This is a genomic window from Lactobacillus acetotolerans DSM 20749 = JCM 3825 (assembly GCF_001436775.1).
Lineage (GTDB): Bacteria > Bacillota > Bacilli > Lactobacillales > Lactobacillaceae > Lactobacillus > Lactobacillus acetotolerans.
The window spans coordinates 1-52,285 of sequence record NZ_AYZC01000006.1; the positions used below are offsets into that span (position 1 = coordinate 1).

43 protein-coding genes and 1 tRNA gene are annotated in these 52,285 nt (G+C 37.8%); 29 read left to right on the top strand and 15 right to left on the bottom strand.

The genetic code is table 11. The features are described 5' to 3' along the window. Positions 1-397: 397 nt before the first annotated feature. On the bottom strand, positions 398-619 hold the full coding sequence (locus FC77_RS01745) for a hypothetical protein (protein WP_056969851.1): 222 nt from the start codon (positions 617-619) through the stop codon (positions 398-400). A 92-nt stretch (positions 620-711) separates the two neighbouring features. Then, on the bottom strand, positions 712-2,271 hold the full coding sequence (locus FC77_RS01750; protein ID WP_056969853.1) for an ATP-binding cassette domain-containing protein: 1,560 nt from the start codon (positions 2,269-2,271) through the stop codon (positions 712-714). Between the two features lie 447 nt (positions 2,272-2,718). Between FC77_RS01750 and FC77_RS01755 the strand changes: the two genes are divergently transcribed. The 5 genes from FC77_RS01755 to FC77_RS01775 all read left to right on the top strand — a co-directional run bounded on the left by FC77_RS01755 (position 2,719) and on the right by FC77_RS01775 (position 8,729). Then, positions 2,719-3,810 (top strand): BMP family lipoprotein, encoded by a 1,092-nt coding sequence (locus FC77_RS01755; RefSeq protein ID WP_056969855.1) that lies wholly within the window; start codon positions 2,719-2,721, stop codon positions 3,808-3,810. Between the two features lie 124 nt (positions 3,811-3,934). Then, complete coding sequence (locus tag FC77_RS01760) at positions 3,935-5,017, top strand: BMP family lipoprotein (RefSeq protein WP_056969857.1); 1,083 nt, start codon at positions 3,935-3,937, stop codon at positions 5,015-5,017. A gap of 73 nt (positions 5,018-5,090) precedes the next feature. Then, complete coding sequence (locus FC77_RS01765; RefSeq protein ID WP_056969860.1) at positions 5,091-6,629, top strand: ABC transporter ATP-binding protein; 1,539 nt, start codon at positions 5,091-5,093, stop codon at positions 6,627-6,629. Continuing rightward, positions 6,622-7,773: an ABC transporter permease gene (locus FC77_RS01770; RefSeq protein ID WP_056969862.1), complete on the top strand. Its 1,152-nt coding sequence runs from the start codon at positions 6,622-6,624 to the stop codon at positions 7,771-7,773. The genes FC77_RS01765 and FC77_RS01770 overlap by 8 nt, the downstream gene beginning before the upstream one ends. Beyond that, the gene (locus FC77_RS01775) at positions 7,773-8,729 is read left to right on the top strand and encodes an ABC transporter permease (protein WP_056969865.1); all 957 of its coding nucleotides are present in this window, start codon (positions 7,773-7,775) and stop codon (positions 8,727-8,729) included. Before FC77_RS01770 ends, FC77_RS01775 begins: the two co-directional genes overlap by 1 nt. A gap of 141 nt (positions 8,730-8,870) precedes the next feature. Here FC77_RS01775 and FC77_RS01780 read toward each other — a convergent pair whose 3' ends face one another. Then, positions 8,871-9,698, bottom strand: a complete 828-nt coding sequence (locus FC77_RS01780; protein WP_056969868.1) for an aldo/keto reductase — start codon at positions 9,696-9,698, stop codon at positions 8,871-8,873. A 127-nt stretch (positions 9,699-9,825) separates the two neighbouring features. Between FC77_RS01780 and nagB the strand changes: the two genes are divergently transcribed. Further along, positions 9,826-10,551 (top strand): glucosamine-6-phosphate deaminase, encoded by a 726-nt coding sequence (gene nagB, locus FC77_RS01785; RefSeq protein ID WP_054681387.1) that lies wholly within the window; start codon positions 9,826-9,828, stop codon positions 10,549-10,551. A gap of 100 nt (positions 10,552-10,651) precedes the next feature. On the opposite strand, the gene FC77_RS01790 is transcribed toward nagB, so the two are convergent. Beyond that, complete coding sequence (locus FC77_RS01790; RefSeq protein WP_056969869.1) at positions 10,652-12,748, bottom strand: SLAP domain-containing protein; 2,097 nt, start codon at positions 12,746-12,748, stop codon at positions 10,652-10,654. A gap of 246 nt (positions 12,749-12,994) precedes the next feature. Here FC77_RS01790 and FC77_RS01795 point away from each other — a divergent pair, with 246 nt between their 5' ends. Together FC77_RS01795 and FC77_RS01800 are read left to right on the top strand one after the other, a co-directional pair. Next, the gene (locus tag FC77_RS01795) at positions 12,995-13,642 is read left to right on the top strand and encodes a deoxynucleoside kinase (protein ID WP_056969871.1); all 648 of its coding nucleotides are present in this window, start codon (positions 12,995-12,997) and stop codon (positions 13,640-13,642) included. Positions 13,643-13,665: 23 nt separating this feature from the next. After that, on the top strand, positions 13,666-14,352 hold the full coding sequence (locus FC77_RS01800) for a deoxynucleoside kinase (RefSeq protein WP_054681397.1): 687 nt from the start codon (positions 13,666-13,668) through the stop codon (positions 14,350-14,352). 358 nt (positions 14,353-14,710) lie between these two features. Here the strand turns inward: FC77_RS01800 and FC77_RS01805 are convergent, their stop codons facing one another. After that, complete coding sequence (locus tag FC77_RS01805) at positions 14,711-15,499, bottom strand: Cof-type HAD-IIB family hydrolase (protein WP_056969873.1); 789 nt, start codon at positions 15,497-15,499, stop codon at positions 14,711-14,713. A 217-nt stretch (positions 15,500-15,716) separates the two neighbouring features. Here FC77_RS01805 and FC77_RS01810 point away from each other — a divergent pair, with 217 nt between their 5' ends. The 5 genes from FC77_RS01810 (at position 15,717) to FC77_RS01830 (ending at position 22,479) form a co-directional block, all read left to right on the top strand. Next, a complete protein-coding gene (locus FC77_RS01810) occupies positions 15,717-17,024 on the top strand; it encodes an NCS2 family permease (protein ID WP_056969876.1) in 1,308 nt (435 codons plus the stop codon). Between the two features lie 150 nt (positions 17,025-17,174). Then, complete coding sequence (locus FC77_RS01815; RefSeq protein WP_056969878.1) at positions 17,175-18,485, top strand: NCS2 family permease; 1,311 nt, start codon at positions 17,175-17,177, stop codon at positions 18,483-18,485. Between the two features lie 196 nt (positions 18,486-18,681). Then, entirely contained in the window at positions 18,682-19,059 is a 378-nt protein-coding gene (locus tag FC77_RS01820; RefSeq protein ID WP_054681399.1) for a cupredoxin domain-containing protein, read from the top strand. Beyond that, entirely contained in the window at positions 19,059-20,996 is a 1,938-nt protein-coding gene (locus tag FC77_RS01825) for a copper-translocating P-type ATPase (RefSeq protein ID WP_056969880.1), read from the top strand. Before FC77_RS01820 ends, FC77_RS01825 begins: the two co-directional genes overlap by 1 nt. 157 nt (positions 20,997-21,153) lie before the next feature. Continuing rightward, entirely contained in the window at positions 21,154-22,479 is a 1,326-nt protein-coding gene (locus tag FC77_RS01830; protein ID WP_056969918.1) for an MFS transporter, read from the top strand. 78 nt (positions 22,480-22,557) lie between these two features. On the opposite strand, the gene FC77_RS01835 is transcribed toward FC77_RS01830, so the two are convergent. The 8 genes from FC77_RS01835 to rpmH form a co-directional block, all read right to left on the bottom strand. Next, positions 22,558-24,114, bottom strand: coding sequence for a ClC family H(+)/Cl(-) exchange transporter (locus FC77_RS01835; RefSeq protein ID WP_056969882.1), 1,557 nt, complete (start codon positions 24,112-24,114; stop codon positions 22,558-22,560). Positions 24,115-24,222: 108 nt separating this feature from the next. After that, complete coding sequence (gene gndA / locus FC77_RS01840; RefSeq protein ID WP_054681401.1) at positions 24,223-25,617, bottom strand: NADP-dependent phosphogluconate dehydrogenase; 1,395 nt, start codon at positions 25,615-25,617, stop codon at positions 24,223-24,225. Positions 25,618-25,726: 109 nt separating this feature from the next. Beyond that, the gene (gene spxB / locus FC77_RS01845; protein ID WP_056969884.1) at positions 25,727-27,523 is read right to left on the bottom strand and encodes a pyruvate oxidase; all 1,797 of its coding nucleotides are present in this window, start codon (positions 27,521-27,523) and stop codon (positions 25,727-25,729) included. Positions 27,524-27,788: 265 nt separating this feature from the next. Next, positions 27,789-29,687 carry a tRNA uridine-5-carboxymethylaminomethyl(34) synthesis enzyme MnmG gene (mnmG, locus tag FC77_RS01850; RefSeq protein ID WP_056969886.1) on the bottom strand — a complete coding sequence of 633 codons (1,899 nt, stop codon included), beginning with the start codon at positions 29,685-29,687 and terminating at the stop codon, positions 27,789-27,791. A gap of 13 nt (positions 29,688-29,700) precedes the next feature. Then, positions 29,701-31,086: a tRNA uridine-5-carboxymethylaminomethyl(34) synthesis GTPase MnmE gene (gene mnmE, locus FC77_RS01855; protein ID WP_056969888.1), complete on the bottom strand. Its 1,386-nt coding sequence runs from the start codon at positions 31,084-31,086 to the stop codon at positions 29,701-29,703. Between the two features lie 108 nt (positions 31,087-31,194). Then, positions 31,195-32,064 (bottom strand): membrane protein insertase YidC, encoded by an 870-nt coding sequence (locus tag FC77_RS01860; RefSeq protein ID WP_151443676.1) that lies wholly within the window; start codon positions 32,062-32,064, stop codon positions 31,195-31,197. A 1-nt stretch (position 32,065) separates the two neighbouring features. After that, positions 32,066-32,434 carry a ribonuclease P protein component gene (rnpA, locus tag FC77_RS01865; protein WP_056969890.1) on the bottom strand — a complete coding sequence of 123 codons (369 nt, stop codon included), beginning with the start codon at positions 32,432-32,434 and terminating at the stop codon, positions 32,066-32,068. 51 nt (positions 32,435-32,485) lie between these two features. Next, complete coding sequence (gene rpmH / locus FC77_RS01870; protein WP_003549412.1) at positions 32,486-32,626, bottom strand: 50S ribosomal protein L34; 141 nt, start codon at positions 32,624-32,626, stop codon at positions 32,486-32,488. 554 nt (positions 32,627-33,180) lie between these two features. On the opposite strand from rpmH, the gene dnaA reads away from it, so the two are divergent. The 13 genes from dnaA (at position 33,181) to FC77_RS01935 (ending at position 47,815) form a co-directional block, all read left to right on the top strand. Next, positions 33,181-34,551, top strand: coding sequence for a chromosomal replication initiator protein DnaA (dnaA, locus tag FC77_RS01875; protein WP_056969892.1), 1,371 nt, complete (start codon positions 33,181-33,183; stop codon positions 34,549-34,551). A 198-nt stretch (positions 34,552-34,749) separates the two neighbouring features. Continuing rightward, positions 34,750-35,880 carry a DNA polymerase III subunit beta gene (gene dnaN, locus FC77_RS01880; RefSeq protein WP_056969895.1) on the top strand — a complete coding sequence of 377 codons (1,131 nt, stop codon included), beginning with the start codon at positions 34,750-34,752 and terminating at the stop codon, positions 35,878-35,880. Between the two features lie 226 nt (positions 35,881-36,106). Continuing rightward, complete coding sequence (yaaA, locus tag FC77_RS01885; RefSeq protein ID WP_056969897.1) at positions 36,107-36,322, top strand: S4 domain-containing protein YaaA; 216 nt, start codon at positions 36,107-36,109, stop codon at positions 36,320-36,322. 5 nt (positions 36,323-36,327) lie between these two features. Beyond that, complete coding sequence (gene recF / locus FC77_RS01890) at positions 36,328-37,464, top strand: DNA replication/repair protein RecF (RefSeq protein WP_056969899.1); 1,137 nt, start codon at positions 36,328-36,330, stop codon at positions 37,462-37,464. After that, on the top strand, positions 37,457-39,421 hold the full coding sequence (gene gyrB / locus FC77_RS01895) for a DNA topoisomerase (ATP-hydrolyzing) subunit B (protein ID WP_056969901.1): 1,965 nt from the start codon (positions 37,457-37,459) through the stop codon (positions 39,419-39,421). The genes recF and gyrB overlap by 8 nt, the downstream gene beginning before the upstream one ends. A 9-nt stretch (positions 39,422-39,430) precedes the next feature. Then, positions 39,431-41,944: a DNA gyrase subunit A gene (gene gyrA / locus FC77_RS01900; protein ID WP_056969903.1), complete on the top strand. Its 2,514-nt coding sequence runs from the start codon at positions 39,431-39,433 to the stop codon at positions 41,942-41,944. A 207-nt stretch (positions 41,945-42,151) separates the two neighbouring features. Next, complete coding sequence (rpsF, locus tag FC77_RS01905) at positions 42,152-42,448, top strand: 30S ribosomal protein S6 (RefSeq protein ID WP_054681406.1); 297 nt, start codon at positions 42,152-42,154, stop codon at positions 42,446-42,448. Between the two features lie 44 nt (positions 42,449-42,492). Continuing rightward, positions 42,493-43,035, top strand: a complete 543-nt coding sequence (ssb, locus tag FC77_RS01910; RefSeq protein ID WP_056969905.1) for a single-stranded DNA-binding protein — start codon at positions 42,493-42,495, stop codon at positions 43,033-43,035. A gap of 24 nt (positions 43,036-43,059) precedes the next feature. Continuing rightward, a complete protein-coding gene (gene rpsR, locus FC77_RS01915; protein ID WP_054681409.1) occupies positions 43,060-43,299 on the top strand; it encodes a 30S ribosomal protein S18 in 240 nt (79 codons plus the stop codon). Between the two features lie 168 nt (positions 43,300-43,467). Next, positions 43,468-45,501 carry a DHH family phosphoesterase gene (locus FC77_RS01920; protein ID WP_056969907.1) on the top strand — a complete coding sequence of 678 codons (2,034 nt, stop codon included), beginning with the start codon at positions 43,468-43,470 and terminating at the stop codon, positions 45,499-45,501. Positions 45,502-45,512: 11 nt separating this feature from the next. Continuing rightward, positions 45,513-45,968, top strand: a complete 456-nt coding sequence (gene rplI / locus FC77_RS01925; RefSeq protein WP_056969909.1) for a 50S ribosomal protein L9 — start codon at positions 45,513-45,515, stop codon at positions 45,966-45,968. Positions 45,969-46,006: 38 nt separating this feature from the next. Next, positions 46,007-47,389: a replicative DNA helicase gene (gene dnaB, locus FC77_RS01930; protein WP_056969911.1), complete on the top strand. Its 1,383-nt coding sequence runs from the start codon at positions 46,007-46,009 to the stop codon at positions 47,387-47,389. A 225-nt stretch (positions 47,390-47,614) separates the two neighbouring features. Further along, positions 47,615-47,815, top strand: coding sequence for a CsbD family protein (locus FC77_RS01935; protein WP_054681411.1), 201 nt, complete (start codon positions 47,615-47,617; stop codon positions 47,813-47,815). A gap of 90 nt (positions 47,816-47,905) precedes the next feature. Here the strand turns inward: FC77_RS01935 and FC77_RS01940 are convergent, their stop codons facing one another. After that, positions 47,906-49,141: a DUF2974 domain-containing protein gene (locus FC77_RS01940; RefSeq protein WP_056969913.1), complete on the bottom strand. Its 1,236-nt coding sequence runs from the start codon at positions 49,139-49,141 to the stop codon at positions 47,906-47,908. Between the two features lie 103 nt (positions 49,142-49,244). Here FC77_RS01940 and FC77_RS01945 point away from each other — a divergent pair, with 103 nt between their 5' ends. Continuing rightward, entirely contained in the window at positions 49,245-50,348 is a 1,104-nt protein-coding gene (locus tag FC77_RS01945) for an endonuclease/exonuclease/phosphatase family protein (protein ID WP_056969915.1), read from the top strand. Between the two features lie 49 nt (positions 50,349-50,397). Here the strand turns inward: FC77_RS01945 and FC77_RS01950 are convergent, their stop codons facing one another. Further along, positions 50,398-51,099 (bottom strand): MgtC/SapB family protein, encoded by a 702-nt coding sequence (locus FC77_RS01950; RefSeq protein WP_056969916.1) that lies wholly within the window; start codon positions 51,097-51,099, stop codon positions 50,398-50,400. Positions 51,100-51,250: 151 nt separating this feature from the next. Between FC77_RS01950 and FC77_RS01955 the strand changes: the two genes are divergently transcribed. Together FC77_RS01955 and FC77_RS01960 are read left to right on the top strand one after the other, a co-directional pair. Next, a tRNA-Thr gene (locus FC77_RS01955) sits at positions 51,251-51,323 on the top strand. Positions 51,324-51,751: 428 nt separating this feature from the next. Beyond that, entirely contained in the window at positions 51,752-52,252 is a 501-nt protein-coding gene (locus FC77_RS01960; protein ID WP_225723708.1) for an RNase H family protein, read from the top strand. Positions 52,253-52,285 lie beyond the last annotated feature (33 nt).

The window sequence follows — 52,285 nt, forward strand, 5'->3', positions numbered from 1 at the left end:
CCTGCTAACAGCTTATCATATATAAACTATCAACAGGGAATATCATAGACCCAAAATAATTTCCAGATCCCTTTTACTGTGTAAATTAATAGCTTTAATTAGCACCCAAGGGGAGCATAAAACATCGCAAATAATGCAAAACCATTACTTGTTCCTCTGCTTCGTATATCATCTACATATGAAATTGAATTAAAAATCTGTATTACTCCCATAATAATTAATAGGACTGCAAAGCCCCGAACAAATTCATTACTACCAAGAAAACTCTTCATTATTTCACCTTTTTTATAAAAACATAAATAAGCTTATAACATTATGTTATTACTTCTAAGCCAAAAGAAAAAGGATCCAAAAAATTATTTTAGACCCTTCTTCTTTATAAAATTAATTTTTCATTCTACCTAAATCCACCTACAAGGACGTAAATACCACTAAAAATCAACACCATACCAAATATTGGAGCAAAAAACATTGGAATCAATGCAAAGCCATTGTTTGTTCCTCGATGCAATATTCCTTTTATATAGGGAATTGAATTTATAATTTGAATTATTCCTAAAATAATTATTACGATACCAAAACCAGTATTAAATGCATTACTACTAAGAAATTTTTCCATCGTTACTCACCATTTTCTGTAAAAATATAAATAGTTCTTACCAATATATTATTACTTTTATTTAGAAATACAATAAAAAAATCAAAAATTCATTATTTTGATTTTAACTGCTTTAATTGTTTAGAAATATTTTGAATTTCTTTGATCGAAACATTCGGATCAGCCATTAATTTATCTAATTTGAACTTTAATAATTCTATTTGATTTTCTTTATCAATATTTTTATTTTGATGCACATAAGAAGGCGTGAGCAGTTGCTGGTGGACAATTTCCCATTTTTTAACATTAATATCAGAAATAAATTTCTTATCATGAGAAACAATAATAATAGCAAAAGGATAATCGTTAATAAAATTTTCTAAAGCTTCAATGGAACTTATATCCAGGAAATTGGTTGGTTCATCCAACAAGATCAAGTTATATTTGCCAAGCAAAGTTTCAGCTAGATTAAAGCAGACTAATTGTCCGCCACTCAAAGTAGCAATTTTATCATTTATATGTTCCTTTAGATTCAAATCTCCTAAAGCCTGCATAGTTGAACTTCTATCAAACATTGTTGTTTTCATTATTGAAGAAATAACTGTGCCTTCAGAAATTGAAGAAGCAACATTTTGATCAAAATAGCCAACCCGCAATTTTTTATTAAATATTCCTTCTATTTTTTGCTTATATAATTTTTTAAGAAAAACTGATTTTCCAACACCATTGTTACCAGTTAACAAAATTTTATCAGTGGCCTTAATTCCAAGTTCACGCGGAATCGTAAACAATTTTTTCTTAGCAATAGTTATTTCTTGTGCTGCAATTTTAACAAGACTACTATTTTTAGGAATTGTAATACTCGTTAAATTAGTAGTTATATTTTTTAAGGTTATTTTCTTATGCGTTATCGGCTTAACTACTTTTTCGTTACTTATCCTTTTGGCCAAAATGTGACTTGTCTTTAACAAATTCTTTTCGGCGCGCTCACCATTCTTGGTTTTCCAATCAGAATATGACTTATGTTTACTCTTATTATGAGTTAACTTTTTAGCTGCTTTTCCCTGTTGAAGTTTTTGCGTACTTGCCTTTTTTAAACGAGCAATTCTATGTTGGTGCACATTAAAAGCAGCCTCTTCTTTTTGCTTTTTAGTTTGTTCAAACTTCTCATAATCAGAATATTTACCATTAAATTGGGTTACTTTTTTATCTTTTATACACCAAATAGTATTCACAACAGAATTTAAAAAATCCCGATCATGACTTACTACTAAAAGTGAGATATCACGTGCGTTTAAAATATTAATTAACCATTTTTGCTGATTTATATCTAAATTCGAGGTTGGCTCATCTAATAAAAGCAAACTGTTGGGTTCGCGCTTTAAATTATAAATTGCCTTATCAATGGCTTGTCTTTCCCTTTCACCACCACTAATCCCTCCATAATCTAAAAGTTGGGGAACAAAAATAGTAGAACAATTTTTAACTATCTTGCCATGAGTCACATTTAAATTATTATTCTGATCAATAGCTTTCAGCAGAGTAGTTTTACCAACACCATTATTCCCAATTAAACCAATTTTTTCGTTAGTATTAATATTTAGTTCCGGAATATTAAATAGATCCCGATTACCAAAACTAATTTTAAAATTTATTATTTTAATGAGTTCCATACTAATCACTCTCCTAATTCTAAGTGATTCAATATTTGCTCATTTGATTTTTCACCTTAAGTGGTACTTATGATTAAAACCATGAGCAATGAAAACAACTTTTCCATTTATCTGCAGTAATTTTTGTAAAGTCTTCATCATTGCCTCCTGATTAACTAAATTTTTTTAAATATCTATAAAATTCATTATTCACCTTTTAACTACGCAATTCAATTTTATATACAAATTTTGATTTATATTCTATCCACGGTCAGATATTATATTTTTTTATAAAAATTTTGATTGCATTATGCAAGATACATACTTCTGTAAATCTCATCGTGTGTTCTAGACCAAATGAGAATCCTATTCTATCAATACTCTATCTTGTATGTTGCTTTTGACAGTACCACTAAATATTGTTAATCTCAGATCTGTTAAAGGAATTTTATGGAGGAGTTCAAGTCAATGAATACAAAAATAAAAAAGATATTATCAATTGGTGCAATTGCACTTAGTGTCGGGATAATGCTCACTGCATGTTCTGGGAAAAAGCAAGGTGGGAGTGGTAACAGTAGCAGCAATGCTAAACACTCAGTAGCTTTAATTACTGACGTTAGCGGAATTAATGATCACTCCTTTAACCAATCTGCCTGGACAGGTTTTAAAGCTTATGGTAAACAACACGATTTAAATCAGGGCCGCAATGGTTACCAATATTTCCAATCAAGTAGTGCCGCTGATTTTCAGCCTAACTTAGATGAAGCAGCCAAAGCCGGTTACCAGACAATTTTCGGCGTCGGCTATTCACTAAAGGATGCTGTCAGTGCTGCAGCTAAAAAGTACCCTAAGAAAAATTTTGCCATTATTGATGACAAAATTGACGGACAAAAGAATGTTGTTTCAGCTAATTTCAAAAGTGAACAGGCCGCATATTTAGCCGGAGTAGTAGCCACAAAAGAAACTAAAACTAATACGGTTGGTTTTATCGGTGGTACACACGGTGATATTATCGACCTTTTTGACGCTGGTTTTACTAAAGGTGTTAAAGATGAATCCAAAAAGTTACATAAGAAAGTAACCATCCTAAATCAATATGTAGGTAATTTCACCAGCGCTGATAAAGCTAAATCAATCGCCCAATCAATGTACACTAAGAAAGCCGATATCATCTTCCATGCAGCTGGTGGTGCCGGTGATGGGCTCTTCCAAGAAGCCAAATCAATCAACCAAACTCGTCCTGCCAATAAAAAGGTTTGGGTAATCGGCGTCGACGTTGATCAATCTAATCTTGGTAATTATTCCGCAAAAGGCGGACAAAAATCGAACTTTGTTTTAACTTCCGTAATTACTGGTGTAAATGTCGCAACGCAAGATATCGCCAACCGTGCTTATAAAGGAAAGTTTCCGGGTGGTGAGCACCTCGTTTACGGCTTAAGAGGCAATGGCGTTTCTATTAAACACGGACAAATTACCCCTGCCGCTTGGAAAGATGCACAAACAGCTAGAGACCAAATTTTAAGTAATAGAATTAAAATTCCAACCCACCCTAATAAATAGTTCGTAATATACTTAACTAATTATCTTTTATTTCATATAAAAATAATATTATTGGATTTACACGTATATTAATGATAATATTTGTATTGATTATTCGTATTATTTGTGTGGAGGATAAAAGATAATGAACAAAAAGTTCAAGAAGTTATTGTCTTTAGGTATTGTTTTAGCGTCTCTCGGGTTGATCCTAACTGCTTGTTCAGGCAAAAAAGAGGGCAATGCTGGAAGTAAAAATAGTAAACATGATATTGCCTTAATTACTGATTCTAACGGTGTTGATGACCACTCGTTTAATCAAGCTGCTTGGGAAGGATTTAAATCATACGGTCAAGAACATGATCTGAAAAAGGGTAAGGATTACCAATACTTTCAATCAAGCAGTGCCGCTGATTACACCCCAAACTTTGATCAGGCTGCCAAAGCCGGCTACCAAACTATTTTTGGTGTTGGTTACATGCTGACTGATTCAGTTAAAGCCGCTGCGAAGAAAAATCCTAAGAAAAACTTCGTAATTGTTGATGATGTAATCAAAGGACAAAAGAATGTTGCTTCCGCAACCTTCATGAGTAACCAAGCCTCCTACCTTGCCGGTTTAGCTGCTGCTTATACTACCAAAACTAACAAAGTTGGTTTTGTCGGTGGTGCCAAATCTTCAATCATTAACTTATTCGAGGCCGGATTTAAACAAGGTGTCCGTGATGGCGCTAAAGCATTACATAAGAAAGTTTCCGTTTCTACCCAATATATTGGCAACTTCACCTCAACTGATAAAGCTAAGTCAATTGCACAATCAATGTACGCTGACAAAGCCGATATCATTTATCAGGCTGCCGGTAATGCAGGAAATGGTATTTTCCAAGAAGCTAAAGACTATAACCAAACCCGTCTTGCTAACAAAAAAGTTTGGGTAATTGGTGTTGACGTTGACCAACAAAGCTTGGGTAACTATAAAGCTAAGAATGGTAAGAAATCTAACTTTACTTTGACCTCTGTTCTAAAAGGTTTAAATGTTGCTACCAAATCAATTTCTGACAAAGCTTACGACAATAAATTCCCTGGTGGTAAACACATCGTTTACACCTTAAAGGATAACGGTGTATCTGTTACCAAAGGTAATCTAGATTCTAGGACCTGGTCAGCTATTCAAAAAGCCCGTAAACAAATTATTGCAGGCAAGATTAAGGTTGCTACTACACCATCCAAATAGTGCAAGTAACATTTCAAGAACTCTTCGTTTTACACGAAGAGTTCTTTTATCAAAAGGAAGATCATGATCAATTATGGAAAAAGAGACTAAAAATATAATTGAGATGCGCCATATTGTTAAAGACTTTAACGGTTTTAAAGCCAATAACAATATCAACCTCACGCTCCAAAAGGGTGAAATCCTGGCGCTTCTCGGTGAAAATGGCGCGGGGAAATCGACTTTAATGCGCATATTATCCGGGCTACTCGAGCCAACTGCCGGAGAGATTTATGTCCGCGGTAAAAAAGTCGACATTAAAGATCCTACAGTGGCTAAAAATTTAGGAATTGGTATGGTCCACCAGCATTTTATGTTAATGGAATCATTTACCGTGTTAGAAAATATTATTTTGGGCCATGAGAGTACGAAGGGACCAATATTAGACTTAAAAAAGGCAGCAAAACAAGTGTCTGCCTTAGCTAAGCGTTACGGATTAACCCTTGACCTCAACGCAAGAGTTGCGGATATTACGGTAGCACAACAACAAAAAGTAGAAATTTTAAAAGTATTATACCGTGGGGCAGATATTCTTATCTTTGATGAACCAACTGCCGTATTAACCCCGCAGGAAGTTACTGAATTCATTAAAATCTTGAAAGGTTTAGCAAAAGAAGGCAAATCTATCATCTTAATTACCCACAAATTAGAAGAAATTAAAGAGGCAGCCGATCGGGTAATAGTCATTCGTGCCGGTAAAAGTGTCGGCACCTTTGATGTGGCAGCAGTTAGTGATGATCGGTTAGCTGAATTAATGGTTGGCCGCCATGTTAATATGACCCTCACCAAACCCCAAGTTAAGGCAGGTAAAGAAATCTTAAACGTAAAAGATTTACACGTTAAAGATAACCGCGGCATCATGGCAGTCAAAGGATTATCTTTTGCTATTCACGCCGGTGAAATATTAGGGTTAGCCGGAATTGACGGTAATGGTCAAGATGAATTGGTGGAAGCAATTACCGGTTTACGGCACGTTACTTCTGGTTCGGTAATAATTAATAATAAAGATATGACTAACCAAAAGGTACGTAAAATTACTGAGGCTGGTGTTGCCCACATCCCTGCCGACCGGCAAAAGTATGGTTTGATTTTACAATTCCCCTTAGCCGATAATTTGGCCTTGCAAACATATTACAGGCCACCACTTTCTAAACACGCAATTATTAACCATAAGGCTATTCATGAACACGCTGAAAAATTAATTAAACAATTTGATATCAGAACAACTAGTGCCACACTTCTTGCAAGTGATTTATCTGGAGGTAACCAACAAAAAGCGATTATCGCTCGCGAATTAGACCTCAAGAGTGATTTAATCATCGCTTTTCAACCAACTCGTGGCCTCGATGTCGGTGCGATCGAATATATCCATAAACAGCTACTTGCTCAGCGCTCTGCTGGAAAAGCCATTCTGCTTATTTCTTATGAATTAGACGAAATTATGCAATTATCTGACCGCATCGTTGTTCTTCATGATGGGCAAGCCTCTGGCGAGGTTAAGCCTGAAGAAACAAGCAACAAAGAATTAGGCCTGCTAATGACCGGAGCAAAGACAGAAGGTACAAATCATGATTAAAGTTAGTCCAAAAATAAAACGGATCCTGGTACCAATTATTTCTATTATTGCTGGATTCTTAGTTGGTGCGATCATTATGCTTATCTGGAATTACAACCCAATCCAGGCTTATTCATCCATGTTTGCGAGTGCCTTAGGAAACATGAACGGAATTGGTGAAACTATTCGGGAAGCCAGTCCACTTATTTTTACAGCAATTGGCTTTGCCATCGCTTCAAAAGCTGGTTTCTTTAATATTGGCCTGCCGGGGCAAGCACAAGCTGGCTGGTTAACTTCAATTTGGATTGTTTTAGCTTATCCTAATATGCCTAAAATAATCTTATTGCCCTTGGCAATTATTGTGGGGACCATTGCCGGTGCTTTAGTTGCAGGAGTTGCAGGTTACTTGCGAGCACAATTTGGTACAAATGAGGTAATCACAACCATCATGCTCAACTACATCGTGCTTTATACCTGCCAATACCTTATGCAGCAGGTTATGTCACCTAATTTGCGAATCGATACAGACACAACCAAAAATATCTCGAGTAATGGCAGTTTAAAAATTAACTGGTTAACCAATATGTTTGGCGGATCTCGAATCAATGCCGGTATTTTCTTAGCTTTGGTTGCTATCATTATTTACTGGTTTTTGATGAAGAAAACAACAATGGGTTTTGAAATCAAATCCGTTGGTGCAAACCCATTTGCCAGCCGTTACGCCGGAATGTCCTCCAAGAAAAATATTATTCTTTCAATGTTACTATCCGGGAGTTTTGCCGGATTAGGCGGTGTTGTGCAAGGATTAGGAACTTACCAAAACTACTTCACGCAAACTACGAGCTTAGACATAGGCTGGGATGGTTTATCCGTTGCTTTACTTGGCGGTAGTACCACTATCGGCATTTTACTGGCTGCCATTTTATTCTCCATTTTAAAAATCGGTGGGTTAGGGATGCAGACAATTGCCGGTATTCCCTATGAAATTGTTTCCATAGTTATCGCCGCAATTATCTTCTTTGTCGCAATTAGTTACGTCATCGGCTTGTTATTTAAGACGAAAGATAAGAAAAATAATTACCAACAACCGCAAAGAAAAGAACGTGGGCCCAATAATGGCATAGATGGCTCTAATATCGAAGTTGGTAAGAAAGGACAAATTTAATGAATATTGTTACTACGTTGGCACTGATTGTGTCATCAACTTTTGTCTACTCTGCACCGCTAATTCTTACTGCACTTGGCGGCGTATACAGTGAAAATTCTGGGATTGTTAACATCGGTCTTGAAGGGATCATGACCATGGGTGCTTTCTCATCCATCGTCTTCAACTTAACCTTCGCTTCTACATTTGGTAAAGCTACCCCATGGATCGGAGCATTGGTTGGCGGTATTTGTGGACTAACCTTCTCGCTTTTGCACGCTGTAGCTACGATTAACTTTCATGCTAACCACGTTATCAGTGGTACCGTGCTCAACTTAATGGCCCCACCACTCGGCGTCTTCTTAATTAAGGCAATTTATGATAAGGGCCAAACTGAAAATATTACCCAAAACTTTGGCTACTTTACCATTCCTGGTTTAGCCAACATCCCTATAATTGGGCCAATTTTCTTTAAAAATACGTCGGCTCCTGCCTGGTGCGCAATCCTTATTTCCATCCTATTATGGTGGGTTTTATATAAGACCCGTTTCGGCCTACGCCTAAGATCCTGTGGTGAAAATCCACAGGCAGCCGATACGATGGGCATCCACGTTTACGCTATGCGTTACGCAGGTATACTTATCTCCGGCTTCATGGGTGGCCTTGGAGGCGCAGTCTTTGCGGAAGCAATTTCTGGCAACTTCTCAGTTTCTACCATCGTAGGGCAAGGATTCATGGCATTAGCCGCCGTTATCTTCGGCAAGTGGAACCCGTTAGGTGCAATGTGGGCCTCCTTATTCTTTGGTTTTGCTCAAAGTCTAAGTATTATTGGAAACCAACTGCCTCTTATTTCTAAAATTCCATCTGTTTATATGCAGATTGCACCATACGTGATCACAGTTGTTGTCTTGGTTCTTTTCTTCGGTAAATCTGTAGCTCCTGCTGCCGATGGGGTTAACTACATTAAATCCAAATAACTTATTTCAAAGCAAAATAAAATTGCCTCTTCTTTTCACGAAGAGGCGATTTTTTATCTAAAAAAGTTACACACATATCAACATATTTATCCACAACATATTGATAATATTTAAAATTATTTTCTATATCTTGTATTACGGCTAAATCGTATCCAATGATTGTTTCTCAGTTGGTTGTGGGAAGTCCGCATTAATCAACCGCAATTCATCTTCTGTCAATTTAATGTCCTGTGCCGCGATATTGTCCTTCATATGGCTAACCTTACCTGCTTTAGAAAGAACCAAAATACGGCCGCTTCTCATTGCCCATGCAAGCATTATTTGGTGAACTGTAGCATCATGATCACGAGCAACCACCTTTAAATTCTGGGTAACTCGAATAGAATCACCATTGCCAGAATTAAATGGAGAATAACCAATAAAACGGACACCGTGTTTTTGTTGCCATGGAAAAAGATCATACTCGACACCACGGTGATCTAGGTTATACAAATCCTCATTGACAAAACATTCTTTGCCGCCCGGCACCGTAAACAATTCTTTCATATCCGGTGTGTCAAAGTTAGAAACACCCCATTTACGAATCAGGCCTTCTTTTTGCAAAGCTTGCAAGCCTCTAACCGTATCTGATAAACGGTGATTACCACGCCAGTGCAATAAGTATAGATCTAGATAATCAATTCCTAACCTTTTAAGGCTGGCTTCTAGGCTCTTACGCTCAAGTTCTGGTGTTGCATGATAAGGATAAAATTTTGAAATTAAGTATATCTTACTTCGATCATAACCCTTCATGGCTTCGCCAACGAGCTTCTCACTCTTACCTTCACCATACATTTCTGCGGTATCAATCACGTTAATCCCGTTATCTAAGCCATAGTGAAGTGCCGCGATCTCATCATTTTTTTTCTTAGGATCTTCACCAATATTCCAAGTTCCAATCCCGAGTCCAGTTAATTTAGCAAAACTCATATCTATTTCACACTCCTACCTAAATTTTAGCGCATAAATACAATAATTTCTTTTTTTATTAGTTGACAAATTGGAATATACCAATTTATAATATGCTTAACAAGTAAATGAGGAGGAGTCATTCATTATGAAAATCATTGTTAAAGAAAACGATATCGAAGGCGGCGCAGCTGCATTCAAAATTTTTGAAAAAGGCATCAAGAATGGTGCTAAAGTTTTAGGTTTAGCTACCGGTTCAACCCCTGTTACACTTTACCAAAACTGGGTAAAGAGTGACCTTAATTGCGATAATCTTACTAGTATCAACCTTGATGAATATGTAGGTTTAAAACCAGATAATCCTCAAAGTTACCACTACTTTATGCAAAAGCACTTGTTTGACAAGAAGCCATTCAAGAAGTCATATGTTCCCGATGGTCTTGAAGCTGCCAAAGATCCACAAGCAGCAGCTGATCACTATAACCAAATTATCAAAGACAACCCAATCGATATCCAACTTTTAGGTATCGGAAGAAATGGTCATATTGCCTTTAACGAACCTGGTTCATCATTTGACACTGTTACCCGTGAAGTTAAGTTAACTGACAACACCATTAAGGCTAACTCACGTTTCTTCGACAACATTGATGAAGTTCCAAAATCAGCAATTTGTATGGGAATTGCCAACATTATGTCAGCAAAGAAGGTTGTTTTGATGGCATTCGGCAAGAACAAAGCTCATGCTATTAAAGAAATGATCGAAGGTCCAGTTACTGAACAAGTACCTGCTTCAATCCTACAAAAGCATTTAGATGTAGTTGTAATCATTGATAAGGCTGCCGCATCAGAATTAGACGACAAATATAAGAAATAAAATAAACTTAAGACAGATTAATGAATCCAAAAAACTGAGGTGAACCACGTATTCACCTCAGTTTTATTTTTGCCTTAAATTAAAATTATTTACTTACATATTATTTTTTAGAAGCTGAATAAAGCTTCTTGCTACGAACACTAGGCTTTACATCAGCGGCTCTCACAGCATAACCATCGGTATCAGCAAATATGCTCCTCAAAGTTTCTGCAAAATAATACCTACCATTCACTTTAACTATCTTGGGATCACCTATAGACATAACCTGACCCTTCTTAAATTTAGAGTCTGGGTGCAGGTTGATTTCTCCATACGGATCTTCAAGGTAATCATATGTGTTAACTTTAGCAGTTACATCCATAGCCCTTGAATTCTTAGTGAAGCTCTTAGAAATTCGATCAAGTTCTGCTTTATATTTCTTATATCTTGGACTCTTTGCAAAGTTATCTCGTTTAACGTTTTGAGCCGGAACGTAGTAAACCTTTTTCTCGGCAACTAAGAAATAATACTTACCTTTTATCTTTACTACCGGGTTTACATAGTATCCGATATTATCGCCCTTCTTCAAAGTTGTCTTAGACGGGGCAAGTTTAACTTTATTAACATTCATATAAATATTAGGATTTTGCTTGGTGACATCTCTGTATACTTTAGTATTACGTTTTGCCACTAAAACGGTCTTACTTTGATCGTAATTAATCAGCTTATTGTATTTACGTAAAGTTGCATCCTTCTTTAGGTCTTCCGGATATAAAGAACTCTCGTTGTCGGTTTTTGACTTTTTTCTAGCTGGCTCAGGAGCCTGCGTTGCATAATCTGCAATATTTAAAGTGTGTTGAACATTGTCATCATCAAAACTAATTAGCTTAGTATTATGGTTGACGAAGGTTGCCCAATCACCGGTGGCAGCACTGACTAGCTCTTCAATTTTGGTAGCTTCCCGATTAGTTATCTTATTTAAATAAGTTACCTGAACCTTAGCTCCATTTAATGATTTTGCGGCTTTATCCAAAAGCCAAGCGGCCTGCTTAACCTCTGCAATACTTGCTTTACTTGAGGCATTAGTCTGCTTAGCGGCATCCAAGGCCTGATCGTAACTCACCCTTAAATACGATTCAGAAAGTTTATAAGGATCGCCTGCTTTAACCGTTTGTTCATCATTAATTAAAGACTGCAATTCTTTTTTATCATCTGAACTAGCGGTAATAGCACCTGCTTCAGCTTCTTTTTCAGTATTTACCGGTTTTAATTTTACATCGTTATCAACGTCAACATCAGAGGCTTTAACAAAACCTTCACCGATATATTCATCTTTTTTAATAGAATTAACGTAACTCTTCACGTTCGGCAGATGGTAGAATAATTCAGATTTTTGCTCATCCGGTAACCAAATATAGAGCAGCTCATCGGCAGTGGCCTCTGCACCCTTTGTGGTGGTCCTATAAGGATGATCCTTCTTTGTGCCGTTAATAGTATAAACATCGGCATCCTTATTAAAAATCAGTTGCGCCTTTGTTGGAGACTTAAAATCAGTGACTTCAAGATTTTGTCTGGGTGTGACATTATACTCATAATCGGCTTCACCGCCATAAATATATTCGTCTTTGCCAGCAATTTTATAATAAAACTGCGTGTCGATATCTTCTTCTTCGACCGATACAAGCTTATCAACCGCAACTTTTTGCCCTTTTTTGACAACATCATCATTTTCATTCATATCAGAATCATAGGTATGAGAGTCATTCTTACCGGTAACATAAGTCGTTCCCCGATAATACATTGTTTCACCATCAATCGAGCCAATATTATCTGCTCTAATATAAGCATTCTTACCCACGCGATAGTAATCATGACCATTAATGTTCTTATACGGCAACCAATAGTAGGTGTTCCCACTTTGGGGAGTATATTTAGCAAAATAATGCTTCTTCAATTCGGTTGTTTGCTCCGGATTACCCATGTACTTAACCTTTTTGCCTTTGGCAACAAAGGTATTTCTCTTGCTTCCTTTGTAAGTTTTCAGCCGCTTGCCATTCTTACCATAAAAATAAGAATTGTAATTCAAGGTAAGCATCCCTTTAGAGGAAGTTTTTGCAGCCTGAACAGTTGCATTAGAGCTTCCCATAAAAGCCACTGTCGGAATAATTAGTAACAGCATAGCAATCATGGTTATAACTGTTTTTTTACTTGATTTCATCCTTCTACACCTCAAAAAATAAAACTATATACTTATACCACTATTTTACTACAAGCACTAACGTTGTCTAATCGTTAAAATACGATAAAAAAGCAATTCTTTGTTTCTAATCATATTTAAAAAGCTACCTGTATCATACAAATTGCCTTGACTTTTACCGAAAAAGCTTAACTAAACTTCCTCTTGTTAGCCCCCACATATCGTATTAAACTAGTTAGGTATCTATATCTTGTATTTAGAAAGAACGTGATCCAAGTTATTGTTTTAAGTGGCCCAATTGGAGCCGGTAAATCCAGTTTAACCAGTATTTTAGCTGAACATTTAGGTACTCAGGCTTTTTATGAAGGGGTCGATAATAACCCTGTTCTTCCTTTGTATTATAAAGATATGAAACGCTACACTTTTTTACTTAACATTTACTTGCTTAACCACCGGTTAGCACAAATCGATCAAGCAATTAAAGAGAAAAACAGTGTTTCAGACCGTTCAATTTACGAAGACGCATTATTTTTCAAAATGAACGTTGATAGTAAGGTTGCTGACCCAACAGAATTTAAAATCTATGACGACTTACTCGAGAATATGATGGAAGACACTCCTGGTAATCCCAGTAAAAAGCCAGATTTATTGATTTATATCCATGTATCACTTGATACGATGCTTAAGCGCATAAAAAAGCGTGGACGTTCATTTGAACAAATTTCTAATGATCCAAGCCTGAAAGATTATTATGCTAGGCTTCTTCGCTATTACGAACCATGGTATAGAAACTATGATGCATCACCAAAAATGAAGATCAACGGTGACTCATTAGACTTTATGATCAATGAAGATGCTAAAAAAGAAGTTTTAAGTGAAATTGATAATAAGTTACGCGCTATAGGTAACTTATAGAGTAACGAAAAAGAAGGAACGTGATGACAGTTATTGTTTTAAGCGGGCCAATTGGAGCCGGTAAATCCAGTTTAACAGGTATTTTAGCAGACTATTTAGGAACTAAGCCGTTCTACGAAAGTGTCGATGACAACCCCGTCTTGCCACTTTTCTACGCTGATCCGAAAAAGTATGCTTTCTTATTGCAAGTATATTTCTTAAATACGCGTTTCCACAGTATCAAAGACGCGTTGACAGAAGACAATAATGTTTTAGATCGTTCTATTTATGAGGATGCTCTCTTCTTCCAAATGAACGCAGACATTGGACGGGCAACTTCAGAAGAAGTCGATACTTATTACGAGCTACTGCACAATATGATGCGTGAGCTCGATAATATGCCCAAGAAAAGACCTGATCTGCTTGTACACATCAAAGTTTCTTATAATACGATGATTAAACGTATCCAAAAGCGTGGTCGTCCTTATGAGCAACTTAGTTACGATGCAACTTTAGAAGATTACTACAAACGACTGCTTCGTTATTACAAGCCATGGTATAAAAAGTATAATTATTCGCCAAAAATGGTAATTGATGGTGATAAGTTAGACTTCATGACTAGTGAGAAAGATCGGCAAATTGTTCTCGACCAAATAGTTGCCAAATTAAAAGAAATGGGTAAGTTACCAAAAGATTGGGATAAACCTACTGATGTTAAAATTAAAGCATAAAGAAAAACTGAGCAGTTACTAAAACTGCCCAGTTTTTTATATCAATTTTTCTGCATATATAAATTCTGCATATATAAATAAGGTAAACAAAAAGTAGCTCACCAAATTTGATGAGCTACTTTATAATGAAATTAAGCAAAAAATATTATCTGGTAAGCCATTAATTGTATTGCAATTAAAAAATTACAATCCAGATAACACTTATATTATAAAACACTAAAGTATCAAATGTACTTTTTTCAAAGACATTTTCTATTCTATGTAAATCAGATAATTACATAATCCCAATTCTGTAATATCAAAAATGACAATTTTTAATTTCTGTAAGAACATTTATACGCATTTAATATAATTATCCTCACATTTTTTCAAGTGCATCCGCAATGCCATCGTGATTATTATCCGCCGTGACAGTCCCAATTTTCTTCTTTAAATCCTCAGGAGCATTACCCATTAAAGCAGGATGTCCAACCACATCTAACATTGCTTCATCATTATAATTATCGCCAAAGCCCCAACAATCTTGAAGCTTTACGTTAAATTCTTTAGCCAGCGTTTCAACGCCTTTACCCTTTGAAACACCTTGAACCATAATTTCAAGCAAATGTGGCGCCGATTTAACTAAATAAAGGTTAGGATATTTAGGAGTCAAATCTGCCTTCATCTGATCTAATACTTTGGGCTTGCCCATAAGCAAAACTTTGTGTACACCTTTTAATTTTTTAATTTGGTCAATTGATACAGGTATTGCCTTAACCGCAACTATTTTTTCTTCATCTTCAACTAATGAACTCTTATTTTTAGAGCAATACCAGTTATAGCCGCTGTAAACATTCCAAGCACTGCCACTATTCTTATCTTCAGCATATTGGCAAATTTCAGCGGCAGTTTTTGCAGTCATGAATTGAGAATTAAGCGGCTTGCCCATTTCATCCAACACTAGGGCACCATTATAAGCAATCATCGGACAGCCATTGGTAATCTGACCCGCAGCAGTCATAATAGCTTTTGGCATCCGTGCCGATACAGGAACAAATACGTTCCCCTTGATGATCTGTCTGCGAATGGCATCCCGCGTCTTAGGTGTGACCTTTAAATCCGTATTAATTAAAGTCCCATCAATATCTGAAAAAATCAGTTTCGCCATATTTTCTCCTTAATAAATCGTAGAGTTTTCTTATAATTTATTTTAGCGGTTACATCTTTATTAGGTCAACTTCCTTTTAGATTGGGTTATTAAAAACAGAGATTATTAATTCCTGTTTATACATATAATTCGTATTTACAAAATATTTAATCAATGATAAAGTATATAAGCTGATTGACTGATATAAAACACGAACATTTGCTCATGGAGGAGAAAAATGAATTTTATAAAGAGTTACTTTCGACTCGATAAGTATAAAACCAGCGTTAAGGTGGAATTTCTTGCTGGCCTAACTACTTTTATCAGTATGTCATATATCTTGTTTGTTAACCCTAGTGTATTAGGTGCCAGCGGCATGAACAAAGGTGCCGTCTTCACCGCTACCGCTTTAGCCAGTGCGCTTGGAACTGCAATCATGGGGATTGTTGCCAACTACCCGATCGCTGAAGCACCAGCTCTGGGAATCAACGCTTTCTTTGCTTACACAGTTTGTATTGGAATGCATGTTTCATGGGAAACAGCCTTAGCTGCCGTTTTCGTTGCTTCAATTATCTTCATCCTAATTACCATGTTTAAGTTGAGAGAAAAGATTATTGATGCAATTCCGGCAGATTTAAAGTTTGCTATTTCTTCTGGGATTGGTTTGTTTATTGCTTTCTTAGGATTGCAAGATAGTGGCTTGATTGTCGCTAACAAATCTACCTTAGTTGGTTTAGGTTCATTACACAGTCCATTAGTTTGGATTTCTATTTTTGGATTGTTGGTTACTATTATCCTAATGATTTTGAACGTTCCTGGCGCTATTTTCATTGGAATGATTTTATCTGCTATCTTTGGTATTTGTACTGGTCAAATTGCCTTACCACATAAAGTGATTTCAATGGCTCCAAGTATAGCCCCAACCTTTGGTCAAGCAATTTTCCACGTTAAAGATATTAATACGTTACAAATGTGGGTCGTTGTTTTAACCTTCTTGCTTGTTACTTTCTTTGATACTGCTGGTACCTTAATTGGTTTAGCTCAACAAGCTGGCTTCATGAAGAATAATAAAATGCCACGTGTTGGTAAAGCTTTAGCATCAGATTCAACGGCCATGATGGTTGGTTCTGTTCTTGGTACTTCTCCAGTTGGTGCATTCGTTGAATCAAGTGCTGGTATTGCTGTTGGTGGCCGTACCGGTTTAACCGCTGTCTTTGTTGCAATCTTCTTCTTGATTTCAATGATTTTCAGCCCGCTCCTAAGTGTATTCACTACCCAAGTTACCGCTCCAGCTCTAATTTTGGTCGGCGTATTAATGGCGCAAAATACCGCACATATCCATTGGAACAAGTTAGAGATCGCAGTTCCTTCATTCTTAATACTTATAGGAATGCCACTAACCTATTCCATTTCTGATGGTTTAGCCTTAGGACTCATTACTTATCCTATCTGTATGGTTGCTGCTAAACGCGGCAAAGAAGTTACTCCAATGATGTGGATACTATTTGTGATCTTCCTGATCTTCTTATGGGTATTGAATTTTTAAATAATAAATAAACTTAGCAGTTCATTATATAATGAGCTGCTTTTATATTACCCAGGAAATACGATCAAGACTGTCAGATAGTATCCCACCGCTATCTCGTTGTGCTACACTATTTATAATAGTTTTTTTAAAGTTTAATCAGGAGGAAAAATGACGACACTAAATAAAGTCTTTCATTTAACCGATGCTCATACCACTGTCAAGCGTGAATTAATTGCTGCATTAACAACGTTTGTCAGCCTCTCCTACATCCTTTTTGTTAACCCTAATCTTTTACATGCAGCCGGAATGCCTAAAGGAGCAGCGTTTACTGTTACTGCAATTGCAACAGCAATTGGTTGTTTCATCATGGGTTTAGTAGCGAATTATCCCGTTGCCTTAGCACCAACACTCGGCAGTGGAGCATTCTTTGCTTACAATGTTTGTGTTGGCATGCATATCAAGTGGCAAACTGCCTTAGCCGCAGTTTTAGTTGCTTCAATTTTGTTTATCTTAATTACTGTTTTTAAATTACGGAAAAAAGTAGTAGATGCTATTCCACAAGATTTAAAATATGCAATTTCTGCAGGAATAGGCTTATTTATTGCCTTTATTGGCCTGCAAAATGGGAAGTTGATCGTAAACAGTGATTCAACTCTTGTCACTTTGGGTAAATTCAATTCACCTGCTGTCTGGATTACCCTATTTGGTTTAATTCTGACCGTCATTTTAATGGCCATGCAGGTTCCAGGTTCAATTTTCATCGGAATGGTTGTCACAGCTATTTTCGGTATTTTAATTGGACAGATTCCATTACCAACCCATATTATTTCAAGTGCTCCCAACATTGCACCAACCTTTGGTCAAGCTGTTATTCACCTAAAAGATATTAATACACCACAATTATTTATGGTTGTTCTGACCTTTTTACTTGTTACCTTCTTTGATACTGCTGGTACTTTAATCGGAATGACTGAACAAGCTGGTATGGTTGATAAAAATGGAAAAATACCACGAATCGGAAGAGCATTTCTTTCTGACTCAACTGCCATGGTTGAAGGTGCCGTCCTTGGTACAGCACCCCTTGGTACTTCTGTAGAATCAAGTGCCGGAATTGCCATGGGTGGTCGAACCGGTTTAACTGCTGTTTTCATCGGGATTTTCTTCATCATTAGTATGATCTTCAGCCCACTCTTAGCAGTTATTCCAACTACTGTAACTGCGCCAGCATTAATCATCGTTGGTGTGTTAATGGCCGGTAACTTAAAGAAGATTCACTGGGAAAAGTTCGAAATTGCTCTTCCTGCCTTCTTAACCGTAGTTGGTATGCCGTTAACTTACAGTATCTCTGATGGCTTGGCTTTAGGCATGATTGCCTATCCAATTACCATGATTGCTTCAAAGCAATATAAAAAGGTTACACCGATGATGTATATTTTATTCATCATCTTCATTATCTTTTTCTTAGTAACAAATATGTGATAAAAATATTACTCATTATGTATTCGATTTCATTCTAATAATAATAGTATTCAAGCTATCTAACAATTATTTGCTTAGTTCCGCTAAGCAAATTTTTTATTGCTTTAATATTTACAACTGTAAACTTATATTGTGTGATTACAAATGTAGACAAAAGAGATAGATAAAAACAAATATCAATTCGGAGGTAAAACTTATGAATACTAATCAAATCATAGTATTGATTGCAGCAATTTTATTAATCGGTTTTATTATTTGGTGGTTCTTTGGTAAACATCAAGAAACTGCTGAAAATGCGAACGTAACTAAAGGCAAGCAGGAAGCTGATGTAGTTGTTAATGGTGGCTATTCTCCTTCAACCATCGTCCTAGAGAAAAATGTCCCAGCCGAAGTAAACTTCGATTTAAAAGATTCAACCGCTTGTCTTTCTCACGTAGTTTTCGATCAACTCGGAGTTAACAAAGATTTATCCAAGAAAGATGTAACACCTGTTAAAATCCCAACTAATAAACCAGGCGAATATGACTTTACTTGTCAAATGGGTATGTTCCATGGAAAGGTGGTAGTTAAGTAATGAAACTTTCAAATATTAAACGTTTTTGGATCGCATTAATTTTATCAATTCCAATGATTATCCAGATGTTGGCAATGCCTTTCCACTGGATGATGCCTGGATATAATTGGATAGCATTTATCACAACCACGGTAATTATGTTGATTTCAGCTGCACCATATTGGAAGAGTGCTTGGGCCGCTTTTAAGAAACATAATGCCAACATGAATACACTTGTAGCTGTCGGTACATCCGTAGCATACTTCTACAGTATTTTTGCTATGTTCACCAACCGTGCGGTCTACTTCGAAAGTGCCGCCTTCGTGACTATCTTTGTGTTACTTGGTGACGCCATGGAAGAAAAGATGCACTCCAATGCATCAAACGCATTATCCAAATTAATCAATTTACAGGCTAAAGATGCAGACGTACTTCGCAACGGAGAATTCGTTAAATTACCATTAAAAGAGGTTCACGTTGGCGATATCTTACGTGTCAAGCCTGGTGAAAAGATCCCAGTTGATGGTACTATTACTGAAGGAACAACTACAATTGATGAATCGATGGTAACTGGCGAAAGTATGCCGGTCACTAAGAAAAAGGGTGACAAGGTTGTAGGTGCAACCATTAATAGTAACGGAACCTTTACTTTCAAAGCTACCAAAGTTGGTTCCAACACAATGTTGTCCCAGATTGTTGAATTAGTTAAAAAAGCACAGACTAGCCATGCTCCTATCCAAAATCTAACTGATAAAATTTCTGGCTTCTTCGTACCAGCCGTATTAATAATTGCCATTATCACATTTGTTATTTGGTACGTATTTTTAAATGCCAGTTTAGTTAACGCTATTCTTTTCGCCGTTTCAGTCATCGTAATTGCTTGTCCTTGTGCTCTTGGACTCGCAACCCCAACTGCCTTAATGGTTGGAACTGCCAAAAGTGCCAAAATGGGTGTCTTAATTAAAAATGGTGAAGTACTAGAAAAAGTTACCAATATTGACACCGTCGTCTTTGATAAGACTGGTACCATCACCATTGGTAAACCTAAGGTTACCGATATTGTTGGCGACAGCAAACGCGTCTTAACAGTTGCCACAAGCCTTGAAGAGTCATCTGAACACCCACTAGCCACAGCAATTATAAAAAAAGCTAAGGAAGAAAAGATTGCTCCAGTAAAAGTAGATAACTTTGCTGCAATTGAAGGTAAAGGTGTTAAAGCCAACTTCAATAATCACACAGCACTTGTCGGTAGTAATAAATTATTCGCAAACAGCAATATTTCTCAGGAAATACAAGCTGAAGCTGAACAATTACAAAACGAAGCTAAAACTGTTATCTATGTTGGCTTAGATCAGCAAGTCATCGGTTTAATTGCCATTCAAGATGTACCGAAGCCAAGTGCCAAAGCTGCCATCGCCGAACTCAAGAAGCGTGGTTTAAAGACTGTTATGCTTACAGGTGATAATAAAAATGTTGCCCAAGCTATCGGCAAGCAAGTCGGTATTGACCAAATCATTGCTGGGGTTCTCCCAACTGATAAGGTGGCTAACATCAAGAAATTACAAAAAGCTGGCAATAAAGTTGCCTTCGTTGGCGACGGTATTAATGATACTCCTGCACTTTCTACTGCTGATGTCGGTATTGCCATGGGTGCTGGCACAGATATCGCCATTGAATCTGGCGGAATCGTCCTCGTTCAAAACGATTTAATGGGCGTTGTCAAAGCTTTGGATATTTCTAAGAAGACCTTCAACAGAATTAAGTTAAACTTGTTCTGGGCACTGATTTACAACTTAATCGGCATCCCTATTGCTGCTGGTTTATTTGCAGGTGTAGGTTTGCAATTAAGTCCTGAATTAGCCGGTTTAGCCATGGCCTTCTCCTCAGTATCTGTTTTAACCAGTTCATTATTACTTAACAAAGCAAAAATTGCTGGTACATCAACGCAAACAGCTTAAACTATACTTAAACGAAATAGACTACTAATTAATGTCAATTAGTAGTCTTTTTTTGTCTACTTTCACCGTTTTTGGTAAAATTGTACATTGGTTTCTTAAATAAGCAATGAAGGAGATGCTCTTAATTAGGTAAATGAATACTCATTTGCCTACTCTTATGGAAAATAATACAAATATTAAAAAGAATTATAAAAAAGCACCACTTTCTGAGGTACATATTCGGGTACTTATCGCGGTCATTTTAGGGCAAATTGCCTGTGGCTTCGGACTAGGAATCAGTGGGACTGCACTTACGAATGCTAGTAAGTACATTCAAATCAGTAGTTTATGGACAGGATTAATTGGAGCTGGTTCCCTAATTGGTTTGGCCGGCAGTATCGTCGTTGGCCGTTTATCAGACAAAATCGGTCGGCGAAAACTACTGATGATCAACATGTATATTCTTGCTGGTCTTACACTATTACACTTATTAACTGCTAATTTCTTCCTAACTTTTTTACTTAGAATTGGCATTGGATTAATGATTGCAATTGATTATACCGTTGGCAATGCATTACTAACGGAATGGCTGCCTAAAAGTGAAGGCAGTAAACGCCAAAGCCACTTATTAATCTACTGGACAATCGGCTTTATTGCTTCGTATATAACCGGTTCCCTAATTGATGGTTTTGGGGCTTATACCTGGCAGATTATCTTAGCTACCGGTGCCATTCCAGCACTTATAACCGCATTATTTCGCAGTTTCTTTCCCTTACCAGCTTCTCCAAGTTGGCTAGCCAGTCGTGGCAAAGTCAAGACAGCTAACAAAGTTATTGATAAACATTTGGGCCGTAACTGGGGTATATCTCCCAAGTTAAAGCATATAAAGCCAGTTAAATCAATGTCATGGACCATCCTATTCAGCAAAAAATATATTCGGCAGACTTTAGTCGGCGGTTTATTTTATGCATGCCAAGCCTTTGCTTTCTTTGGCATCAGTATCTTCTTACCGATTCTTTTACAAAGTATGAACATAAATAACCAGGCCGTTTCCGGTATTCTTTATAATGGTGGTATGTTTATCGGTGTTTTATTAGGCATTATTATTTTTAATCGAATTAGCCGGCGTTCCTTTTTAATTAATAACTTCCTCTTTTCAGAAATTTTAATCGGTATTTTAGCATTAATGCCGCAGATATCTTCAATACTTAAACTACTAGTCTTCTCTGTTTTTTCAATTGTTCTATCATCTGGCTTAGTTTTAGATTATTCATACCCAACTGAACTATTTGATATTAAAGTACGAGCAACAGGAGTTGGTACTTGTATTACTATTAGTCGAATCGGTGCGGCAGCCGGTACTTTCTTATTGCCAATCTTAACCGATGTCGGTGGTGCCGGCCTAGCTATGCTTGTCTGTGCTGGAGTTCTTTTATTTGCCTTCCTTATTTGTTTAATCTGGGCACCTGAAACTTCACCGAAATTTATTAAAAATACTAAATAAAAATAATTTAGATGGAAAAAGGGTAAATCACAACAAACTTTTGTTTGTGGTTTACCCTTTTTTAGTAGCCAATTTTATTTATCCATCAAATTTTACTTCTTGCAATTTAATCATCGCATTATAGACTTCTCCACGTTGACCAGAATCAACCGCCAATACTAGCATATCTCCTGCTAATATTTCGGTCTGGCCATTAGGAATTATGTCTTGACTACTGCGATGAATCACCTTAACTAGAGTACCTTTAGGCCACTTAATTTCGGCTACTTTTTTACCAACTAATTGACTAGATTCGTAAACTGGTACCGTTAATTGATCGCCGTAGCCAGAAGCAGTTTTGCTTACACCGTTCTTACCTTCCATTGCTTGGGCCAAACTATCATAAATCGGCTTACCGCCTAGCAGTTGGTCAGTAAACAATGCAATAAAGGCAACAACAGCTAAAGGCATCAAATGAAGAAGTGAACCGACCATTTCTGTGATCAAAATAATTGCCGTAAACGGTGCACGAATAACTGCTGCAAAGGAACCAGCCATTGAAAAAATAATCAGGTTAACAACTAAAACACGTGGAAGCAAGTGCAGTTGCACCATAAACAAACCATAGATGGCCCCAATCAGTGCCCCCATGGTTAGAACTGGTAAAAAAACACCACTCGGCAACCCTGAATCATAAGAAATGATTGAGAAGACTAATCTGAGTAAATAGAAAAAGACTAATGTTCCAAGCATAATCCAACCGGTTTTAGTTACCATTTCAGGCAAATCTAAAATTAACCGGCTGCCCGGTCCGGTAATCAAAGGTAAAAAGTATGCAATCGGAATTAAGATTGCGAGTGGAATGAGTCCCAGAAGCCAGTGCGGCAGAAATTCAATCTTGGCATAAAGCTTTTTACAAGAAAATAAACCCATTTTATAAAAATGTCCGAGTAATCCTAAAATTATTCCCAAGATAAGCAGATGCCAATAAAGCACAACTGGAAATGGATGATCATAGGCAATAGCCAAAACTGGTTGCTGTCCAAAAATATTAGAAGTTACAAAGTTGGAAGCAAGTGCACCAGCTAAAGCATTTATTCCCACACGTGGTGAAAAGTTATGAAAAATCGTCTCAAGCATAAATAGTACACCACTAAGCGGCGCACCAAAGGCAGCAGATAAGCCACTAGCTGCACCGGTTGCTAAAAGGACCCGTGAATTGGTTTTGTTTTGCTTAAACCCTTCGCTAACACCCTGTCCAATATTTGAACCAAGTTGCAGTGACGGCCCTTCTGGGCCCAGGAAAAGCCCAGTACCAATTACTAAAATGCTACTGATAAATTTCCGCCACAGGATCGGGAACCATCTAAGGCTTAACTTACCCTCTAGCTGCAATTTAACCTCTGGGATACCGGAACCACCAACATGCGGATATTGTTTTACGAAATAACCAGCAATCACATCTGTGGCAATAAAGCCAACAACAATGGCTATTAACCACATTGCATTATTATGTGCCAGTCTGAAAATATTCAGCCAAAAGCCAGTAGTCTGACTAATTCCATACCGAAATAGCCCGATTATTATTCCCGTACAAATACCAACAATTAGTGCTTCTAAAAGCAGTTTCACATCCGCTTTTTCTTTATCACTCATATATTCTCTATCACCCTTTTTATAAAACTTGCGAATATTATCTATTCTACAACAAAAACCAGCTAAAACTTAAAGCTTAGCTGGTTTCGTTACACGTGTAACGTTAATTTATTTTTCTTCATACCATTCAGTATGGCATACACCCACACGGTCATTTCTATGGTAAGTATGAGCACCGAAGTAATCACGCTGACCTTGGATTAAGTTAGCTGGAAGTGTTGGGTTAAAGATTGATTCCAAGTAATTAAGTGAAGCACTTAATGTTGGTGTAGGAATACCCGCATCAGTAGAAATCTTGATTATTGCCCGTAATGAATGAATATTCTTGTTTAACAAGTCCTTGAAGTACGGATCTTGGAATAGATTCTTAAGCTTCTTGAACTTACCGCCATCCATATAAGCATTCTCAATGTCTTTAAGCATTGATGAACGAATGATACAGCCAGCTTCCCAATTTTGGGCAATGGCTGTGTAACGCAGGTCCCAATTATATGCATCGGCAGCCATACCTAATTGTTGGAAGCCTTGAGCATATGAAACAGCTTGGGCTAACTGCAAAGACTTTTCCAAGTTATCAACCAAATCTGCTGGAACTTCACCGTTCCAAACGACACTCTTGCCTTCACGAGTCGTTGCTTTAGACATAAAACGCGCAATAACGGCTTCAGCAACCACGCTGATCGGTGCACCTAAACTGACACCATCTTCTAACATCCAGTTACCAGTACCCTTATATGAAGCAACGTTTAAGATGTGATCAATAACGTGATCAGGGGTCAAAGTATCCTTTTTCTTCAAAACCTTTGACGTAATTTCAGTTAAGTAAGAATGAACTAGATGGACGTCCCAATTAGCAAAAATATCGGACATTTCATCATCAGTTTTACCGGCAACCTTACGTAAAATATCATAAATTTCGGCGAATTCTTGCATAATTGCATATTCAATTCCGTTGTGAACCATCTTTACGTAGTGGCCACTGCCTTCAGGACCAATATAGCTTACACATGGACGGCCATCTGGAGTCTTAGCAGCAATTGCCCTTAAGATTGGTGCAACCTCGTTATAGGCATCCTCATCGCCACCTGGCATAAGAGCTGGGCCATGTAAGGCACCTTCTTCACCACCAGAAACACCCATACCAATAAAGTGAATCCCGTGCTTTTCCATTTCATGATAACGACGGTTGGTATCGTGGAAATTAGAATTACCACCATCAATTAAAATATCTCCCTTATCAAGGAGCGGTAATAATTTTTGCAAGGTTTCATCAACTGGCTTACCAGCCATAATTTGAATTAAAATCTTACGCGGTTTTTCAAGTGAATCAACGAATTCTTTCCAAGAATAAGTTGGTTTTAATTTATCATCTTTGTATTTAGCAAAAGCATCAATCTCTGACCTATCAATACTGTAGCCAGAAACTGAAAAGCCATGATTTCTTACGTTTAATGCAAGATTCTTACCCATAACGGATAAGCCAATGACACCGAACTGTTGCATATTAATAATTCCTCCATCATTTTTAGTTTATCAATTATCATTATACGACAGCAAAAAAGCGAAACCAAACGGTTTCGCTTTCCTATCAAATATATCTACTAAAGCCAGATTAATGTTGTGAAGCACCTGAAGTAGTATCAGGTTCTGATTCTGCTTCTTGAGATGCACTTGAGGCAGGAGCAGCTTCTTCAACACCATACTTCTTTGCAAAGTAGCTAAATGGCTTCAATGCTTCAGCTTGATATTTCTTGACGAATGCTGGATCGTCAAGGGTATTCAATTCAGTTGAGTAAGGCATTGCATGGGTTAACTTAACGTCAATTAACATTGGACCATCCATGTTCTTGAATTCTTTAACAGCATCTGCGAATTCTTTCTTGTTACGAACAACTACGCCCTTAACATTCATACCATCAGCAACTTTTGCCCAATTATTATCTGGAATAATAACTCCTGATAATGGTTGGTGGGATTCGTCTTCTTGTTCAGCTTGAATATAGCCTAAAGTTTCGTTAGTAAAGACAACGTTTAATACGTGCATGTTGTAACGAGCTTGGGTCAACAATTCTTGGTTCATCATTGCAAAAGCACCATCACCAGCTAAGTTCCAAACTTCACGTTTTGGATATACAGTAGCTGCTGCAAGTGAAGCAGGAGCACCAAAGCCCATAGTTGCGTACAAGCCAGATGTTGCCCAAATTTGATCATCATGTAAATTCATCAAACGTTGGAAGTTGATATTAACGTTACCAACATCAACTGCAAAGACTGCATCGTCAGCAGCTTCTTTGTTAATAACATCAAAGACTGGTTCTGGACGCATTGGTGTCTCATCTGAATCAGCAAAGCTTTCTTGCCATGAATCCCAGTTCTCACGGTCTGCAATAGCAGCCTTGTAAAGTGGTGATTCTGAACGTTCTTCACCTGCATCAATAATTGCCTGCAAAGTCTTCTTACCGTCTGCTAAGATTGGAACATCAACTGCGTGCCGCTTACCTAAAGCTTCAGAGTCAACATCAATTTGGATAACCTTAGCCTTAGGGTTAAAGAAGAAGAGTGAGAATGGTGTGTCGTTACCAACCCAGACAACCAAGTCAGCATGAGTTTGAATATCATTACTTGGCTTCGGAGCAACACGGCCAATTGAGCCCATGTATGCTGGGAACTTATCTTCAACAATACCCTTAGCAAGTACTGATGACATCAAAGGTGTCTTAAATTTGTCAGCAAATTCTTTTAATTCTTTGCCAGCACCCTTAACACCAAGACCATAGTAAACTACAGGGTTCTTTGCTTCCTTAAGTAACTTAACGGCTGCATCAACTGACTCCTTCTTTGGAGCAGCGTAGTTTGGTGTAACTGCATGAGCATCGTAATTTACACGGAAGTTATCACTAATCTTGTCCCAGCCAAAGTCCTTAGGAAGAATTAATACGGCTGGACCCATCTTAGCATATGCTTGACGAATAGCTTCATCCATCATGCCAGGGATTTGATCGGCTCTCTTAATTTGGTGATTCCAAACAGCAACCGGATCAAACCAAGGTTTCTCATCAAAGGCTTGGAAGAAGTCCATATCTTGACGGCTAGTTGGAACGTTAGCAACAATAGCTACCATTGGAACGTGGTCATACTTTGCATCGTACAAGCCGTTCATTAAGTGAACAGCACCAGGACCGGCTGAACCGAAACATACACCGAGCTTGCCGCTGAACTTGTATTCAGCTGAAGCTGCTAAAGCTGCAGCCTCTTCGTGACGAACCTCGATATACTTCATCTTATCCTTAAAATCATAGATAGCGTTCATACCAGAATCGAATGAACCACCTGGGAATCCATAAATATGATCAATGTGCCAATTGTATAAAACTTGAAGCATGGCGTCGGCGCCATTAATTTTTGTCATTTTAAGTGCATCTCCTTAAATAATTGCTTACTTACATGATTCATTAAAACATATAATTTCACAATTTCAAGTGCAAGCAATTGTTATTTTATAGCATATGTAAGCGCTTCGTAAAAATATTTACATCACAAAGTTCACAAATTAATAAACAATTTTTTGATAATGATAGGGGTTACAATTGTGATTACCTGATCATAAAAGGTTATTTTTAGGTATTTTTTAGTAAAAAATACTTATAAAATAATTTTAAAATTATTTATTAAATTTACTTTGTTACTTTAGAATAATGACCATTTTGAACGTAAACACTCAAAATAGCTAAATCAGCAGGGTTGACCCCTGAAATTCGTTCTGCTTGGGCTAATGTTTCCGGACGAATCTTCTCAAACTTCTGCCTAGCTTCCGTAGCAAGACCATCAATAGCCTCATAATCAATATCAGCCGGTATTTTCTTAGCTTCCTGCCTGTGAAGGCGGTTAATTTGAACCTGTTCCTTTTTTATGTAACCGGCATACTTAATATTAATTTCTACTTGCTCTTTAACGTAACGGTCGTCTGAAATCTGCATCCCTGTTAACCGCTCAATATCATCAATTCTAACCTTAGGTCTACGTAAAAAGACGTCTGCCTTAGTACCAGCTTTCATCTTTCCACCACCGATAGTCTTTAAGTATTTTTGTACTTCATCGGTTGGATGAATGGTAATCGAAGCGAGTTTAGTCTTTGCTTCAGCAATATGCTTCTTTTTCTCCTCAAATTTAGCGTAGCGTTCATCCGAAATCAGACCAAGCTTATAGCCATAATCGGTCAAGCGCAGGTCGGCATTATCATGCCGCAAAATCAAGCGGTATTCCGCACGAGAGGTCAATAAACGGTATGGCTCATTGGTCCCCTTGGTTACCAAATCATCAATTAAAACGCCAATATAGGCTTCATCACGGCCCAAGGTAAAGCCAGGCTTACCCTTAGCACGAAGAGCCGCATTGATTCCAGCAATTAAACCTTGCCCTGCTGCTTCTTCATAGCCTGACGTACCGTTCATTTGTCCAGCGGTAAATAAGTTCTTAATCTTCTTAGTTTCCAGAGTATGTCTAAGCTGCCAAGGATCGATTACGTCGTATTCAATCGCATATCCTGGACGCATCATTTCCGCATGTTCAAGCCCAGCTACTGAGTGCAGCATCTTTAACTGAATTTCTTCAGGCATAGAGGTTGAAAAATCCCCAACATAAATTTCATGAGTGGTTTTGCCTTCAGGCTCTAAGAAAAGTTGGTGACGCGGTTTATCAGCAAAACGGACAACTTTGGTTTCAATTGATGGACAATAACGCGGACCCACACCCTTAATTTGGCCAGAAAACATGGGAGACCGTTTTAAGTTATTCCTAATAATCTTATGAGTCACAGGATTGGTATAAGTCATCCAGCAGGAAATTTGGTACTTTAGATAATCTGAATCTTTACTTTCAAATGAAAAGTGCCGCGGAGTTTTATCCCCCGGTTCTTCCTGCGTTTTAGAATAATCAATCGTATGACCATTAACCCGTGGCGGGGTCCCAGTCTTAAACCGTCGAAGCTTAAATCCTAATTTTTGTAAATTTTCTGATAATTTAATGGCAGGAATCGTGTTATCCGGCCCGGATGAATAATTAAGCTCACCAATATAAATCCGGCCACGAGCAGAAGTCCCAGTAGTCAAAACCACACTCTTTGAATGGTATCTGGCACCGGTATTAGTTTGCACACCTTTGCAGACGCCATCTTCGGTAATCAGTTGGTCTACAAGCCCCTGCCGTAAAGTCAAATGCGGGGTATTTTCAATAACATCTTTCATATGTTCATGGTATTGCCACTTGTCGGCTTGTGCCCTTAACGCACGGACAGCCGGCCCCTTGCCTGTATTCAACATCCGCATTTGAATGTAGGTAGCGTCAATATTTTTACCCATTTGACCGCCTAATGCATCAATTTCACGGACAACCGTTCCCTTAGCGGGACCACCAACGGAAGGATTACACGGCATAAAAGCAACCATATCCAAGCTAATGGTTAATAGTAATGTCGTGAGGCCCATATGAGCACTGGCTAAAGCAGCTTCACAACCTGCATGGCCAGCACCAACGACAATGACATCATATTCATCTGAATCAAAAGTCTTTATCATCTTTTATTAATTCCTACTTTCCTAAACAAAATTGGCTGAACAGGTCATTGATTAATTCATCTGGGGCACTATCACCGGTAATCTCACCTAAAGTATCCCAAGCACCAGTAAAATCAATCTGCGCAATATCTACGGGAACATCCTTATTAACAGCATGGATAACATCCTGTAACTGCTTTTTTGCTTTTTGCAAAAGTCCTGTTTGCCGCTGGTTAGTTACCATAACTTGATCATTAGAATTTTCAATACCAGAGAAGAACAGTTTTTTGATAGTATTCTCTAGCTCATCTAAATTCTTTTCTTTTAAAATTGAAGTTGAAATTACCGCACTGCTGGTTAGTTTTCTCATCCCTGCAGTCGTTATTTTCTGTCCCAAATCGGTTTTATTTAAGATAATGATCCGCTTTTTGCCATCGGTTTCCTTAACTAGAGCCATATCTTCATCAGTCAATTCTTCACTTGAATCAAGTATGAGTAAAACCAGATCAGCTTTCTTCAAAGCCGCTTCTGAACGTTCAACTCCAATTTTTTCAACCTTATTACTAGTGTGCCGAATGCCGGCCGTATCAACTAGTTTAAGCGGAACCCCTTTAATAGAAACGTATTCTTCTAGAGTGTCCCGAGTAGTCCCTGCAACATCGGTAACGATTGCCTTATCACTCTTAGTCAAATAATTAAGCAGGGATGATTTCCCAACATTAGGACGACCCACGATTGCGGTGGCTAAACCATTACGTAAGACGGTCCCTTCTTGAGCAGTTTTAAGCAGCTGATTTATCTTATTGATAACGGATTGCGATGTATCAGCCATCTGCTTGGCAGTTACTGTATCTGCATCGTACTCAGGGTAATCGATATTAACCTCAACGTTAGCTAGCGTATTCAAAATTTCTTTGCGCATTGCGCGAATCTTCTTAAGTAAGCCGCCACTGAGTTGTTGAACGGCTACCTGCCGTGCCTTATCAGTTTTAGCACGAACAATATCCATCACACTCTCAGCTTGGGTTAAATCAATTCGTCCGTTAACAAAGGCCCTTTTGGTAAATTCACCAGGATCTGCCATCCGCGCACCATGTCCAAGCAGCAACTGCAAAATATGGTTGGTAACAACAATCCCACCATGGCAGTTAATTTCAACAATATCCTCACGGGTAAAGGTTTTAGGAGCACGCATCACAGTTACCATTACCTCATCAATTGTTTTGCCGGTGTCCGGATCAACAATATGGCCGTAATGAATGGTATGCGTCGGCACTTTAGTTAAATTAGCTCCCTTAAATACCTTATTGGCAATTTTAACCGCATCTTCACCAGACATACGTACAATAGAAATTCCACCTTCACCTATGGGAGTGGAAATTGCTGCTATCGTATCAAACTCAGTTAAAGTTTTAGCCATGATTTACCTCTTTTTTCCAATAAAAAAAGCGCATTATAACAGCATGGAACACCATGATGTATAAAGCACTTTGACTACTTTATCTAAAAATCATTTTAGACGTTTATTCTATTTTCTGCGTCTTAGACGCTTGTAAGTTTTTCTGATTTTATGCTTACGCTCACGTTCAGCCTTAACCTTAGCTTCTTGCTCACGCTTATATTTAAACGGGTTTTGCAGGATGAAGGTTTGAATAACCTGGAAAAGATTAGAAATAACCCAGTAAAGAGTAATGGCAGACTGGAAGTAAATACCCATTACACCTACCATAATTGACATTCCATATGTCATAACCTTGGTCATCCCGTTTTGAGATTCCTTCGGCGTAGACATTTGACTGATATAAGTAGATATAAAAGTAAATACCATCGACAAAATCGGCATTATGTAATACGGGTCCGGCTTACCTAAGTCCATCCATAAGAAACGACCGGTTTGCAGTTGTGGCGTACGCATAATGGCACCATACAGGGCATACATAACAGGAAGCTGAATAATCAATGGAAGACACCCGGCGTACGGATTTACCCCGGCTTCCTTATAAAGCTTATTTGTTTCCTGTGATAATAATGTCCTGGATTCAGTATCGTGTCCTGGATACTTCTTCTGAAGCGCAGTAACCTGCGGCTGAATCCCCTGCATCTTGGTCGTGCTTCTGATTGAAATCGCATTTAATGGTAACAAGATGACCCGGACAATAACGGTAAAGGCTATAATTGACCAACCATAGTTGTTGCCCATAATCTTGGCAAGCCAAAGTAGGAAGGTGGACATGTAATAAATTACCCATCTATCCCACCAATTTCCGCTATTATGCGAAACTGGCGCCATTTGCTGCGAATTGGGAGCCGCACAACCAGTTAAAACAACTGCAATTGTGACAACCGCCAAAAGTGCAAGCAGACGTTTGACATTTCTTTTAGTCAGAATGTCTTTCACTCTAATCTTCCTCAACTTCATCTGGCATTTCTTCAATAATATGAGCCAAAGACAGCGCATGAAGCAAATTCTTGCGTATCTCAGCCATCTTAAAATTACGAGCATAAGGTCTGGCGATTACCAAAAAATCAATGTGCGGATCAATCTCCGCCTTTTCTTCGGTAAGCACTGCACGAATATAACGTTTGAGTTGGTTTCGAGCAACAGCAGTATGCCCAACCTTTTTGCCAACAGAAATACCTACCCGAAAGTGTTTATTTTCTGTTCTTTCCATTTTATAGATAACAAAAGCTCGATTAGCAACTGAGTCGCCAGATGTAAAAACTCGCTGAAAATCCTTTTCAGTTTTAACTCGATAAGACTTTCTCAAAACGTTCCATTCCACTCTAGTAGACTAAAAAAACCACTGGGATTCAGTGGTTTAAGCAGATAAGACTTTTCTACCCTTTGCGCGGCGTCTTGCTAAAACCTTACGGCCATTTGATGTACTCATACGCTTCATAAAGCCATGAACACGTGAACGGTGACGCTTCTTAGGTTGGTAAGTTCTTTTAGTTGTCATTAGACTACACCTCCATTTGTGTGCGAACTGCACAATTTAGTATCTAGAATAGCATGATTACGGCAAAAAACCAAGTATAAATTAAAAAAAGAATAATTATTTATGGTAAGAACTTTCTAAATTTCGCATCCCACACCGTAATTTCTTATTAAATAACTGATAAAGGCTAACCAGATAAGAAAAAATAACAGCAGTAAATAAGCAATATTTAAAATCAAATCTGTGGATTATTTTAGCTTTTCATTTTCCATATTTAGTAAAACACAAGAAAATACGCAGATTTATCCACAATTCACACCTTGTTTAAAAAGATATGCACAAGTTGTGGATAACGATTCATAAAATAGCTATAATGTACTATGAAATAAGGGAAAATTATACACAGATAGTCTGTAGAAAGAGGACAATATTTAAATAATAATAGTATTAATGTGGATCAGCCAAAAATAATTATCCACATCCTGTGAATATTGGATTTCTTTTGTACACTTGTGGAAAACATTTTAATGAGATGCTAAAATAAAGATTGCTTTTTATTATTGGAGGAATAAATTTTGTTCGATATTGATAAATTTTGGCAACATTTTAACGATGAAATGCGCGAACGCTTTAATGAAGTTGCCTATAATGCTTGGTTTAAAAACACGAAACCAATTTCCTACAATAAAGGAACGCATGAATTAAAAATTGCTGTTCAAAATCCAGTAGCCGAAGGTTACTGGGAAAAGAATCTATCTTCACAGCTTATTCAATCGGCTTATGGGTACGCAAATATAGAAATTCTGCCTACCTTTCACGTTGCAGACGACAGTAAAAGTCCCGAAAGAATGGTCACACCTAAACCTAAAACCGCTCGTCCCTTACACACTAGCAAGGCTCCCGATCATGAAGATTTTATGCGCGATTTACAGCTAAACGATAAGTATACTTTTGACAACTTCGTTCAAGGCGAAGGCAACAAACTAGCCGCTGGTGCAGCCCTAGCCGTTGCCGATAGCCCTGGTAGTTTTTATAATCCGCTCTTTATTTTTGGTGGCGTTGGTTTAGGAAAAACACACTTAATGCAGGCAATCGGGCACCAGATGCTCGCCGAAAGGCCAAACTCAAAGGTCGTTTACATTCAAAGTGAGACTTTCGTCAATGACTTCATTAACTCCATCAAAAATAAAACGCAGGATCAATTCCGTGAGAAATACAGAACCTGCGACCTATTATTAGTTGATGATATTCAATTCTTTGCAAAAAAAGAGGGGATTCAGGAAGAATTCTTTCATACTTTTGAAACCCTTTATAATGATCAAAAACAAATTGTAATGACGAGTGACCGCCTGCCAACCGAAATACCTGATTTGTCGGAGCGTCTGGTATCCCGGTTTGCTTGGGGACTGCAAGTTGAAATTACACCACCGGATCTTGAAACCCGAATCGCAATTTTACGTAAAAAAGCAGAAGCGGAACACTTAACCATTGACGACAACACTTTGGATTACATAGCTTCACAAGTTGACACAAACATCCGTGAACTTGAAGGTGCCCTTGTTAAGGTCCAGGCTCACGCCACCATTGAAAAAGAAGATATTAATGTAAATTTAGCGCGTGAAGCTTTAGCCGATCTTAAGTTAGTTCAAAAGGATCGTGGCTTACAAATATCCAAAATTCAAGAAGTAGTTGCTAATTATTTTCAAACTTCAACTACTGAATTAAAGGGAAAGAGACGGGTAAGACAAATAGTGGTACCAAGACAAATCGCAATGTACCTTTCTCGTGAACTGACAGATGCAAGCTTACCTAAAATTGGACAAGAATTTGGCGGGAAGGACCACACGACAGTCATGCATGCTTACCAAAAGATCAGCCGCCAGATTAAAACTGATTCCGATATCAAAACTGCTGTATTCGATTTAAAGCAAATGCTTGATCGCTAAAAAGCAAATGCTTGATCGCTAATAAGTTGTCCACTGTGGATAACTTTTAACTTTGTACACATTTTCTTAACCGCAACAATTCCGTTATTTTAGGCCGCTTAATACTTTTCAACAAAAATCACAGGACCTACTACTACTAAGTAATTAAATATATAATTAATATAAATAAAAAACATACCTGAAATCAGGAGGCAACAAATGAAATTTACAGTTAACCGCAACTTGTTTTTAGAAAACTTAAATAATGTAATGAGAGCAATTTCATCAAGAGCTACTATTCCAATACTTAGTGGGATTAAACTTGATTTATCTGAACAAGAATTACTATTAACGGGTAGTGATACAGATATTTCAATCGAAATCAAAATTCCGGTAAGTGAAGATTTAACAGTAGAATCAACCGGTTCAATTGTTTTACCTGCACGCTTCTTTAGTGAAATTGTTAAAAAATTACCAGGAAAAGATTTCTCTTTTGAAGTTAAACAAAGTTTTCAAACACAAATCATATCTGAAAATAGTGAATTCACCATTAACGGCTTAGATGCCAATAATTACCCAAGATTACCTGAAATCCCTGACGATTCCTCTTTTGTTATCTCAGGAAAAACTTTCAGAGAGATAATTAACGAAACTGAATTTGCCGTTGCTATTCAAGAAAGCCGTTTGGTTTTAACAGGTGTTCATTTTACTTTTAGTCCAGATAAAATTCACGCTGTTGCCACTGATTCCCACCGGTTAGCAAGCAGAGTACTAGCTTTAAAAAACGGACCGCAAACTAAAACAGATTTAATTATTCCCGGTAAGAGTTTACAGGAATTGTCACGGATTATCGGAGAGACCGATCCGAAGGTTAAAGTTTGCCCAGGTGATAGTCAGGTCCTTTTTGAAATTGGCAATATTTCATTCTATTCACGTCTTCTTGAGGGTAGTTATCCTGATACCGAGCGGTTAATTCCAACCGAAAGCACCACAACGGTTAAATTTGACCTGTCTGAACTTTCTAGTGCCCTTGACCGTGCGAGTCTATTAACGCATGCGGGTCGTAACAACGTTGTCAACTTAACTTTGGATACTGAAAAGCAAACGGCAAAATTATCCGGTAAATCCGCTGAAATTGGTAATGTTGAGGAAGATGTTGCCTTTAAGGATCTGGAAGGGAAGAACTTAAAGATTTCCTTCAACCCTGATTATTTGCGGGATGCCTTACGTGCTTCAGTTACCGATTCGGTAATCATGAACTTTACGCAGCCACTTCGTCCGTTTACGGTAAATCCAGATAAGGATGACGTAGCTTTTGTCCAATTGATAACGCCAGTTAGAACTTATTAATCTATTATTAAAGTTGGTTACTAAAAAAGATCGTCGATTGACGGTCTTTTTGTTTGTTATTTTTTCTCTGAGTGCCAAAAAATGGTTGGAGTTACTTTTTTTACGTATTTATTATGAGTTGGTTAGCTTTCTAAAAAAACGCTCATATGGCTTTATATTAGCCTTTAAGTTTGTCTTTTAACTCACAAACGAATATAATTATATAGGTACTAATAGAGTGTTGAAGGTGAATACTATCAAAAATTTTACAATTAAAGGTGAATATATTACCTTAGGTCAATTTTTAAAAGAAGAGGCCATAATCTCTTCTGGTGGACAGGCAAAATGGTATTTGCGTGACAATCCCGTTTTATTGAACGGTGAAAAAGAAAATCGCCGGGGTAAGAAACTACGTTCAGGTGACAAAGTTGAAGTTGCCGGTAATACTTATGAATTTCGGTAAAATTAATGTATCTCGATCATTTTGTTGCACAGAATTATCGTAATTTAAAAAATATTGATATTAATTTTGATCCGAATGTCAATATTTTTATTGGTAAAAATGCGCAAGGGAAAACCAATTTACTTGAAGCAATTTATTTTTTAGCGTTGACCAGATCTCATCGGACCAGCAGTGATAAAGAATTAATTGCTTTTGGCAAAGATTATACCAACCTCATGGGACATGTCCATAAAAGCCAGGTGAACTCAGATTTACGAGTTCTGATTACCAAAAAAGGTAAAAAAGTTTGGGTGAATCGGGTAGAACAAGCAAAAGTGTCTAAGTATATTGGACAATTGAACGCTATTCTTTTTTCGCCAGAAGACCTGGAATTAATCAAGGGTGCCCCAGCTTTAAGGCGTCGGTTTATGGATCAAGAATTTGGTCAAATTAATCCAGAATACTTGTATTTTGCGAGTAAATACCGGCAGGTTCTCTTTCAGAGAAACAATTATTTAAAGCAGTTAGCAAAAGGCGAGGCACATGATTTAGTTTTTCTGGATGTTCTTTCAGATCAATTAGCTGGGATCGCAGCCGAAATTGTTGTGCGGCGGTTTAAGTTCCTCAACTATCTGAGTCGCTTTGCAAGTGACGCGTATACGCACATAAGTTCAGCAGATGAGGTTTTAACGGTAACTTATCATCCATCAGTGGTGGATATTAAGGCTACAGATAGTACGGAGGACATTTATCATAAAGTCCTAGCTAATTATAAAAGAAGCAAAAATAATGAGATTAGAAAGGGCACAACCTTATCTGGTCCCCACCGCGATGACATTGAATTTAAGCTTGATGGTAAAGATGCTCATTTGTATGGCTCCCAGGGTCAGCAAAGAACGATTGCCTTGAGTATCAAGCTGGCTGAGATTCAATTGGTTCACCAGTTAACAGATGAATATCCGCTGCTTTTGCTGGATGATGTTATGAGTGAACTGGATCATAGTCGTCAGAGCGCGCTTTTGAATTATATTCACGGGAAGACACAAACTTTCATCACCACTACAGATCTTGAAGGTATTTCCTGGGAAATAATCAAGCAACCGAAAATATATCGTATTCAATCCGGTAAAATTAGTTTGGAAAAAGGAGAATTGAATGGCTGATAATAAAAAAGAAAATCTTGCTAAAGACAAGAAATATGAAAAAGAAGCCGATAAATATAATGCCAGTCAAATTCAGGTTTTAGGCGGACTTGAAGCTGTTCGTAAGCGGCCAGGCATGTACATTGGCTCAACTAGTTCTCAAGGCTTGCACCATTTGGTATGGGAAGTTATTGATAACAGTATCGATGAGCGTTTAGCCGGTTTTGCTAGTAAAATTGAAGTTACTGTCAATGCCGATGGCAGTGTAACTGTTCAGGATGATGGTCGTGGTATTCCGGTTGATATCCAAAAGAAGACCGGTCGTCCAGCCCTAGAAACTGTATTTACTGTCTTACATGCCGGTGGTAAATTTGGCGGCGGCGGATATAAAGTATCCGGCGGACTGCACGGTGTTGGTGCTTCCGTTGTTAACGCACTTTCTAGCCACCTTGATGTAACTACTATGCGTGATGGTAAAAAGTACTTTATCGATTTCGATCGTGGCCGTGTAAGGGATCAGATGAAAGTGGTTGGTGATGTTCCGTTAAACGAACACGGTACAATCGTCCATTTTTATCCAGATCCAGACATTTTTACTGAGACTACTTCCTTCGATGATAAGGTTTTAAAGACCCGTATTCGTGAACTTGCATTCCTAAACAAAGGCTTAAAGTTGACCTTTACTGATAAACGCAAGGACTCTGCAGAGACCGATGTTTACCACTATGAAGGTGGAATTAAGGAGTATGTTTCTTTCTTGAATAGGAACTCTAAAGTACTCTTTGATGAGCCTATTTACGTTGAGGGTAATTACAATGGCATTAATGTTGAAGTAGCTTTGCAATATACCACTGGCTATAAAACAACGTTAATGACTTTTGCCAACAACATTCATACCTATGAAGGTGGAACTCATGAAGCCGGCTTTAAGACCGCACTCACCCGGGTAGTGAATGACTATGCTCATAAAGCTAAAATTTTAAAAGATAAAGATGATAACCTTTCGGGTGAAGACATCCGTGAAGGTATGACTGCTGTAGTTTCCGTTAAGCACCCAGATCCACAATTTGAAGGGCAGACGAAGACTAAACTTGGTAACTCTGACGCTAGAACTGCCGTTGATAAGGCATTTTCTGAGACCTTCAGCCACTTTTTGATGGAGAACCCCAAAGTAGGCCGTAAGATCGTAGAAAAATCGCAATTGGCTGAACGTGCCAGAACGGCCGCTAAGAGAGCTCGTGAAGTAACACGTAAGAAGTCAGGGCTCGAAATAGCTAACCTGCCAGGTAAATTAGCTGACAATACCAGTAATGATCCTAATATTTCGGAATTATTTGTTGTCGAAGGTAACTCAGCCGGTGGTTCTGCTAAGCAGGGACGTTCAAGGTTAACGCAAGCTATTTTGCCGATTAGAGGTAAAATCTTAAACGTTGAAAAAGCTTCAATGGATAGAATCCTAGCTAATCAAGAAATTCGTTCTTTGTTTACAGCTTTGGGGACAGGTTTTGGTGCTGATTTTGATATTACAAAAGCCCGGTACCATAAGCTAATCATCATGACTGATGCCGATGTCGACGGGGCACACATTAGAACTTTGCTTCTAACCCTGTTCTACAACTACATGCGTCCGATGATTAAAAAGGGATATGTGTATATCGCTCGTCCGCCTCTTTACCAGGTTCGTCAAGGTAAGATCGTTAAGTACCTTGATACTGACGATGAACTCCATGATTATTTGGGTAGTTTACAACCAAGTCCGAAGCCGACAGTTCAGCGGTACAAAGGATTAGGAGAAATGGACCCATCACAGTTATGGGAAACAACAATGAATCCAGAAAACCGGCGTCTTGATCGGGTTAGCCCAGAATATGCCCAAGATGCTGACCAGGTCTTTGAACTATTGATGGGCAATGAAGTTGCACCTCGGCGTAACTTTATTGAAAAGAATGCTAAATACGTTGAGAACTTGGATGCTTAGGAGGTTTAAATGGATAACGATAATCAAACTCAAGATCACAGAATAAGAAACGTTGATCTGACTAGCATGATGAATAGTTCCTTCTTGGACTATGCTATGTCAGTTATCGTTGCTCGTGCCTTGCCTGATGTACGTGATGGCTTAAAACCGGTACAGCGTCGGATTCTTTACGGAATGAGCGAATTGGGCGTTACACCTGATAAACCGTATAAAAAATCGGCCAGAATTGTTGGGGAAGTCATGGGGAAGTTTCACCCCCACGGTGACTCATCAATTTACTTAGCTATGGCGCACATGGCGCAAAATTTCAGCTATCGCTACATGTTAGTTGATGGTCACGGTAACTTTGGTTCTGTCGATGGTGATGAACCAGCTGCTATGCGGTATACCGAAGCTCGGATGAGCAAGATCGCCGTTGAAATGCTACGCGACATCAATAAAAATACGGTTGATTGGCAACGTAACTATGATGACACGGAGAATGAGCCGGTTGTTTTACCGGCTAGAATTCCGAACTTATTAGTTAACGGAGCTAGTGGTATTGCCGTTGGTATGACAACTAATATTCCACCCCATAATTTAAGTGAAGTTATTAGCGGCATTCACATGCTTATGGATAATCCAGAAGTTACTACCAAAGATTTGATGAAGGCTATTCCTGGCCCTGATTTTCCTACCGGTGGTATCATTATGGGTCGCGGCGGTATTTACCGTGCTTATAACAGTGGTAAGGGCAATATTGTTGTCCGCGCTAAGACTAATATTGAAACTGAAAAGAGCGGCCGTGAACGAATTATCGTCAGTGAAATTCCGTACATGGTCAATAAGGCTGAGTTAGTTAAAAAAATTGCTGATTTAGCACGAGCCAAAACAATTGATGGCATTACCGGTGTCCGTGATGAATCAGATCAGACAGGGATGCGGGTAACTATTGATATTCGGCGGGATGCCAGTGCTAGCGTTGTCTTAAATAATCTATTCAAGATGACCCAAATGCAGGCCAACTTCGGTATGAATATGGTTGCGATCGTTGATGGTGCACCACACTTCTTAACTTTGAAGCAAATGCTGCAATATTACTTGAAACACCAAGAGGATGTAGTAACCCGCAGAACTAAGTTTCAGTTAGCCAAAGCTGAAGCAAGGGCCCATATACTTGAAGGCTTAAAGGTTGCTCTAGACCATATCGATGAAATTGTCCGGATTATCCGTCAAAGTCAATCAAGTGATGTAGCCAAAGCTGCCTTGATTAGTCGTTTTGACCTCGATGATAAGCAATCACAGGCCATCTTAGATATGCGTCTTGTTCGCTTAACTGGATTAGAACGAGGCAAAGTTGAAGCTGAATATAATGATTTGCAAACTAAGATTGCAGATTATAAAGATATTCTTGCTAAGCCTGAAAGAATTAATAAAATTATTTATGATGAACTGCTTGATATCCAGAAGCGTTTTGGTGACAAGCGTCGAACTGAGATTGGAGCAAGTGAAGTTGTTTCGATTGAAGACGAAGATTTAATTGAAAAGCAAAACGTTCTTTTGACCTTAACCCATAGTGGTTATATCAAGAGAATGCCAATTAAAGAATTTAAGACCCAAAACCGTGGTGGTAAAGGAATTAAAGGCATGGGCGTTAAGAAGGGTGACTTTATTGAGCACCTGATTTATTCAAGCACGCACGATTCACTTTTATTCTTTACTAATAAGGGTAAGGTTTATTCTAAGAAAGCCTTTGAGATTCCAGAATACGGACGAACTGCTCAAGGGTTGCCAGTTGTAAACCTCCTTCGACTTGAAAAGGGCGAAAAGATTCAAACTATTATCAATATTCCTGAGGATGCCAAGGATAATTACTTATTCTTTATTACTAAGATGGGTACCGTAAAACGTACGCATGTCAGTGCATTTTCTAATATTAGAAATAGTGGTTTGATCGCACTAACTCTGCGTGATGGGGATGAATTAAATAATGTTTTGACTACCGATGGTAAACAAAATATTTTAATTGGTACCCATTTAGGCTATGCCGTAACCTTTAATGAAGGTGACGTTCGTGCCATGGGTCGAACCGCTGCCGGTGTTCGTGGGATTAAACTTCGTGATCATGATTATGTAGTGGGATCAGGCGTTATTAAGCCAAATGATGAAGTTCTCGTAATTTCTGAAAAAGGTTATGGTAAACGCACGGCTGCTAAAGAGTATCCGGTTAAAGGCCGTGGTGGTAAAGGAATCAAAACTTCCAATATTACCGAAAAGAATGGTCCGCTTGCTGGTGTGAAAGTCATTGATGGCACTCAAGACATTATGGTTATTACCACGAATGGGATTATGATTCGTTTTAAGATTGGCGACGTTTCCCAAACTGGTAGAAGCACAATGGGAGTTCGTTTGATCAAAGTTAGTGGCAAGAGTAAGGTAGCTAGCCTCGCAATTGTTCCAACTGAAGAAGATCAAGACATTACTGATGATGACCAAGATGCAGACAGTGATGAAAAAGCAGATAGTTCAGATAAAAAAGAATAAAAACTAAAAATTTAGTTTACTAAAAAGTTATCAGACCTTTTCGCGTATTTATAAATAGAGAATCAATGAATTCTTATAAATCACGCGAACGATGTTTGGTAATTTTTTGTTTATGTGCTAAAATTAAAGACTGCGAGTAATATTTTCCGTTACTCCTTGTTCTTGTTTTGGCAAGAACCATTTAGTCCAGAAGGAGGTGCAATAGTCATGGCAACTACTAAGTATGAAATAACTTATATTATTAAGCCTGATGTTGATGAAGAGTCAAAGAAGGCAATCGTTGATAAATACGATAAAGTTATCGCAGACAACGATGGTACTATGGTTGAATCTAAAGACTGGGGAAAGCGTCATTTTGCATATGAAATCGATAAATATCGTGAAGGTGTTTATCATATTATGACTTTCACTGCAGATAATGCTAAAGCAGTTAATGAATTTGACCGTTTGTCTAAGATTGACAACGCAGTTTTGCGTTCGATGACCGTTAAATTAGATAAATAATTACATTAATCGTTTTCGTGATTTAGGAAAGGAAGGACCGAAGTATGATTAATAGAGCTGTACTTGTTGGCCGTTTAACACGTGATCCTGAATTACGTACTACTACGAGTGGAATCTCAGTTGCTAGCTTTACGCTTGCCGTTGACCGTCAGTATACTAACGCTCAAGGTGAAAGAGGCGCAGACTTTATCAGCTGTGTGATCTGGAGAAAGGCTGCGGAGAACTTCTGTAACTTTACTTCAAAGGGATCATTAGTTGGTATTGATGGCCGAATTCAAACTAGAAGTTATGATAACAAAGATGGGCAGCGAGTTTATGTAACTGAAGTTGTAGTAGACAATTTCGCGTTACTTGAATCACGTAAAACTCGTGAGGCTCAAAGCCAGAATGGCGGTTTCACTCCAAATAACAATGGGAATGTTGGTACTGGGAATGCACCTAGCACGCCAAGTAGCAATAATTCTCAAAGTAATGGAAATACATCAAATAATAATGACAACAATGATAGTAAAAAAGATAAACCTAAAGATCCATTTGCTGGATCGGGCGATACCATTGACATTTCAGATGATGATCTTCCATTCTAAGTTTTAAAGAAAGGATCTAGGGATATGGCTCAACAAAGAAGAGGCGGCGGTCGCCGTCGTCGTAAGGTTGACTACATTGCAGCTAACCACATCGACTACGTTGACTACAAAGACGTTGATCTGTTGAAACGTTTTATCTCAGAAAGAGGTAAAATTTTACCACGTCGTGTCACTGGCACTAGTGCTAAGAATCAACGTAAGGTAGCTAAAGCAATTGAAAGAGCTCGTATTATGGGCTTATTGCCATTTGTTACTGAAGACTAATTAGTCAAAACAAATAATATTAAAAATGCAGGACAAAATCCTGTATTTTTTTGTATAAAAATAATTTAAAAAAGTAAAATTAGACTCTTTTTTATATGGTTTCTTCCTAGCTCCATACAAGGTATAATAAAAATGATATATTTTACCTTAAACTAGGAAGGATCTTTCATGAAAAATTTTTTAAAAGATTTTTTACGTAAGCTTGAAATCCCCGCCTTTATTAAAGATCCACGGTTAACAGCTTCCGTAGTAATCATTCTAGTATTGTCATTATTAGGCAGTATCATTGGGATGATTATGAACCCATTATTTGGTTTGGCGATGGTTTTGATTTTTATTTTGACTGTAGCTTTTACCATTTATGGAACTTATATTTTAGCTGGTAATGCAAATAACTTCGCGGTTAATTTGTCTTACAGGATCAAACGTAGCGAACAAGAAGCGATGATTAAGATGCCCCTTGGCATCTTACTTTATGATGCTGATCATCAAATTCAATGGGTAAACCCGTATTTACAGCTTTATTTAAAGAATGATGATTTAGTTGGGCACACAATTGAATCAGTTGATCCAGAACTAAATAAATTGCTTAATAAGGCAATTGAAGCAAAAACTTCTGAAAACCACGTTGTCAGTTGGGATAATCACCAGTTTGAAATGGTGGTGCAAGATAATTTAGGTGTTATATATTTACTTGATATAACACGTTATGCCAAAATTGAGGATAAGTACAAGGCAGATAGGCTAGCAATCGGGCAGGTCTTTATCGATAACTATGATGAGTTAAGTGAGGCTATGCATGATCAACAATTGACCAGTATGAGTTCTTACGTTCAGAATACTTTAAGCGATTATGCTAAAGAGTTTAATTCATACCTTAAGAGAATTGATGAAGATCACTCCCTGCTTTTGACACATAAGCAGGATCTAGATAAAATGGAAAAAAATAAATTTTCTGTTTTAGACAAAGTTCGTCAGGAAACAAGCCGTAATAACACTCCTTTAACCTTATCAATCGGGATTGCATTTGGCAGTGATTCAATTACTGAAATTGCTGATCAGGCACAATCTAACCTTGATCTGGCTTTAGGACGTGGTGGTGACCAGGTTGTTTTGCGTCAACCTGGAAAAGATGCCCGCTTTTATGGTGGGAAATCTAACCCAATGGAGAAGCGGACCAGAGTCCGTGCCCGTATGGTTTCCAATGCGATTAGTGAATTATTTAAGGATGCCGACAGGGTCTTTGTTGTGGGTCATACTCGTCCTGATATGGATTCAGTCGGCAGTGGTATTGGTGTTGTTAAGATCGCCCGTTTACATAAGGTGAAAGCTAATTTTGTTTTAGACGTTAATAATACCAACTACGATGTAGCCCGGTTAGTAACTCATATGAAAAAGTCAAAGGGTGACGATAACATCTTTATTGACCCTAAAGTTGCTTTAGATAAGGTAACTGATAAATCAATATTGGTTATGGTTGATCACTCTAAGTATTCAATTACGTATTCTAAGAAATTGTATGATCGGTTGAAGAATCGAATTATTGTAATTGATCACCACCGCCGTGGCGAAGAATTTCCAGAAAATCCAATGTTAACCTACGTTGAACCATATGCCTCATCAGCTTCTGAGTTGGTAACTGAAATGGTTGAATACCAACAACCTGGTACAAGGAAGCGTGTGTTAACCGATATTGATGCGACTGCAATGTTAGCCGGGATCACGGTTGACTCCAAAGAATTTTCACTTAGGACTGGCACCAGAACCTTTGATGCGGCAAGTTATTTGCGGTCAATTGGAGCTAGTTCACTAGAAGTTAGTGAGTTATTGAAGGAAGACATCAGCAGTTTCCTTGAACGAACACGTCTGGTTGCTACTATTAAGATGGTCCAACCCAAGATGGCTATGCTTTGTGGCCCAGATGATCAAATTATTGACCCAATTATTACGGCTCAGGCAGCAGATACGGCGCTTGAGCTTGAGAATGTTGAGGCAAGTTTTGCCATTACTCGTCGTAGTAAGGATACTATTGGTATCTCTGCTCGTTCGATGGGTGATGTCAACGTGCAGATTATCATGGAACAAATGGGCGGTGGTGGCCACCTTTCTAATGCAGCTACCCAAATTAAAGGCATTACAGTTAAAGATGCATGTACTAAACTAGAGCAGGCAATCGAAACATACAAAAAAGAAAATGATTAAAGGAGACAAAAATGAAGATTATTTTTACAAAAGACGTTAGAGGCCGCGGTAAGCGTGGAGAAGTTAAAGATGTTCCTACAGGCTATGCACAAAATTTCTTAATTAAGCGTGGATTAGCTAAAGCTGCCACCAAAGCTAACATGAATACCTTAAAGCGGGTAGTTGCCAATGAAGAAGCTGCTTATAAGGCACAGAAAGCAGACGCTGAAAAAGTTAAGGCAAGCCTTGAGAAAGATGATACTATTGTCAACTTTAAGTCAAAGGCTGGTACCGATTCTCGTTTGTTTGGCTCAATTTCTAGTAAAAAGATAGTTGAAGGACTTGATAAACAATATGGTATTAAGATTGATAAACGTAAATTAAACCTGCCTGAACCAATTAAAACTTTGGGATACACAAACGTACCAGTTAAGTTATTTAAAGGCGTAGAAGGCACTATTCGGGTTCATGTTACGGAACAGGATTAATACTTTAACTAGATTTTTATAAAAAGTGGTCGTGATTAATGGATAATATTGTTTCTCAACAAATACCTCATGACGATGAGGCGGAAAAAGCCGTTTTAGGTGCGATTTTTATTGATCCAGAAGCAATTGCTGATGCGAGTGTAATAGTTCAGCCCGAGGATTTTTATAAACGGGCTAACCAGTTAACCTTTCAGGCGATGTTGGATTTATCCGACCGGGGGGATGCAATCGATCCACTTACGCTTCAAGATGAATTAACTAAGAAAAAGCAGTTAGAAGATATTGGCGGGATCGGTTATGTTTCTGAATTAGCATTAGCCACACCAACCGCTGCGCATATTACTTACTATGCTAAGATCGTGCACAGAAAAGCATTGTTGCGCAGACTGATTTCTGCCAGCCAAAAAATTATTAGCAATGCTATTCAGGATTCTGATGATGTCACCGACATTATTGATGATGCTGAGAGTGAGATCATGAATGTTTCCGCTGAAAATAGTACTGGCGGATTCAGGAAGATTAAAGACATTGTTAATTCAACAGTTGAAGAGATTAATAATATTCCAGATGACGGCAATATGGTCACCGGCTTGCCAACCGGATTTTCTGAGCTCGACAAGATGACCACTGGTTTTCATGATGGTGAATTGGTTATCGTGGCTGCTCGTCCTGGTGTCGGTAAAACCTCTTTTGCATTGAACGTGGCTCAATTTGTTGGATTGCATACAGATAAGACGGTTGCTATGTTCTCACTTGAAATGAGTGGCGAACAGTTAGTACAAAGAATGCTCGCTTCTGAGGGATTGATTGATTCGCAACATTTAAGAACGGGTCAATTAAATGAAGAAGAGTGGCGAAAATTGATCGTTGCCTCTGGCTCACTCGCTAATACCAGTATTTATATTGATGACACACCAGGTATTAAGATGAGTGAAATACGAGCTAAGTCTAGACGCTTGGCAAAAGAAAAAGGCAATCTTGGCCTGATTGTGGTTGATTATTTGCAGTTGATCGAAGGACCGCATAGTGAATCACGTCAGCAAGAAGTTTCCGCTATTTCACGGCAGTTAAAGAAGCTAGCGAAAGAGTTACACGTACCCGTCATTGCATTGTCACAATTATCGCGTTCAGTTGAGCAACGGCAAGATAAACGTCCTGTGTTATCTGATATTCGTGAATCTGGTTCGATTGAACAGGATGCCGATATCGTGTCGTTTCTTTACCGTGATGATTATTACCGTGATGATAGTGATGAAGAAAATAGTAATGCTGAAGTTACCCCAGAAGAGGATAATGGTGAGATAGAAGTTATTATTGAGAAGAACCGGTCGGGTAGCCGAGGAACTGTTAAATTGATGTTCTCAAAGCCGTATAACCGTTTCTCAAATTTGGATTATGCTCACGATGATCCTGGTAAATAAAAAATAAAATGTCCACTGATTAATGTGGGCATTTTTTGTAGAAAAGAATTAAAAGAGTAAATAAGTATGCATTGATTGTTTTGAACTAGCTAAAACAATACTTAAGTAAATATAGTATAGTTTAAGTGGCTTTCTAGGTGCTTTTTTAGTGACATTATTATATGAATCATGTACCACAAGAATGTAAACCTAAACTACATATTTTTAAGAAAGGACAGGTATTATATGTCTAAGGATACAGAAAACTTAAAAGATAAGGTAGCCGGCAAAGCAAAAGAAGTCGAAGGTAAAGGTACTGGAGACAAGGCTCGAGAAGTTGAAGGCAAGGCTCAAAAAGCTGCTGGAAAAGTCGGAGATAAGGCAAAAGAAGCTGCCGGTAAGGTAAAAGATAAAATTAATGAGGTTAAAGACAATCTTAAGAAGTAATTTAACCTTTGAATAGAAAATATCCCTAAGAGAAAAATTCTCTTAGGGATATTTTTATGTTTCATGTGTAACACGAATTTGCTTTATGAATTATTTCTTTTTAATTTTTTTGCTTTTACCTTTCTTCTTATTTACTTTTGCTTCAACGTTTTTAGGTAATTTCAAATTAGGGCTATCAGGATCGTAAAATTCAAAAAATACGGGTGCTTTCTTTGAATCGTTACTCTTTGGGTAAAAGTCATAACCATTTTCAATAAGAGGAAGATTCATATTCTTTCGGTAAGAATTCCAAATATCTGTGAAAATAGCAATAATTACTTTACGTAATTTGGGATCAAGGGACATAATTACACGACTCAGACGGTAAGTCCCAATAATTTTATGTGCGGTAAGCTGATTAACGTCCTTAATATCAGAATTTTCGAAGGCATCAAAGAGGGCAGAGAACATCTCACTCCTTTTGTCTTCAGGAATAGAATTATTAAAATGAATTAAAGCATGACGCATAATGCGTGCGCCTGGAGTTAATCCTGCTGCTAATACGAAACTATCCCGACCGACTGACCAACGTCGGGGATCATGCTGGTATCGCATTGGTACGGTACTTTTGACAATCAAAGTTCGTTCAGGATGATCTAGCATAGTTCCGATAACAGAAGCTTCTGGCAGGTATGTCTTCATTTTAGATATAGTTCGGATAAATCCCGAGCTTGAAGAAATTTTATGGAAAAAGCCTGGTCCATCAAAGCATAATGCTTTAATTACTCGATCCTGTACTTGCTGTTTGGCTACACTTAAAGAGTATTGAGCAAAGTTGCCACCTTTAGAGTGCCCTAATAAATAAATCTGATCATCCTGGAATTTTCTAGCTATTTTGTTAAGGTACTTAGCAGCAACGTTTTGCCCATAAATTTTGGGCATATAACTCATATTCATATCTTCATTCCAACCGATTATGGAACTGTCCGTGCCCCGATAAGCAATTATGATTGTATTGGAATTTAACCTAAAAGTGGCAGCAGAAAATTGTAATGGATACGGATCCTTTTCCATTTTGTTAGTCCAGTCGAGGATTGTAATGTTACCAAGACGGGGACTCTTAGTTAGAAGTAAAACTTCTGCTCCCGTTTCATCATGCATTTGGTGCTGAAAAGAGGGTAATTTACTTAATTTTTCGGCAACTTCTCCTAATGTGTGGTTAATTGCAGACTTATCAATGGGTAAATAAATGACAGAAGAAAGTAAAGATGCGTCGACACTGTTAAATGGCTTTTCTTTAAAACTGAGATCACCCCGCCAACGAAGATAATCAAGTGAACTTGCCATTTTATCCTTCCTTTCAAATTAAAAATGTGACACTATTTTATTGTAGCGAATTTTATTAAAAATAATCACTTAGAAGGACGAAATTAAGAAAAAAGAATAAAAGATGAAAATTTTGAAAAGAATTGCTGTTACTATTTTGGTTATATTAGGAATATTGATTGTTGCTTTGTTATTGTATTTTTGGTATATGCAAGCACATTATTATAGAATACCTGATCATAAGAAATTACCTGTAGGTAATAACCCAAGAGATGAATTAGTGCCAGGTAAAAAGTATACTGCTACTACTTATAATATTGGCTTCGGTGCGTATAATCATAACTTTGATTTCTTTATGGACGCTGGGGAATTAAAGAATGGAAAGAAAATACGAGGACATCGTGGAACAGCATTTTCAAAACAGGCTGTTTTGGACTCCACTCATGGTGTCATGAATGCTATGGATAAAGAAAATCCTGACTTTATGTTTTTCCAAGAAATTGATACTAACTCAACTCGAAGTAAACACGTTAACCAGGTTCAGATGTTGGAGAATCATTTTCCTAATTATGGACATGTGTTTGCTAATAACTTCCATTCGGCATTCCTTGCCTGGCCACCATTTGATCCACATGGCAGTGTTCAATCAGGCTTGCTTAGCTTGAGCCGCTATCATATTAATCATGCCGTTCGGCGTAAATACCCAGTTACAAAGGCTTTGATTTCTAAATTTACGGATCTTGATCGCTGTTTTGCCATGATGATCCTGCCAGTAAAGAATGGCAAAAAATTAATTTTGATTAATAGCCATATGTCTGCCTATGACAAAGGTGGTAAAATGCGTAAAGCGCAGATGAAACTACTTGATTCCGTCATTGAAAAAGAATATAAAATGGGGAATTACGTGATTGTTGCAGGTGATTATAATCATGCTTTAGGTAAAGATATGATGACGCACTTCTCACATGAAGAAAAAATTCCCAGTTGGGTATCAGTACTTGATCAAAAAATGTTGGCTAAGCACTTTACTATGGTTAAAGCTGTAAACCGGGAGAAGATCCCGACAGTTAGGGCAACGGATATGAAGTATGATCCGAAGGTTAACTATATGACGATCTGTGACGGCTACTTTGTTTCTGACAATATTAAAGCTAAAGCAACTAATATTAATACGGATTTTAAGTATGCGGATCACAACCCTGTAAGATTAGAATTTGAATTAAAATAGCGCAAAAAAATAAGCAATAGATTTCAAAAATCTATTGCTTTTTGCTTTTTTATCTGCCGCCACGTGTATAACTAATCCTTTTAATATCAGGATATTTACGTAGCGCCATTATAATATCATTTTCGTCGATTTTATTATTGATTACACCATCTACGAAAAAAACGATATTAGTATCACTGACATCCAAGATTTTAACGGAAATGTTTTCTACCCCGTTAGCTTTTAATTCCCGCTCAATCGTATTCAATATGTGATGTGTGTTAACTGCTTCTATTTGTAAATTAAAACGGACGTGAACGATAATTTTATTAATCAAGGTATCATCATGAAACAGCATCTGTACAATGAACAAAAAGGCCGCAGATAGGATGCCGATAATATACATTCCGGCACCAACGGCCATACCGATAGCTGCGGTCGCCCAGACACCGGCGGCTGTAGTTAAACCTGAAATCTGTTCTTTACGGACCAAGATTGTACCAGCGCCAATGAAGGAAATACCGGTAACAATCTGGGCCGCGATTCTTGAAGGGTCTAGAGCGACATCACGCATACTTAATAAATCGGCAAAACCGTATTTTGATACGATCATAAAGAGGGCAGAGGCAATGGCTACAACAATATGAGTTCTAACTCCTGCGCTTTTTCTTTGAATTGCTCGTTCATAGCCGATTACCGCACCACAGATAGCTGCGACGACAATTCTTAATAGCCAGTCCAATTGAATAGGAAGAGACGTTAAACTAGTCATGAAGTCACTCCATTCTGTAAAAAAACTTATAACATGTCCTATTATACCCAATACCAACATGCAGTTATAACAAAAAGTGGGGAAAAGTCAAAAAATACTTGCGTGCCATTCGTTTATATGTTTTAATTAATATCGTTGTCAGTTAAGACATGCTGACTTAGCTCAGTTGGCAGAGCACGTCATTAGTAATGATGAGGTCGGAGGTTCGAATCCTCTAGTCAGCACTATAAAGATTCATTTAGTGTTATAAAGCTTTGTTTATCAGCGTTTTGTGAAGATAAATGAAGCTTTATTTTTTTGAATTAAAGTAAATGAAGCACATGATTCTGCACACGTTTTTGACTGTGTGCATGAAAGAAATTTTGAGAATGCTAAGAATGCTATAATGACGCGGTTTATAAGCAATATTTTGTGTGCAACGGCAAAACGTTTTAAGATAATTTGGATAATAGGTTACTTGGAAGATTGAGTAAGTAAGAGTTGAAGTTCAATTTAGAGTAAGAAAAGAAATAATTTCTGTACATGGATTAAATCGTGTGCATGTTAAAGTTTAAGGATAGAATACATGTTGTAATGACGGGCTTTAAGCCCGTTTTTTTGTGTGCATAAATGATATAATAAAATTATAGTAAAGTATGAGATGGAGGCTAGAATGGCTTATACAATTTATACAAGAGGCGTTGTAAGTAAATTCCCTGAAAAAGGGGATTTTGAATTAGGTTTTTGGTGTTATTACTTACGCACCATAAATCATACAGAATTAAAATGCGAAGTAATTAGTAGTAAAACTACTACTCCTAGAATGCAATTAAAAGCAGTTATAGAAGCTTTGAAAGCTTGTAAAGATATTGGCCCTCAAAATACAGTTAAGGTATATACAACTGATCAGCAATACTTTGATAATTGCTTTAACGATAAAGCAAGTAGAAGAAAAAATAAAGATCTTTGGGAAGAAATAGATAATTTACAAATAGATAAACAACTAATGATGTTCCCAGCTGATAAAGATAATAGTATTGAGGAAAGTAGGGGTATGAGAATATTAAAGAGTGCCCTTAAAGATACTCAAGAATATGATTCCACTTGGCAAGTCTCTAAATCTCAACCTAATATGGAAAAATATTTTGGTGTACGCGTGGTGCTAGTTGTTTAAATTAACCAAATAGCCTAGATTATAAGTTAAAAT

What these genes read in the sequence shown, in the direction of transcription:
- dnaN (WP_056969895.1), top strand. Translation starts at nt 34,750, where the DNA reads ATGAAATTTACAGTTAACCGCAACTTGTTTTTAGAAAACTTAAATAAT.
- FC77_RS01805 (WP_056969873.1), bottom strand. Translation starts at nt 15,499, where the DNA reads ATGGCGAAACTGATTTTTTCAGATATTGATGGGACTTTAATTAATACG.
- nagB (WP_054681387.1), top strand. Translation starts at nt 9,826, where the DNA reads ATGAAAATCATTGTTAAAGAAAACGATATCGAAGGCGGCGCAGCTGCA.
- dnaB (WP_056969911.1), top strand. Translation starts at nt 46,007, where the DNA reads ATGGATAATATTGTTTCTCAACAAATACCTCATGACGATGAGGCGGAA.
- FC77_RS01820 (WP_054681399.1), top strand. Translation starts at nt 18,682, where the DNA reads ATGAATACTAATCAAATCATAGTATTGATTGCAGCAATTTTATTAATC.
- FC77_RS01940 (WP_056969913.1), bottom strand. Translation starts at nt 49,141, where the DNA reads ATGGCAAGTTCACTTGATTATCTTCGTTGGCGGGGTGATCTCAGTTTT.
- FC77_RS01945 (WP_056969915.1), top strand. Translation starts at nt 49,245, where the DNA reads ATGAAAATTTTGAAAAGAATTGCTGTTACTATTTTGGTTATATTAGGA.
- FC77_RS01755 (WP_056969855.1), top strand. Translation starts at nt 2,719, where the DNA reads ATGAATACAAAAATAAAAAAGATATTATCAATTGGTGCAATTGCACTT.
- rpsF (WP_054681406.1), top strand. Translation starts at nt 42,152, where the DNA reads ATGGCAACTACTAAGTATGAAATAACTTATATTATTAAGCCTGATGTT.
- rplI (WP_056969909.1), top strand. Translation starts at nt 45,513, where the DNA reads ATGAAGATTATTTTTACAAAAGACGTTAGAGGCCGCGGTAAGCGTGGA.
- FC77_RS01790 (WP_056969869.1), bottom strand. Translation starts at nt 12,748, where the DNA reads ATGAAATCAAGTAAAAAAACAGTTATAACCATGATTGCTATGCTGTTA.
- FC77_RS01800 (WP_054681397.1), top strand. Translation starts at nt 13,666, where the DNA reads ATGACAGTTATTGTTTTAAGCGGGCCAATTGGAGCCGGTAAATCCAGT.
- FC77_RS01935 (WP_054681411.1), top strand. Translation starts at nt 47,615, where the DNA reads ATGTCTAAGGATACAGAAAACTTAAAAGATAAGGTAGCCGGCAAAGCA.
- rpmH (WP_003549412.1), bottom strand. Translation starts at nt 32,626, where the DNA reads ATGACAACTAAAAGAACTTACCAACCTAAGAAGCGTCACCGTTCACGT.
- FC77_RS01920 (WP_056969907.1), top strand. Translation starts at nt 43,468, where the DNA reads ATGAAAAATTTTTTAAAAGATTTTTTACGTAAGCTTGAAATCCCCGCC.
- FC77_RS01815 (WP_056969878.1), top strand. Translation starts at nt 17,175, where the DNA reads ATGACGACACTAAATAAAGTCTTTCATTTAACCGATGCTCATACCACT.
- ssb (WP_056969905.1), top strand. Translation starts at nt 42,493, where the DNA reads ATGATTAATAGAGCTGTACTTGTTGGCCGTTTAACACGTGATCCTGAA.
- gyrB (WP_056969901.1), top strand. Translation starts at nt 37,457, where the DNA reads ATGGCTGATAATAAAAAAGAAAATCTTGCTAAAGACAAGAAATATGAA.
- FC77_RS01960 (WP_225723708.1), top strand. Translation starts at nt 51,752, where the DNA reads ATGGCTTATACAATTTATACAAGAGGCGTTGTAAGTAAATTCCCTGAA.
- rpsR (WP_054681409.1), top strand. Translation starts at nt 43,060, where the DNA reads ATGGCTCAACAAAGAAGAGGCGGCGGTCGCCGTCGTCGTAAGGTTGAC.
- FC77_RS01825 (WP_056969880.1), top strand. Translation starts at nt 19,059, where the DNA reads ATGAAACTTTCAAATATTAAACGTTTTTGGATCGCATTAATTTTATCA.
- FC77_RS01760 (WP_056969857.1), top strand. Translation starts at nt 3,935, where the DNA reads ATGAACAAAAAGTTCAAGAAGTTATTGTCTTTAGGTATTGTTTTAGCG.
- FC77_RS01765 (WP_056969860.1), top strand. Translation starts at nt 5,091, where the DNA reads ATGGAAAAAGAGACTAAAAATATAATTGAGATGCGCCATATTGTTAAA.
- FC77_RS01780 (WP_056969868.1), bottom strand. Translation starts at nt 9,698, where the DNA reads ATGAGTTTTGCTAAATTAACTGGACTCGGGATTGGAACTTGGAATATT.
- gndA (WP_054681401.1), bottom strand. Translation starts at nt 25,617, where the DNA reads ATGCAACAGTTCGGTGTCATTGGCTTATCCGTTATGGGTAAGAATCTT.
- recF (WP_056969899.1), top strand. Translation starts at nt 36,328, where the DNA reads ATGTATCTCGATCATTTTGTTGCACAGAATTATCGTAATTTAAAAAAT.
- FC77_RS01950 (WP_056969916.1), bottom strand. Translation starts at nt 51,099, where the DNA reads ATGACTAGTTTAACGTCTCTTCCTATTCAATTGGACTGGCTATTAAGA.
- FC77_RS01745 (WP_056969851.1), bottom strand. Translation starts at nt 619, where the DNA reads ATGGAAAAATTTCTTAGTAGTAATGCATTTAATACTGGTTTTGGTATC.
- FC77_RS01810 (WP_056969876.1), top strand. Translation starts at nt 15,717, where the DNA reads ATGAATTTTATAAAGAGTTACTTTCGACTCGATAAGTATAAAACCAGC.
- mnmE (WP_056969888.1), bottom strand. Translation starts at nt 31,086, where the DNA reads ATGGCTAAAACTTTAACTGAGTTTGATACGATAGCAGCAATTTCCACT.
- FC77_RS01830 (WP_056969918.1), top strand. Translation starts at nt 21,154, where the DNA reads ATGGAAAATAATACAAATATTAAAAAGAATTATAAAAAAGCACCACTT.
- FC77_RS01835 (WP_056969882.1), bottom strand. Translation starts at nt 24,114, where the DNA reads ATGAGTGATAAAGAAAAAGCGGATGTGAAACTGCTTTTAGAAGCACTA.
- mnmG (WP_056969886.1), bottom strand. Translation starts at nt 29,687, where the DNA reads ATGATAAAGACTTTTGATTCAGATGAATATGATGTCATTGTCGTTGGT.
- gyrA (WP_056969903.1), top strand. Translation starts at nt 39,431, where the DNA reads ATGGATAACGATAATCAAACTCAAGATCACAGAATAAGAAACGTTGAT.
- FC77_RS01770 (WP_056969862.1), top strand. Translation starts at nt 6,622, where the DNA reads ATGATTAAAGTTAGTCCAAAAATAAAACGGATCCTGGTACCAATTATT.
- FC77_RS01775 (WP_056969865.1), top strand. Translation starts at nt 7,773, where the DNA reads ATGAATATTGTTACTACGTTGGCACTGATTGTGTCATCAACTTTTGTC.
- spxB (WP_056969884.1), bottom strand. Translation starts at nt 27,523, where the DNA reads ATGACAAAAATTAATGGCGCCGACGCCATGCTTCAAGTTTTATACAAT.
- FC77_RS01750 (WP_056969853.1), bottom strand. Translation starts at nt 2,271, where the DNA reads ATGGAACTCATTAAAATAATAAATTTTAAAATTAGTTTTGGTAATCGG.